Raw genomic sequence first — 55,588 nt, forward strand, 5'->3', positions numbered from 1 at the left:
GTCGGACCGGAAATTCTCGGGATCGCCTTTGTGGTTGTCGTCATCGGCGGCATGGGCTCGTTCAGCGGTGCGCTGGTCGGCGGTTTGCTGGTGGGCGTGGTGCAAAGCCTGATGACCACACTCTGGCCCCAGGGTGCGAGCCTGATGATCTACGGCGCGATGGCCGTGGTGATTCTGGTCCGCCCCTACGGCCTGTTCGGGAGAGCCTGACATGAGCGAGAAAAATCCCCTGCCGTTCGCCAAGACCCAATCCAAAGCGATGTTGCTGTGGGTGCTGGCGGTGCTGATCGGCCTGCCGCTGGTCCTGCCCTCGGCGACCCTGGCCAGCGAAATCCTGATCTTTGCCATGGCCGCCCTGGCCTGCAACCTGTTGCTCGGCTACACCGGGCTATTGTCGTTCGGCCAAGGCATCTTCTTCGGGGCCGGTGCGTACTGCGCGGCGCTGCTGATGATCCACCTGCAACTGGGTCTGTTCAGCGCACTGCTCGGCGCTGCCGTGGCCGGCGGCTTTCTGGCGCTGCTGGTGGGTGCCCTGGCGATCCGCCGCACCGGTATCTACTTCGTCATGCTGACGCTCGCGTTCAGCCAGATGGCGTACTTCGTCGCCTACACCCTGAGCGACTGGACCGGCGGCGACAACGGCCTGCTCAGCGTGCCGCGCCCGGAGATCCGCATCGGCGACAGCGTGTTGCTGTCGTTGGCCGACGCCCGCGCGTTCTACGGTTTTGTCGCGGTGCTGTTCCTGCTGATCTTTATCGGCGCACGCCGCGTCATCGCCTCGCCGTTCGGCAGCACGCTGATGGCGATCCGCGAAAACGAAACCCGTGCCTCGGCCATCGGCTATGACACGCGCCACTTCAAGATCCTGGTGTTCGTGCTGTCCGGCGCGGTCACCGGGATCGCCGGGGCGCTGTACGCCATGTTGCTGCACTTTGTGCCGCTGTCGAATATCGACCTGGCGATGTCCGAGAACATCCTGATCATGACCATCGTCGGCGGCACCGGCTCGCTGTTCGGTTCGTTGCTGGGCGCCGGTTCCATCGTGCTGCTGGGGGATTTCCTCTCCGATCTGTGGCCGCGCTGGCTGATGTTGCTGGGGATGATCCTGATCCTGGTGGTGATCTTCATGCGCGGTGGTTTGTGGGGCGGCCTGGCGTCGCTGTTCGAGAAAGTGCGCGGCCGCCGCAAGGTCGTCGTCGCCAAGGAGCAAGGGCTATGAGCATCCTGTTGGAAACCAAAAACCTGGAGCTGGCCTATGGCGCGTTCCATGCGGTCAACGGCGTCAACCTGAAGGTCGCGGCCGGCACCATCCACACCATCATCGGCCCCAACGGCGCGGGCAAGACCAGCCTGTTCCATTGCCTGACCGGCGAACGCCAGGCCACCGCCGGGGCGATCCATTTCGACGGCCAGCCACTGATGCGCAAACCGGCCCACGCCCGCGTCGGCCTCGGTATGGCGCGTTCGTTCCAGCTCACCAGCCTGTTCCAGAACCTCAGCGTGCGCGAAAACCTGCGCCTGGCCGCCCAAGGTCGCGACGGTGCGCGCGCCTTGAATTTCTGGCGTCGGGTCGAGAGCAAGCGCGAACACCTGGAGATGGCCGACCAGGTGCTCGAACGCCTGCAACTCACGGCCCGCGCCGCGACCCTGGCCGGCGAGTTGTCCCATGGCCAGCAACGGGTGCTGGAGGTGGGCATGTCGATCTGTTCCAAGCCGAAACTGTTGATGCTCGACGAGCCCACCTCGGGCATGGGCATCGATGACATCCCGATCATGACTCAACTGATCAGCGACCTGGGCCGCGACCACACGGTGCTGCTGATCGAACACAACATGAGCATCGTCATGTCCATCAGCCAGCGCATCACGGTGATGAGCCACGGCCAGATCCTGGTGGAAGGCACGCCGGAGTTCGTGCGCGCCGATGAACGTGTGCGAACGGCTTATCTTGGGGAGGCTGCCTGATGCTGATCGTCGAGAATATCCATTCCTACTACGACAAGAGCCACGTGCTCGAAGGCGTGTCGCTGACCGTCAACCCCGGCGAACTGGTGACCCTGCTCGGCCGCAACGGCGCCGGCAAGACCACCACGCTGCGCAGCATCCTCGGCATCATCTGCCCGCGCCAGGGCCAGATCCACTTCAACGGCCAGGCGCTGGTGGGCCAGAAGATCTTTGAAATTGCGCGCCAGGGGTTGGCGTTGGTGCCGGAGAACCGCGGGATCTTCCGCCTGCTCACCGTCGAGGAAAACCTGCGCATCGCCGCGCGCAAGAGCAGCCGCTGGCAACTCGAAGACGTCTACGGCATGTTCCCGCGCCTCAAGGAACGACGCAAAAACGCCGGCCACGCGCTCTCCGGCGGCGAGCAACAGATGCTCGCCATCGCCCGCGCCCTGCTCAACGATCCCAAGCTGCTGATCCTCGACGAACCCACCGAAGGCCTGGCCCCGGTGATCGTCGACGAGTTGGTGAAGATCCTGCGCAAGGTCAAGGACGACGGCCTGCCGGTGCTGCTGGTGGAACAGAACCTGATGGTCTGCGACAAGCTCGCCGATCGCCATTACGTGCTCGAACAGGGCCGCGTGGTGTACGAGGGCAGCGCGCAAGCCTTCCGCGCCGACCCGACGATCAAGAACCGCTACCTCGCCCTGAGTGCCTGACCGGAGTTCGAAGATGAATAGCTTTGCACAACCGCTCCAGAGCAACGCCCCACTGATCAACCGCGACCGCCTGTGGCAATCGCTGATGGACCTGGCCCGACTCGGCGCCACCGTCAAAGGCGGCGTGTGCCGCCTGGCCCTCACCGACCTCGACCGCCAGGCCCGAGACCTGTTCGTGCAGTGGTGCGAGGCGGCCGGGTGCAGCGTCAGCATCGACGCCATCGGCAATATTTTTGCCCGGCGCCCAGGGCGCAATCCCGCCCTGCCGCCGGTGATGACCGGCAGCCACATCGACACCCAGCCCACCGGCGGCAAGTTCGACGGTTGCTTCGGGGTGATGGCCGGCCTGGAAGTGATCCGCACCCTCAATGATTTGAAGATCGAAACCGAAGCGCCGATCGAGGTGGTGGTATGGACCAATGAAGAAGGCTCGCGCTTCCCGCCGTGCATGATGGGTTCTGGAGTGTTCGCCGGTAAGTTCGACTTGCAGGACACCTTGGACAAGCAGGACGACCAGGGCCTGTCGGTGGGCGCCGAATTGCGGCGCATCGGTTATGCCGGTTCGCGTGCGGTGCTCGGCCATCCGGTCGGTGCGTATTTCGAGGCGCATATCGAACAAGGCCCGGTGCTGGAAGACCGCGCCACCACCATCGGCGTGGTGATGGGCTGCCTGGGCCAGAAGTGGTTCGACCTGACCCTCACCGGCGTCGAGGCCCACGCCGGCCCGACGCCGATGCACCTGCGCAAGGACGCCCTGGTCGGCGCCGCCGAGGTGGTCAGCGCGGTCAACCGCATCGCACATCAACAGCAACCCCACGCCTGCGGCACGGTCGGCTGCCTGAGCCTGCGCCCCGGCTCACGCAATGTGATTCCGGGCCAGGTCCAGATGACCATCGACCTGCGCCATCTGCATGCCGACAAGCTGCAGGCCATGGTCGATGAAGTGCGCGGCGTGATCGAAGCCAGCGCTGCACGCCACGGCCTGACGTTCGAGTTGACCGCCACCGCCGACTTCCCGCCGCTGGACTTCCACCCGGCCTGCGTCAACGCCGTGCGCGACGCCGCCGACGCCTTGGGCCTGAGTCATATGGACATCGTCAGCGGCGCCGGGCACGACGCGATTTTCGTCGCCGAATTGGGCCCGGCCGGGATGATTTTTGTGCCATGCGAAGGCGGCATCAGCCACAACGAAATCGAGAACGCCGCACCAGATGATCTGGCGGCAGGTTGCGCAGTGTTGCTGCGCGCCATGGTCAATGCGGCACAGGGGGATCAGGCATGAGTGAGATCGGCCAACTGACGGCGGTGCAACTGCTGCAGCATTTTCGTGACAAGAGCTTGTCGCCGGTGGAAGTCACCGAAGACGCGCTGTTGCGCATCGAGCGCTATAACCCGCTGGTCAATGCCTATTGCCATGTCGATGCCGAGGGCGCACTCAACGCCGCACGCGCCTCGCAAGCGCGCTGGTTGAAAGGCGCACCCTGCGGCGCACTGGATGGCGTACCGGCGTCGATCAAGGACCTCACGCTGACCCTCGGCATGCCCACGCGCAAGGGCTCGCGCACCACCTCGGCCGAGGGCCCGTGGGACGTGGACGCGCCCTTCCCGGCGTTTATGCGCAAGGCCGGTGCGGTGCTGCTGGGCAAGACCACCACCCCGGAATTCGGCTGGAAAGGCGTCACCGACAACCCGCTGTACGGCATCACCCGCAACCCGTGGGACACGCGCATGACCACCGGCGGTTCCTCCGGCGGCGCGGGCGCGGCGGCTGCGCTGAACCTGGGGGTGTTGCACCAAGGCAGCGATGCCGGCGGCTCGATCCGCATTCCCTGTGCGTTTACCGGCACCTTCGGGATCAAGCCGACCTTCGGCTATGTGCCGCAGTGGCCGGCCAGTTCGATGACGATCCTGTCGCACCTGGGGCCGATGACCCGCACCGTGGAAGACAGCGTCTTGATGCTGCAAACCGTTGCACAACCGGATGCGCGAGACGGCTTGATCGGCGCGCCAAGGACCACGCCCTGGTTGTCGGAGACCGCGGACTTGAAGGGCCTGCGCATTGCCTACAGCCCCACCTTCGGCTACGTCGATGTCGACCCGCAGGTGGCCAAAGTGGTCGCCCGGGCTGTGGCCGGCCTGGTGCAGTTGGGCGCCCATGTCGAACAGATCGACCCGGGTTTCAGCGACCCGCAGGAGGTGTTCAACACCTTGTGGGCGGCCGGCGCGGCCCGTCTGACCGGCCCGATGAGCGCGGCGCAAAAACAGCTGCTCGACCCCGGCCTGCTGCGTATCGCGCAACGCGGCGAGGGCCTGAGCCTGGACGATTTCAGCGCGGCCCTGGAAGCACGGGCAGCCCTGGTGGCGCGGATGGCGGCGTTCCATGAGCACTACGATGTGCTGGTGTCGCCGATGATGCCGATCACCGCGTTCGAGGCCGGGCACAACGTGCCGCCAGGCTCCGGGATGCACGAATGGATGGAGTGGACACCGTTCACCTACCCCTTCAACCTGACCCAGCAACCGGCAGCGTCGGTGCCGTGCGGGTTGGCGGCGAATGGCTTGCCGGTGGGGTTGCACGTGGTGGCGGCGCGGTTTGCCGATGAGACGGTGTTGCGGGTTTGCCAGGCATATGCAAAAGCATTCCCTACCGCCCCCCTGCCAGCCCCGATCACCGGAACAGCGTAGATCCAACCCAACGCTGGGAGGGGGCTTGCTCCCGATGGGGGTGTGCCAGAACCCGATCAGTCAACTGACACACTGCAATCAGGAGCAAGCCCCCTCCCACAGTTCTTGAGCGCATTCCACTACAATAGGCCCCCAATCATCCCTGGGGGCTTCATGGACATCGAACTGGCACGCACTTTCCTCGAAATCACCCGCTGCGGCAGCCTGGCCGCGGCGGCCGAGAAACTGCACGTCACCCAGACCGCCATCACCGCCCGCGTGAAGAACCTCGAAAGCCAGCTGGACAGCACGCTGTTTGTGCGCAACCGCGCCGGTGCGCGACTGACCGCCGACGGCGAGGCCTTTGTGGTGTACGCCAACCAACTGCTGCAAACCTGGGAAGCCGCGCGCCGCGACCTGCCATTGCCCGAGGGCTATCGCAATGTGCTGCATATCGGCGGTGAGGTCAGCCTGTGCAACCCGTTGATGCTCGGCTGGGCCCAGGCCTTGCGCGAACATATCCCAGGCTATGCGCTGCGCACGGAAATCCGTGAGGGCGAATACCTGCTGCGCCAATTGGAACTGGGTGTGCTCGACGCCGCGCTGGTGTTCCAGCCGCAGTACTGGCCAGGTTTGCAGGTGGAGCAGGTGCTGGAAGAAAAGCTGATCCTGGTGCAACTGGTGAGCAAGCCGGGCCCGTATGTGTATATCGACTGGGGCCCGGGGTTTCGCCAGCAGCATGACGCCGCGCTGCCCGACAAGGCCCGCGCCGCGCTGAGTTTCAACCTCGGGCCCTTGGCGCTGCAATACATTCTGGAGAACGGCGGTGCCGGATATTTCCGTACCCGAGTGGTGCAAAGCTACCTCGACAGCGGCGTGATGCAACGCGCGCCCAAGGCGCCGGAGTTCAGCTTCCCGACGTTCCTGGTGTACTCACGGGCGCGGGATTCGGCCGTGTTGCAGCAGGCGCTGGAGTTGCTGCGCGGTGTGGTCAAGGCGGAAAGCGACTGGTCACAACGCTGGGACCCGCTGATTTGAATGTTCACGCCTGAGCCCGTCCTATCGAGGGCTCGCCTATTGGAGCAAAAACTCGCACATTCGCCACCGCCCGAGAGCATGGCACGCGTGCCGTTGAAACTGGCGCTGACGCCATAATGCAAAAAGGGCATACAGGCGCTCGGCCTGTATGCCCTGGGTACTACCGGTTTACTGCATCAGCTCTTGGTGCTGCTGAGCAGCGTCTGTTTGCACAAGTGGCCGAAGCTGACGTACTCGACATTGTCACCACCGACACCGATGCCCGGATACTCCAGTACTTCCATGCGCCACACGCCGTAGTTAAAGTCGCTGCGCCAGGTGTTTTTGTAGCCCTGGGCATAATCGACAAAAGTGGTCTGGAAATCACCGGAGCACGTGCCCACGTTGATCGTGCCGCTGGCTTGACCCGAGCTGTCGGTGGCCGCCGAGTAGGCCTTGTAGACGATATTGCCGGTGTCCGGGTTGATATGCTGATCGAGATACACAATCGGATGCAGCCCTACCAGCGGCGCACCGGTGCTGTCCGACAGGCCCATGGTCCAAGTCAGGTCGCGATAGGCTTGGGTGGTCATGTAGCCATAGCCCACATTGGAAGCGGAGAACGGGATGCGCAACACGTTCGCCTCGCCTTTTACATCAGGGCTGTTCACCCGCGGGCTGGAACCCAGCGACAGGTTGTATTTGCCCGTCGCGCTCCACGGTTCGTTCGGGTGCTGGTTCGGACGCACGCGCACCTTGACCACCCCTCCGACGCCAGGGCTCGGGATCGAGGTCGATAGCACATTCGCGCCCACGGTGACCCACTGCGCGCCATCGAAACGCTCCAGTATCCATTTGCCCCGCGCGCTGCCGCTGGCGGCGTCGGCAGTCAATGCGATCCCCACGCTCTGGCCACGTACTGCGGTGAAGTCGAAGTAATCAACGTCATCGAGACTGTCGGCATTGCCACTGATGTAGTTCAGCGTGTCAGGCAGTTTGAAGGCGGTGTCCGGCGTGTCATTGGGTTCGAAGGCGTCGAGGTTGGTATCGACCGCCACACCGAACTGAAAGCCCGACCCCTGGACCGCCGCGTTGGCTTCCATGAACCAGTAGTAATCACCGGCCGGCACCACGCCGCCAAGGCTCTCATCAGCGGTGCCCGGGTTATTGGAGGTGCCCAAGGGCAGCGGATTGCCCTGGCCGTCGTCCTGGAACAAGGTCAACGACATGTCGGTGCCCGCCGTCTGGCTGACCAGCAGAGCGTTGATCCGGGCCTTCTTCGGCAGGTTGAAGTGGTAGCACAGCAGGTCGCCGGTTTGCACGCCGGTGATCGTATAGAGCGCGTTGACATCCAGCGTGGTTTCACAGCCCTGAACCAGCGCCGCCTGCACTGCAGCAGCCTGTTTGGCAGTGGCTTTCTGTACTTGGGTGACGGGGGCCGGCGCGGTGTTGTCTTCCACCACCGAGTCGGCCTTGGCCTTCGCGGCGAATACCGCTTTCTTCGACTGAGCGCCTGCCCGCAGTTGCTGTTTCAGCGCCGTGGGAGCCTTGTTGGCGGCGATTTTTGCACTGGATTTCAACGCCTGTTTGACGCTGGGTTGAAGCGCTTGCGCAGCCAGGTGAGGGTATTGCTCGGCCAGGGCGAAGGCCGAAACGAAGCAGGAGGCCGCCATGGCTGCACCCAGCATAAGGTTTTTTTTCGATTTCATTTTTTATCCATCCATAGTTAAAAACTGAAGGTCAGGTGACATCCGGTCACCTGGGATGAACTGTAGGATATTACTGTATGTATGTACAGTATTTTTTGAAAGAAATGCAGTGCCTTTCAGATGATGACGTTGCACCACCTGCGCCAAACCGACCAAACGACCGTTGCGATAGCCCAAATGAACGCAAGGTAATAGGGCCACAACACCCAACGTTTGAGCGCTAAAGGAATAGACGCCAGTTCGGCTTCGGTCACAAGACCGGCTTTCACATGACGTTTAGAGTCTGCAAGGTATTCAAAAATCAGCATCATGCGATATTGTCTGTCGATCCATTGGTTTCGTCGCCAAAAGCGCTTGTTGTTGCGAACTTCTTCATTTTCACTGAAGTAACTTTCCAACTCGTCGAGTTTTGTATATTCGGCAAATAGCATAAGTCCCAAGACGACAAACATTCCAAAAAACCAAACAATGGTATAGGCGAGAAAAAAATCCATGGTTAAGCCCCCTCTGGCTGGAATATCAAATCACCAATGAAGTTGGCGTCGAAATATAGGCAAGCGAATACTGTCCGGATACAAGCCCCAGGGGGCTCAATCACATTTAGGAAGTTGCCTACACAGAAGAAGATCGGCGCCTACAGAAAAGTGCTAATACCTGGTCATCTCCAGAGCCCTTAAACCTCACCGACCCTTCCAGTACGGAATACTCAGGTTCATCCAGGTGGCGGTGAGGACAGGTGAGCTACCATCGGTACCAAATTCCCCAAACGACTGATGCGATCAGCCAAATAAAAGAAAGACGATACGGCCAAAGTGCCCAACGCTTGAGGGATATCGGGATTGAAGCCAGTTCTGCCTCAGTCACATCGCCCCTCTTTACATGCAGTTTGGGCATTCCTAACAATTGATTGATCAGAAGCATGCGCTGAAACCTGTCGATCCGCATATTTCTTCCCCAAAAACGTTTGTTATCGCAAACCAGCTTGTTTTCACTGAAGTAGCTTTCCAACACTTCGAGCTTTTTGCACTCTGCATATAACATCAGCCCCACGCCAACCAGAGCGCCTACACACAGCAAAATACTAAAGACGAGAAAAAAATCCATAGTCAAGCCCCCTCTGGTTGAAAGATAAAATCACCATCGTTCTCTATGATCTTGCCGCCTAGAAACCCCACCTTCAAACTGCACCGGCCCTTGCCAGTACGGAATATCCAGGCCTTCGGGTTGACAGCGTCAGTTATGGACAGCGGCGTTGTGCAGGGTTTGGGTTGACCTTCGCGGTCGTTCCAGGTGCCGGTGAAGTAACCCGTACTGTCCTTTTTCCTTACGCGAAACAGCATCAACTGCTCAGGTGTAGGAAAACGAGCGACCACTAGAGCCAAGTGCACCAATAGCCCCAGCTAATAGCCAAAATCATCGCAAGGCGATATGGCCACACGGCCCAACGCTTAAGTGATAACGGAACGCAGGCCAACGCTTCCTCAGTCACAAGACCTTCTTTCACGTAGCGTTTTGACATTAGCAGGATATCAATCATCAGGCCCATGCGATGAAATCCGCCGAACCGTGGGTTTGGCCCCCAGAGTTGCTTACGTTTACGAACCTCTGCGTTTTCACTGAAGTAACTTTCCAGCTCGTCGAGTTTTGTACGTTTGGCAAAAAGCATCAGTCCCAGGACGACGAACGCCCCAATAATCATTACAATGGTGTAGGCAAGAAACAACGACATCGTAGCATAGGAAATATTCATCACCACTTATACCAAACGGACCAAACGCCTAATGCAACAAGCCAGATATAAGAAATGCGATATGGCCACAACGCCCAACGCTTGAGCGCTATAGGAACAGACGCCAGCTCGGCCTCGGTCACAAGACCTGCTTTCAAAAAGGGTTTTGGGTTTGATAGAAAATCAATCATCAGGCCCATCCGATGAAATCTGTCGATCCGCTGATTTCTTTTCCAAAATCGCTTATGGTAACGAACCTTTTCGTTCTCACTGAAGTAACTTTCCAACTCATCGAGTTTTTTATATTCGGCAAATAGCATCAGTCCCAAGAGGATAGACATCCCAACAAACAGCACAATGGTATAGACGAGAAAAAAATCCATAGTCAGGCCCCCTCTGGTTGAAAGATCAAATCACCATCGATCTCTATGATCTTGCCGCCTAGAAACCCCACCTTCAAACTGCACCGGCCCTTGCCAGTACGGAATATCCAGGCCTTCGAGTTGACAGCTTCAGTTATGGACAGCGGCGTTGTGCAGGGTTTGGGTTGACCTTCGCGGTCGTTCCAGGTGCCGGTGAAGTAACCCGTACTGTCCTTTTTCCTTACGCGAAACAGCATCAACTGCTCAGGTGTAGGAAAACGAGCGACCACTAGAACCAAGTGCACCAATAGCCCCAGCTAATAGCCAAAATCATCGCAAGGCGATATGGCCACACGGCCCAACGCTTAAGTGATAACGGAACGCAGGCCAACTCTTCCTCAGTCACAAGACCTTCTTTCACTTAGCGTTTTGACATTAGCATGATATCAATCATCAGGCCCATGCGATGAAATCCGCCGAACCGTGGGCTTGGCCCCCAGAGTTGCTTACGTTTACGAACCTCTGCGTTTTCACTGAAGTAACTTTCCAGCTCGTCGAGTTTTGTACGTTTGGCAAAAAGCATCAGTCCCAGGACGACGAACGTCCCAATAGACATTACAAGGGTGTAAGCAGGAAAAAACGACATCATTAAACTCCCTCCCTCGTTCAAATTGGAATGTTGCACCACCTGCGCCAAACCGACCAAACAACCGTTGCGATAGCCCAAATGAACGCAAGGTAATAGGGCCACAACACCCAACGTTTGAGCGCTAAAGGAATAGACGCCAGTTCGGCTTCGGTCACAAGACCGGCTTTCACATGGCGTTTAGAGTCTGCAAGGTATTCAAAAATCAGCATCATGCGATATTGTCTGTCGATCCACTGGTTTCGTCGCCAAAAACGCTTATTATTGCGAACTTCTTCGTTTTCACTGAAGTAACTTTCCAACTCGTCGAGTTTTGTATATTCGGCAAATAGCAACAGTCCCAAGACGACAGACATCCCAACAAACAACACAATGGAATAAACGAGAAAAAAATCCATGGTTAAGCCCCCTCTGGCTGGAATATCAAATCACCATCGATCTCTAGGATCTTTCCACCCAGAAACGCACCCTCATCGCCAAATTCACTACTTCCGACATACCCTCCAGCAGCGCCTCCAATAATTTCGCACGCCAATGCACCGCGTCCTTTCAAAGCAATACCCAGAAACATGTTGCATGCACGACGAGCTGCTTTCGCCCCGACTGTTCCAAGAACAGCTCCCCCCTTAACCCCACCCGCCAACCTCCCCATCTCCACATACTTCGCCCGCCGACACTGCGCCTCCCGCCCCACCATACACGCCTCCTTGATCTCCAAACCCGCTGCGCCCACATCCAGCGCCAGCCCAACATAAGTGCCCTTGCCCAACCACTTCGACGTCTGCGAAATCGCCTTCAAGCGCTGTGCATACCCGGCGATCTCGCCTTTATTCAGATAGCTTTTGGTCGAAATCCCCAGCACCTTCTTCAGCGATTGATTGCCGCGCAATCCCGTGCCAAATCGTGCGGCACCGCGCAGTTGCGTGCCCAGCAGCGCCAGCAGCACTTGGCGCTGGCGGATAAACGCCTGGCGATCCAACCCGCCGGCTTTCAGGCGTTGATGCAGACGTTCGATTTCCTCCAACGTATTCACGACTTCATCCAAGTGCCGCGACCACGCCGATGTCGCACTGCCGATACCTATCGAGCCATACGTCAGAAGGCTCTGCAGCAGGTCGTAGTTATCGATCATCGTCTGTGCAGCCGCAGCGTCCAGCTCCAGGTTGCGATCAATTTCCTCGGCATAACGCACCCACCAGGATTCGTTCCAGGAGCAACTGACGCTCTCGGTGTCTGGAACAATCACCATCCGCCCCGGCGTCACCCACCCGCGGCGCAGGTGATGATTCAACACATCAAAATGGTCAGAGTGCTGGCGGCTCATGCCGTGGCCCATCAGCCAGGTTTTCAAACTGCTGTAGCTGATTGGCTTGTCGTTGATGTATCCCCGCGCCATGCCTTACATCCTTGATGCGATGAAGTTGGCGTCGAAATATAAGCAAGCAAACACCGCCCCGGCACAAGTCCGAGGGGGCTAAATCACATTTGGGAAGTTGCCTACGCAGAAGAGGATCAGCACCTACAGAAAAGTGCTAATACCCGGTCATCTCCAGATACCCAACCCCTCCTTCAAACTGCACCGGTCCTTCCCAGTACGGAATATTCAGGTTCATCCAGGCCTTCGGGTTGACGGCATCGGTGGTGATATCCAGCTGCTTGCCGGGAATTTTCAGCGACCAGCGTGTGGGGATACTTCGCCCGTCGATGTCAGTGGTGGCCAGTGGCGTAAGCTGGATATCGGCGTTGTGCAGGGTTTGGGGACGGCCCTCGCGGTCGATCCAGGTGCCGGTGAGATAACCCGTGCCGTCCTTTTGCCTTACGCGAAACAGCATCAACTGCTCGCCACGGTCCAGGTGCAGGGAAAACCAGTCCCAGCCGGTCTGGCCGGCGGCCAGGGGTTGGCTGCTCCACTCGCGGTCGAGCCAGGCCGGGCCCGTGACCTGGTAGACCTTGCCGTCGAGGCTGACGCTGCCGTTGGCGGTGAAAAACGGCTGGCTGTAGTAGTACGAGGCCTGGCCCTGGTCGGACTTGCGGCTGTAGCCGTTGTCACCTTGCAGCACCAACGGGCGACTGGACGTCAGTTGCAAGTCGTAGGCGAATTGCGGGCCGCTGGCCTTGAGTTGCATGTCCGCCAAAGGGCCGGCGGCGCCTGGGCGGGTGGCGAAGCTCCAGTCATCGATCCACGCACTGAACGGCGCGGCCCGGGCCCCGGCCTGGCCGACGCCGCCACGGGCGTAGCGCTCGGCGGCGTAGTGCCGGGTGGCCGAGGTGACGGCGGCGTGGCCGAGCCAGATCGTTGAGTCGTGCCAGCCCGGTTGCGTCGGCCCGGCCTTGAGGGCATTGCGAAACAAGGTCCATTGCACGCCGAACACATGGCCCTGGGCGTCTTGCAGGTTGGCGGTGACGTACCACCACTCGATGCGAAAACCGGCGTGAGGGCCGTGGTCCTCAGGAAAAGCGAAGACCTTGCCGGGCACCACCTGGGCAAAATCCGCCGCATCACTGCCCAGGCCGGCGAAACTTTCCTCGGGCGCGGGGGCTTTGTCACAGCCGCTCACCAGCAACAGAGCGAGGCACAGCAGCGCCTTAATCTTCATGGGCAAACGTCCTCAACAAATCCGCCGGGCGACTGCGGTACAACTGCCACAGCGGCCATGCCGACGCCAGCAACGTGGCCAGCAACGCCAGACCCAGCAGTCGCGCCAGCTGCCAGGGAAAAATATGCAACGGCAGGCGCCAGCCAAATGCCTGCACATTGATCACCGCATCCAGGCACCACGCCAACAGCAACCCCAAGGGCAACGCCAGCAGCAGCGTCAGCACCGCGAGCAGCCAGGTCTGCCCCAGGTTGAGCAGCATCAATTGTCGGCGCGTCACGCCCAATGCCCACAGCGGGGCGAGTTGGCCGAGGCGGCTTTGGCTCTGGGTCAGCAGGCTGATGAACAGCGCCACGCCCGCCACGCCCAGCGTCAGGCTGTTCAAGGCGGCGGTGGCGGCAAAGGTGCGTTCGAACACTTGGCTCGACCAACCCTTGAGGGTCTGTTGGTCAACGATACGGCTGTCGTCCAGGGTGAACTCGCGCTGCACCTCACGCACCAGCGGCGCCACGTTTTGCGGCAGTACGCGCAGGTTGAAGCGCGCTGGCGACAGCGTCGGCCAATGCGCCAACAGGTGCTGTGCATTGACCAGCACGTGGCCCTTGGGGTTGCCATAGTCGGCGTAGATCCCCACCACCTGGGGCGACCACACACCGTCGGGCGTGGGGATGTTGACGGCGTCGCCCACTTGCACATTCAAGCGCCGCGCCAGTTGCTCGCTGAGCATCAGCGTGTCACTGCGCAGCAACTGGTCCCACGGCGCGCTCGCAGCTTCCAGCAACGGCCAGTGCTGGCGATAGGTCGGCGCGTCGACCACGCCAAACACATCCGCCGGCCAGCCCTGTAATTGCACGGCGACCTGCCAGGTGGGCAGCACCGCCTGCACCAGCGGTTGTTGCGTGAGCCAGGTATTCAAGCGTTCGGACTGGGCCGGGGTGCTTGGGTTGAGGTACAGCTCGGCGGTGAGGCGTTGTTCCAGCCAATTGCTGAAGGTCAGGCGAAAACCCGAGGTCATGGAACCCGCGCCGATGTTGGCCGCCAGCGCCAACAGCAACGCCATCAGCGCCAGGCTCAAGGCCGGCAACTGTTGGCGGCAGTCGGCGAGAAACCACTGCCCGAGCACCGAGCGGCTGCGTCCCAGCAGCGCTTTCAACAGCGCATTGAGCAGCACCGGCAGCCCCAACGCGGCACCGAGCAGCAAGGCCGCCATCAGCACAAATCCGGCAGCCAGGCTGTTACCCCACCATAGCGCCAACAACGCGATCAGCAACGCCGCACTCGCCACCCGGCCCTGACGCCGCAACCAGCGCCCATGGGCCTCATGCCAGGCCTGAGGGTTGGCCAACGCCAGCAACGGCAAGCGCGCCGCGCGCCACACACTGCCGGCCCCGGCGAGCAACGCCCCGAGCAGGCTCAGGCCCAACCCGGCGAGCCACCACCACGGGCTGAGGCTCAACTGCCCTGGCACTTCAGCGCCGTACAGGCCGCGCAGGCTGGCGGCCACATCCGGCAGTAAGACACTGGCGAGCACATAGCCGCTGGCGACACCGAGCACACCGCCAAGCAGGGCCAGGGCGCCCAGTTCCATGCCCAGGCCGAGGAGCAACATCCGCCCGCTGACCCCGCAAGCACGCAAGGTGCGCAGCAGCCCGCGCCGCTGTTCCAGGGCGAGGCCGATGGCGGCATGGACGATAAACAGCCCGACCACAAAGGATAAAAAACCCAGCGCATCCAGGTTCAGGTGAAAGCTTTCGGTGAGGCGCGCGAGGTTATTGTCCTGCGCTTGTTTGAGTTGCAGTCCGGCCGGCGGCGTGGGATGGGTGGCGGCGAACGATGTGTCGAGCAACAACCGCGACAGGCGCCCCGGCATGTCCAGCAACGGTTGGGCAAAACCGATGTCGGTCAGCAACAGGCCGGGGGCCATGTCCGCTTGAACCTGCAACGGCGGCAAGGCTTGCCCGCTGGCCGTCAGCGGCCGTTCACCGGCCTGCAACCCCAGCGCCTGCAAGGTGTGTGGAGCGATCCAGGTGCGCCCCGGCGGGTTGAAGAACGCGACCATTTGCGCCTGGCTCAAGCGCTGCCCCGCCACCGCGCCGCTGCCGGGCAGCGACACCGGATCGATGCCCATCAATTGCAGGCGCCGGTCCTCATGCCCCTTGAGCTGCACCCGCCCTTGCACCACCGGCGACACCGGCCAGCCGGCGCGACGCAACTGGGCAAACAGCGCCTGGGGGAAGCTGGCACCGTCGGGCATGCTGAGGCTGGCCTGGGGTTCGCCGCCGATCAACTGACTGGCTCGGGCGTAGCTGTCCCGCGCCTGGCTGTTGAGCGCTTGCACCCCGGTCAGCAGCGCGGTGGCCAGCCACAGCCCAGTCAGCACACTGAAAAACTGCACGGGGTGGCGCCGCCAGTGGCTGAGCAACGCGCGTAGAGTCCAATAGAGCACCGCCATCTCAGCCGACGTCCGCAGGCAGCACGTGGCCGCGGTGCAACACCACCTGCCGGTCGAGCCGTGCGGCAATGCGCGGGCTGTGAGTGACCATCAACAAGCTGGTGGGGGTGTCGCGCAACAGGTCCAGCAGCAGTTGCAGCACTTCATCGCTGGTGGCCTCATCCAGATTGCCCGTCGGTTCGTCCGCCAGCAGCAAGCCGGGTCGAGACGCCAGCGCCCGCCCCACCGCCACCCGTTGCTGCTGGCCGCCGGAGAGTTGTTCCGGGTAGCGCTTGAGCAGATCCCCCAGGCCCAGACGCTCGACCAACTGCGCTTGCCAGCGCGGATCAAAGCGCCCCGCCAGGCGCGCCTGGAACGCCAGGTTGTCGTCGACGCGCAAGCTGCCGATCAGGTTGAACTGCTGGAACACTAGGCCGATCTCAGTGCGCCGCCAATCGGCCAACTGCCGCTCGCTCATCTGATCCAGACGCTGCTCACCCACGCAGATACTGCCGCCGTCGACACGATCCAAGCCGGCCACCAGGTGCAACAGCGTGCTTTTCCCGCTGCCGGACTCGCCCATCAGCGCCAGGCTGCCACCCTGCGCCAAGTGCAGATCAACCCCGGCCAATACCGTCAGCGGGCCCTGCGCAGTGACGTAGCATTTATGGACACCTTGCACTTGCAACATGGGAACGCTCGCTCGCCAGTGGACTGCAATCGAGGATAACGGCTGACCGCCCTCGCCACGCAAATTTTTCACATACATTTCACCGGTTACCTACCGACCACCGAATAAAGTGCCGAACAAGCGTCAATAACGCTCAACTTATTAGTTGTCGGCACACATAACTTTTAACGCTCCGGTTTTCAGCAAAAAGACAGCAACTGTATGACAGGCTCTTGCTCCACTACGGGCCCAGTCAAACGGTTGTGCCTGACTAATAAAAAGCTGCCTGACATCCCCACGGTGAATAGTGTGGTTAACCTGACCCTGACCAAACCGCGTTCGTATCAAGCTCGGGCAAAACGCCTGAAAAAACTCTGGCTGGGCACGACAGCGCTCGCCCTGTTCGGCACATTGCTGACAGGTTTGCTGGCCTGGCCTGTATCGCCACCGGACCTGAGCACGGCCAATCGCCTGCTGACCTCAGGTCTGCTGGCTAATTGGCGCGATGGCAATCTGGTGGTGCTGGTCCGCCATGAAGAACGCTGTGACCGTTCCTCCAATCCTTGCTTCGGCCCCGCCGATGGCCTGACGATCAACGGCACCCAACAGGCCGTCGAAATCGGCAAAGCCTTTAAAATACTGGGCATGGAGGGTACAGACGTGTTCAGCAGCCCGACCACCCGCACAGCCCAGACCTCGCTGTTCATGTTTGGCAAGACCGAACTGTCGCCAAGCCCGCTATCGATCTGCGGCGATGCCATGGGTGAGGAAATTCTCAGCCACAAGCAACCCGGGCACAACTTTTTGCTGATTACCCACAGCGCCTGCATCAGCGACATCGAACGGGACCTCGGCTTCCCCCACGCCAAATCCACCGAATACGGCAGCGCGTTATTCGTCAAGGTGCTGGGCAACGGCAAGCTCAAGGCCGTGGGCATTATAAACAGCGGAGACTGGCCAGAGGCGCTCAAGCAACTTTAGACACTTTTACCTACACAAGAGGCAGATGTTCAGCCAAACGACAGCCAACTTCTGGCATGTTTAACTGCGCCTGTTAGTTAAGGACGTCATGAATACTTTCAGCCCATTAGTGAACACTGTGACCTTTTATCGCACTTTTTCCTTATATCCTTTTCCTGCACTTAAACGTCAAGGAGCGACGTTCGCATGACCCGATTCAAACCCCTTCCCTTACTGCTACTGGCCTTCGTCGCGTTTTATCTCCTGCCCCTGGGCCTGCACGGTCTATGGATACCCGATGAAACCCGCTACGCCCAGATCAGCCAGGAAATGCTCATGAGCGGCAATTGGACCGCACCGCATTTCATGGGCGTGCGTTATTTTGAAAAACCCGCCGCCGGCTACTGGCTGATCGCCCTCGGTCAGGCGGTGTTTGGCCAAAACCTGTTCGGTGTGCGGATCGCCTCGGCGTTGACCGGCGGCCTGAGCGTGCTGCTGGCCTACCTGATCGCCCGCCGCCTGTGGAACGACCCGCGCAAAAGCTTCGCCTGCGCCCTGCTCTACTTGAGCTTCGGCCTGGTGGCGGGGCAAGCCGGCTACTCCAATCTTGATCCGCAGTTCACCTTCTGGGTCAACCTCAGCCTGGTAGCGCTGTGGTTTGCCCTCGACAGCCGCACCCCGCGAGCCCGACTCGGCGCTTGGGCCGTGCTGGGGCTGGCCTGCGCGATGGGCTTCATGACCAAGGGCTTCCTCGCGTGGCTGCTGCCGGTACTGATTGCCGTGCCTTATATGCTCTGGCAGCGGCGCCTGGGTGAGTTGCTGCGGTACGGCCCGCTGGCGATCGTCGTGGCAGTCCTGGTGTGCCTGCCGTGGGTGTGGGCGGTCCATGTGCAGGAGCCTGACTACTGGAATTTCTTCTTCTGGCACGAGCACATCCGCCGTTTTGCTTCGGGCACTGCACAACATGCGCGGCCGTGGTGGTTCTTCCTGCCGATCATGGTCGTCTCGTGCCTGCCCTGGGCGGGGTTGCTACCGACCACGCTGCACCAGACCTGGAAAGAAAAGCGCCAACCGGCGACGGCCTTTCTCGCCCTGTGGATGCTGCTGCCGCTGGGTTTCTTCAGCCTGAGCAGCGGCAAGCTGCCGACCTACATCATGCCGTGCCTGTTACCGCTGGCGTTGTTGATGGGGCATGCCTTGATCGATGCGATACAGCAGGGCAAAACCCGCGCGATCTGCATCAACGGCCTGCTCAACTTCGTGCTTGGCATGGCCGCGATGGTGACGTTGATCTGTCTGCAGATCGGCGACCCGCTGTACGGCAACAGCCACGCGGAGATGTTCAGCCTGTCGTTGACCTTCATTGTGCTGCTGGGCTGGGTGCTGACCAACCTGCTGCAAGCCTTTCGCCCGCTGACACTCTGGGCGACGCCGGCCCTGGGCATCGGTTTGCTGGTGCTACTCCTGCCAGCGGGTATGCCGGCGCGGATATCGAATAACGAAATGCCCGATCAGTTCGTGCTTGAACACCTGGAAGAATTGCAGCAAACCCAAGCACTGCTGAGCAACGAGTTAGGCTCGGCATCCGCACTGGCCTGGCGCCTGAACCGGTCGGATGTCGCGTTCTATGACACCGAAGGCGAGCTGCAATATGGCCTGCAATACCCAGATACCATACACCGCAAGGTCGGGCTGGATGACGTCCAGTCGTGGCTGGCCGAAGCCCGCCGCCAAGGCGCGGTCGGGGTGCTGATGCGCGTCAGGAGCACCAGCGAACACCTTGAGGAAGGGCAACTGCCACCCGGCGGCAAGCGCTATCGCAAGGGCGACCTGGTGCTCACCCTTTATCCAAAACTCCCTTAGGAACCGTCCATGAGTGTCTGGAAAACCGAACGTGGCGCCCTGCTGCTATTGCTGGGCGTGTCGGCCCTGCTCCTGCTGCTGGGCCTGGGCAGTCGCGACCTATGGGGGCCCGAAACCCGTTGGGCGAACATCGTCGTGCAGATGCTGCAAAGCGGTGACTACTTCGATCCCTACCTCAAAGGCACGCCGTATTACGACAAGCCGTTGCCCTCCTACTGGCTGATCAGCGGGTTCGCCAACCTGATGGGTGGCCTGGGGCCGTGGTCGTTGCGCCTGTCGTCGGTGATTGCCGGATGGTTGAGCATCTGGCTGGTGTACCTGATCGGCGAGCGCCTGTTTCGCAAAGGCACCGGGCTGATTGCCGGGTGGATGCTCGCCACCACCTTCTACTTCCTGTTCTGGGCGCGCGTGGCCACGGCGGATGTGCTCACGGTGTGCGGCGTGCTGGCGGCGGTGTGGTGGTACTGGCGCGGGCCGGATGACACACGGTTGTGGCGTTACACGGTGTTTTTCCTGCTGTTGGCCGCGACCTCGCTGTTCAAGGGCTTGATCGGTTTTGTGCTGCCAGGCCTGGTGCTGCTGCCGCATCTGCTCAGCGAGCACCGCTACAAACGTCACCTCAACCTGCGCCTGGTGCTGGCCCTGCTGATTGCCGCCGGGTGCTATGCCATCCCCTTCGTGCTGTCGCACTTCTACGGAGCGCCGACCTACGGCGAAAGCGGGCTGGCTCTGGTATTCCGCGAAAACGTCGTGCGTTTCTTCGACCCCTTCGACCATATGGGGCCGATCTACACCTATCTGATCTACCTGCCCGCCTACACCCTGCCCTGGGCACCGTGCTGGTTGCTCGGCCTGTGGCTGGCCGTGCGGCATTGGCGCCAGACCCCGCCCAACGTGCGCTGGCTGGTATGGGGCCTGGGCCTGCTGTTCGTGTTCTTCACCGCCAGCGGCAGCCGCCGCAGTTACTACGTGCTGCCGCTGGTGCCGTTCGCCCAGTTGCTGGGAGCCTGGTGGCTGAGCGAACGGCTGGCGAAAAAAACCGCCAGCTGGCCGCGCTGGCAGAAAGGCTTTGGCATTGCCGCCGCACTGATGCTGCTGGTGCTCGGCGTGGTGTACCCGTGGACCAACGGCAACGGCGGCGTGACGCGTCTCGTCGAGGACGTGCAAGCTCAAGCGGAGAAGACCGCGCCATGGAACCAATGGCAAATGGTGCTGGTGGAAGTCGATAACAAACTGCCGATGTACCTGCAAAACGGCGGTCAGCCGTTCTACTACGTCGCCGAAACCCAGGACTTCCCCCGCCAGGGCGACAGCGCTGCGTTCATGACCTGGCTGGAACACACCAGCGGCCGCCGCTTCGATCCGCAACACACGATTATCATCGCGCAGTACTCCAAGGACGATCCCACGCCCCTGGCCTACCTGGGCGCGGATCATCAGGTGATCACCACCCAGCCTGACAATGGCGAGCGGCTGTTTCACCAGCGTGCGGGGGGGAGCGTGGCGTTTATCCCGATGTCGCGCTGACCTGCCCACCCCTGGCGCTCGACGACAGCCAAAGCCACACGCTGTTGGCGCCGCAGGGGTTGCCGCTGCGGCGCCGAACATCCCTCACCGGCTCACTGATAGGGAATCAAGCGATCGCGGTCCAGGTCTCGCATCAGGTCGCCGAGCATTTCACTCTCGCTGCGCGGTTCGGTCATGGGGATGTACCAAGTCGTGGCCGTCCAGCCGCCACGCTTGTAGGCATAGGTTTTCAGCAGTTGACCGTCCTTGAACACCGAGCCATGCAATTGCCGCTCGTAGGTGTAGGGCACTGGCACGGTCAGCAGCGTCAGAGCGCCGAGTACTGCGGGGAGCACTCCGGCCCCTTTACCGCCACTCTGGTCGACCAACAGGCTGTAGCCGGTCTTGCTGAAACCACCGTCGAGAAAACTGAAGGCGCCTGTATCACGCAGCAACTGGATGACTTCGCGCTGCTTTTGCTGATCGAACCGGGATTCGGGCGGCGGCATGGTGACGCTCATCGGCACATAGGCGCGCTGGGCTTTGTAGTCCAGGGGTTTGAGGGCGGTGCCGCAGCCGCCGAGCAACAGCACGGCAGCCATTAAGGTGATCCTGATCATTGCGTGTGCTCCACAGGCAGTAGGCCATCACGTTGTACATCCTGGGCAAAGGCGCGGGTGATACGGTTTACGTTCTCTTGCTGCATCCCGCCGCTGCCATCGAGCAGCCAAGTGTATTTGTGGGTCACGTTGCGATAGCTGTATTGCTTCAACAGCTTTCCATTCTGTTGCAGGGAAAACTCGGTGGTGGTGTCGATACTCTGGGACAAGGGCAGCAGAAACAGCGTCGCCGTACTCAGCAGAATTACCGGGAAAGGTGGCAACTCGCGCTGGCTATTGAAGCGGATCAACACCGAATAATCCCCTTCCTTGCCTTGGCCGGTTTCGACACTGCGAAACACTCCGGTTTCGCGTAACTGGTTACGGATTTGCGCGGCATTCAGCGGGTCGTCGACCATGACATGGATCGGCTTGAGGTAGTCCTGACCGTCGGGCAACGCGCGCTCTGGCAGGGTATTGGTGGCCGCACAGCCAGTCAGCAGCGCCAGGACGCCCAGGGTAATAACGCGGTTCATGGACGCATCTCTTGAGGGGTGTTCTGGCCCGCAGCGGTAGACGGCGGCGCGATGATATGCGGGGCGGCGCTGCGATAATCCAGCGGTATCAACTCCAGCGCCGGCAAGCGCGGAACCGATTGTCGCGCGATCGGCTCATCGCGACCTTGCTGGTCGCGCCAACGGAAGGCGCACAGGGACGCCCCCAGGCACAGCGAGCGAAATTCACCGAGGTAATAGGCCTTGCCGGCTTGCAGGCGCATCGGCAGGTTGAACTTCTCCCGAGCCTGGACCGAGGTGTAAGTGGTGCCCAGGGTGGGTGAATAGGTGCTGGAGAAGAATTGGAAATCATAAAACTCATAATCTCCCGGTTTGAGCGGCAGCACGAACACACTGGCGACGCCGGTCTGGTCCTTCACATCCTGAGACGTTTCCCGCCCGACACCGCCCCATATACCCGCGGCCCCGAAGGCGGAGCCACGCTTGCGAAACAACAGGCGCTGGTTGGGTGCGGGAGACGCCTTGAGGTTCTGCGGGCCGATGGAGCCCACAAGATAAGCCACCGGTTCTTCGGGGCCGGGTTGCAGCGGCTGACTGACCAGCGACGCGGGCTGGGTACCGCAGCCCGCCAAGGCTGCAGCCATTAAGAGCAAGGCCAAAGGCCTGGAAAAGCAAAACATGTCGAATCCTGAACGCGGGCAAAAAGGGAGCTGCAGACGCCACAGGAAAGACATGCAATGAGCCATCCTGGCGCTGCGCCTCGCGTCACTGCGAGGGGGGCGAATGGTACGGGACGGATGAGGGTTTGACCACCCGCTCACCCCCCAGGCTTTCCAGCGCAGCCCTACCAGCGCCCCGTCGCCAGGCTGTACGGCGAAAACTCCGCAAACCGCCACCTCAACGCCAACGCCGCCGGGCGGCGGACCACCTGTTCCACCGTGACCGTCCACAACCGCTGCGCGCCCTCGAACCGCGCCACCTCGGGGCCGTTGAGGATCAACGAAGTGTGCCCGGCCAGGTGCATCACGTCGCCCGATGCAAAGTCGATGAACAACAACCCCGCCACCGGGTTGGCGTGCAGGTTGCCCAGGGTGTTGAAGAACAGGTTGCCGGCAAAGTCGGGGATGGTCAGCAGGTCGCCCTCCACGCGCACGAAGCCGCGGTTGCCGCCGCGATGGGAGACGTCCACCGAGCGTTCGCCGTCGATGTCCACATAACTGGCGACGAAGAACGTGTCGGCGTTGCGGATCATTGCGCGCGCGGCGTCATCCAGGCGGTTGCTGCGCTCGGCCACGCCCCCGGGTTGGCGGGCGATCCCATCGACAGGGCGCAGTTGGATGTATTTGGGGCAATTGCCGAAGGACTGAACCACATCGACCGCAAAGCCCTCGGCATCCAGCGCGCCAACCCGGCCATTCAGGCGATTGCGGCGGCGCGTGTCGAGGTCGATGCCGAGCAAGCCGACGGCGGCCCCTGGCTGCAGGGCCGAGCGCGCCGGGTCGCCGCTGCCGGGCAGGCTGTCGATCTGTAAGGTGTGCGGGTCGGGTGAATGGGCAAACCCCGGCGCGCCTTCGATCATCGTCGCCCAGGGCATGCCGTGCGCGTCCACCACGCCGAGCATCAGGTACGGCAACAGCGGATAGAACCCTCGGTGTTGCTCGGGCAGATGATCGCGGATCACCTTGGCGCCAATCATGTCCATACGCTCGGCGGCGCCGGCGCTGGCTTGCATCTGCCGTTCGCCGGCGTGCCAGGGGGAGTGTTCGATCAGGTTCATGGCGATCACCTCGTGTCAGATAGCCAGATGCTGCGCCCCGCCACGCGGCGAGAGAATACCCACGTTCGGCAATCGAGCATTACGCCAACTGAAATGCCGGATGCTCGCGCAACGCCGCCACGCTGTGATCGACAAAACTGCGCACGCGCATCGGCGCCTGGCGGCCTTCGCGGTAGACCACGTTGACCGGCAACGGCGCCAGCTCGTAGGCGGGCAGGACGCGGCGCAATTGCGCGCTGACCAGGTGCTCGTGAACCGGGTAGCTCAGGCACCGGATGATCCCCGCGCCATGCACGGCCGCATTGATCGCACCTTGCACCGAGGTGCAGCGCAGGCGTGTACGCGCCTTGAGGTGGGTATGGGGGAAATCCCAGTGGACCTGATCGGCGCTGGCGATCAGGCGATGCTGCTTGAGCTCGTGCGGGTGCGCGGGTTCGCCGTGGGCCGCAAGGTAATCGGGGCTGGCGCAGAGGACCTGCCGCACCTGGCCGACTGGCCGCGCGATCAGCGACGAGTTGGGCAACGCACCGACCAGGATCGCCACGTCCAGCCCCTCTTCGTGCAGGTTCGGGTAATAGTCATGGTAGCGGGCTGTCAGGAACACATCAGGATGGCGATCCATATAACCGGCCAGGATCGGCGCCATCACATACCGGCTGAACAGAAACGGCAGGAACACCCGCAGATTGCCCTGGGCCTGCACATGCGAGCCGTTGGCCGAGGCTTCGGCGGCGTCCACGGCCGCCAGCAGGCGGACACAGTCGGCGAGGTAGGCACGGCCGGCTTCGGTGAGACGGACACCCCGCGTGCTGCGTTGCAGCAACGCCACCTGCAGACGTGCTTCCAAACGCGCCAACGCGCGCACCAGCGTCGCGCCGGACACCCGGGCGCTGCGCGCCGCCGCCGCCAGGCTCGGTTGCCCGGCCAGCGCGGCAAACAGCTGCATATCGCGATAGCGCTCCATCAGTTCGGCCGCTGCGGCGCCGGGTTCAGGCCACGGTCCTGCGCGAAATGCTGGGTGAGGAAGTCGACGAAGGTCTGCACCTTCGCCGGTACGCGGGCGCCCTTCTGGAACACCACCTGGATCGGCAGCGGCGCGGGCTCGAACGCGTCGAGGACAATCTCCAGTTCACCGGCCGCCACCGCCGCCGCCACCTGATAGGACAGCACCCGGGTCATGCCCCAGCCGATGCGCGCCAGGTTGATCGCGGCGTTGTTCGCCGTGACCACCAGGCGCGGCTCGATGGGCACCGTCAGCGCCTGCTCGCCGTCGACGAATTGCCATGCGCTGATCAATTGGCTGGCCGACGACGTAGCGATTTTGGCTTCACGCAACTGCGTGGGATGTTGCGGCCGCCCGTGCCGGTCGAGATAGCCGGGCGACGCACACACCACCCGCCGCACTTCACCGACCTGGATCGCCTGTTGCCCCGGCTCCTGCAGATGGCCGATACGCACGGCCACGTCGACACCTTCGTCGGTCATGTTCACCACGCGATCGACCAGCAAAGCGTTGATGTTCACCAGAGGAAAACGATCGAGGTACGCCCCCAGCAACGGCGCCACATACAGCTCGCCAAACAGCACCGGGGCGGTCACGGTCAGTTGGCCGCAGGGGATGGAATAACTGCCCGCCGCCGCTTCCTCGGCTTCATTCAGCTCGGCGAGGATGCGTCGACAATCTTCCAGGTAGCGCTGGCCGGCTTCGGTCAGGTGCAGGCTGCGAGTGGTGCGCGCCAGCAGTTGGGTGCCGATGCGCTGTTCCATCGCGGCAATCGCCCGGGTCACGCTGGGCGGCGAGGTTTTCAGGCGGCGTGCGGCGGCGGCGAAGCTCTCCTCCTCGGCCACCGCGAGGAACACCTGCATTTCATGAAAGCGGTCCATCGGTGTCCCTCTTGAAGGTTACTGTGATTGCAGGCCCACCGCCGTGCGTGGCATGCCGACAAAACCCGGCAAGGCTTCGATACTGGCCAGCCAAGCGCGTACTTGAGGGTAGTCGGCCAGCGACACATTGCCTTCCGGCGCGTGAGCCACGTAGGTGTAGAAAGCGATGTCGGCAATGCTCGGCTGCTCACCGACCAGGAAGCGGCTTTGGCCCAACTGCTGCTCTACCAATTGCAGCAAGGCGTGGGAGCGACTGATGGCGGCGACGGTATCGACATCCGCGCCAAACACCACCGCCAGCCGCGCGGTCGCCGGCCCGGCGTGGAGCTGACCGGCGGCGGCCGACAGCCAGCGCTGCACACGCGCCTGTCCCAGCGGGTCGCTCGGCAGCCATTGGCCGTTGCCGTACTTGCTCGCCAGGTACAGCAGAATCGCGTTGGAATCGGCGAGTACGGTGCCGTTGTCATCGATCGCCGGCACCTGGCCGAACGGGTTGATCGTGTCGACGAATTCAGCGGTTTTGTGCGCGCCTTGCTTGAGGTCGACCAGGATGAATTCGCTGGGCAGGCTCAACAGCGACAGCATCAGCTCGACCCGGTGGGAATGGCCGGACAGGGGGAAACCATAGAGTTTGATCGCAGGCTGGGACATGAAAGGCTCCAAAGAAGTGGGGGTCTTGACGCCAGGCATGTTCCGCCGTGGCGCCTATCGATGGAATCACCAGGATTTACAATCGAGCATTTCACGCGGTGAAACAATCACCGACAGTCCATCGCTTGGCCGTCAGCGCTCTTGCAGCCGATCGCGCAAAAACCGATGGCTCCTGGAAAACAGGCGCCGGTAGGTGAGCAGCACCGCGCCGACCGTGCCCAACGCCGACGAAGCGGCGATCAGAAACATGATCACGATCTGGTAGCGCACCGCATCCACCGGGCTCTCGCCCGCCAGCACCTGGCCGGTCATCATGCCGGGCAGGCTGACGATGCCGACCACGGCCATCTGGTTCAGCGTCGGGATCATCCCGGCGCGCACCGCCTGGCGGATCGCTTCCTGCGCCGCTTCCCAGCGTGAGCCGCCGAGGGCGAGGATCATCTCGATGGTGTTGCGGCCCGAGGTCAGTTCCTGGGTCATGCGCTCGATGCCCAGGGACACGCCGGTCAGGGTGTTGCCGAGGATCATGCCGAGGATCGGGATCGCGTACTGCGGCTCGTACCACGGGTGGATGCGAATCACCGCAAACAAGCCCACTGCCGTGACCAGCCATGAACTGGCCCACACCGACACGATGCTGTCGATCCTTTGCCCACGGTAAGTGCGCCGCCCGCGCCCCGCCGCCGACAGGCCGGCAATCAGGGTCATCGCGCACATCAGCGGCAGCACCACGTACCAATAGGCGAACGCGAACACCCAGCCCAACAGATAACCGATCGCCAGCAGTTGCACCACGGTACGCACGGCGGCCCACAGCAACTGGCGCTCCAGGCCAAGGCGCAACGCCAGCGACAGTGCGCCGTTGATCAGGATCAGCGCGGCGGCGATGGCCATGTCCAACGCGGTCAGATTCTGGTAGTTCATGCTTGGGTGGCTCCGCTCAGCACACCGGCGCTCATGTGCAGGTGGATGTCACTCATGCGTTGGGCCTGTTCCAGGTCGTGGGACACCCAGACATACGCGCGGGTGGGGTCATCGGCGAACCAGGCATCGATCAGCGCTTCGACATCACGCGAGGACGCGGGGTCAAGGGCGGCGGTGGGTTCATCCAGCAACAGCACCTCAGGGTTGAGCTGCAGGCTGCGGATCAACGCCACCACCTGGGACTCGCCGCCCGACAGGTCACTGGCATTTTTTGCCAGGAAGTCCGGCGACTTGCCGGCATGCTGCAGCAGCGCGGTGACGGTCGCCAGCTCGAAATGACGTTTACGCAGGCTCTTGAGGCTGAACGGGAAACGCAGGTTGTCCAGCACGGTGCCGTCGATCAGCGCCGGGCGTTGGGACAGGTAGCAGATGCGGCTGCGGTACTCGGGAATGTCTGCGTTAGCGATCGGCCGGTGATTCCACAGGACCTGCCCCGATGTGGGCGCGTCCAGCAACGCCAGTGCGCGCAGGAACACGCTCTTGCCGGAACCGGACGCGCCGGTGATCGACACGCGGTCGCCGCGGTGCAGGGCGAAGTCAGTGGGCTGGAGCAAGACCGCCTGGCGACGCTCATCCCTGCGCGCCAGGGCGCGGGTTTCGATCAGTGCGCTCATGGACGCGAGGCTCCTCATGTTTCGGTCAGGCGCAATGGTGAAGCAGGCGCGCAGGCTTTTCATAGCAATAGTTCAAGCGATGGCGACCGGTCCTGTGGCGGGCGCCTTGCAATCAGCCCCTGCCCTGCCTATATTTGCCGCCTGGCGCTCTCTACGCCACCCTCCGCGGAAAGGGCTGCGCCCAAGACAGTGAAGCACTCAATCATTTCTACGACTCCCAACCTTAAAGCGGAAAAGGTGTGTGCAAGGAGCTCGTATGTCGCAACGCCGCGTATCCTCGACCACTGATGGCCGTCTCAACCTTGAGCAGCAGCGCAAGCGCGCCAAGGAACTGTTGCCGCGCCTGAAAAGCGAAAACCCCGACGCCACCTTGTCCCAGGCGCAATGGCAGATCGCCAAGCAGCTGGGTTTCAGCAGTTGGCCGCAGCTCAAGGCCCATGTCGACGCCATCGACTTCGCCGCCCGCCATCCCGATTTCGCCGCCAGCGATGAAGCCCGCACCAGCCATTGGCGCTGTGGCAACGACATTGCCCACAGCCTGCAACTGGCGGGGTTCAAGGGGCACTTCCAGATGCTCACCGACCCGCTGTGCATGGGCCCGGTTCGCGACCTGCCCCGCGAGGCATTCCGCGCCATGCGCAGCGCGTTCATCAGTCACGCCTTTGCCCTGGGCGAAGCGGATGTGGCGCGCCGTGTCGCCGACGAATACAACCAACTGGAAACCTTGGCCAGCGCCGAACACAGCGTGCTGTGGTGCGAGGCGGATGCGTATGACCAACTGTTCCTGATCCGCGCCCTGGCCGCTCTTGACCAGGCACCGCGCAAGCTGGAACTGATCGAAGTGGACCGCATCCCGGGGGTAGAACGGTTTATCGGCATTGGCCAATTGGCCCCCGACGTACTGGCGTGGTTATGGCCGCAGCGGCGCCTGATCGACGACGAGGCGGTGCAGTTGGCCAAACAGGCGTGGTCGGCGTATTGCGCCAGTTCCCCCGTGCAGTGGGCGGAACTGGCCCACGGGACGCACACGGCGCTGCCCTTTCTTGCACGCGCTTTACTGCGCCAGTTGCAGGAGTTGCCCGGCAGTCAGGATGGCTTGTCACTGACCGAGCGCCTGTCCCTGGCCTACATCGCCGAAGCGGGGCCGGTAGCGTTCGGGCGCGTGTATGCCGAGTTGATGGCCAAGCGCGAACCGCTGCCGTTCCTCGGCGACATGATGTTCCATGCACTGCTGCGGCCGTTGATCGACGGCGAGCATCCTTTGTTGACGGAAACCGAGGCCCATCTTGAATGGCCTCGGCGGATGCTGGCGCTGACAGCGCTGGGGCACACCGTGCTGGGCGGCGATGCTTATTGGCTGGACCACGCCAGCCATGAACGCTGGGTCGGCGGTGTTTGCCTGAGGCCCGGCCAATCGCATTGGGCCCTTGATGAACAGCTGTCGCCGGTATGGCGGCCTTGATTCGCGGGGTGGGGGATTTCGTCCGGGCCGGACATAATATCTGTGAGGCCCAGTGCAAGGCGGTCGTGCCTTGTGTGAGCTGAAGCAGCGGGTATTGCTGTTGCAGAAGTGACGGCGAAGGCTCAGACCTTAACATTCTGCCGGATATTCCAGCCGAACTTCACTGGCCCACCGTCCTTGGCGCCGTCGGCCTTCTGCGGCTGGTAGCTGACGTCGACGCTGGCGAAGTTCAAGGCGATGCTGTCGTAGAGCACCTCATCCTTACTTTCAGCAGCGGTGCCGTAGGACACCACCATGACTTCCTTGAGGGTGATCACCAGATACTCCACTGGGCTGGAACCGCCCGCCTTGCGCACTACCAGTCTTGCTTCGGGATAATGCTTGCCGGTCGCGCAGGCCATCATCAGCAGGCATCTTTATTGAAAACCATTGGGAATTCATCAAGCGGTACATGCCAGTAATCGGAGCAGACATTCTTGTCGCATGCACCTCAATAGGATTGACGGCGATCCTGACAATGCTCACCTATCTCTCGACGTCCCCCATTGGTTTTGCTACCAAGACATCATTTTTCGGCGCTACGGGGCTTGGTGCAGTATTTGCCCTTGCCAAATACGAAGTGTTATACGGACGCATCCACTGGGTCTGGCTGAACATGGCGATATACCTCATCTGCCTGCTGGTATCACTTCCCGCAATCGCCTACCGCCCCAACGCTTATCTCTACTCCATGGCCCTCCTCAGCCCCCTGATCGGCCTCCTGATCCTCAACAGCAAGCGCTGCCGCGAACTGCGCCACACGATGCTAGAAATCCGCCACAAGCGCGAAGCCATCATCGCCACCCTGAAAAAACAAGGCCGCTGGAAATGGTGGTAACCCGCGCGGTTGCTGACACCCCCGACTTTCGGCCTCACCAACCCGATAACCGAAGCAACCTACATCCGGCTCGGAAGCATCTGGCTTCTCGCCCTCGCCTGCCATGCCTAGCCTGCTGGTCCCGCCCACAAAAAGGACACCGCTGGCATGCGCCGCTATTTCATTACCCGAGGAGCCAAGACCACCGCTGGCGGGACCGTCGTCGGCGGTTTGACGGGCTTTCGCATCACCCAAGTGGACATCGCCCTTGAAGGTCATGAGGTGCTTTGCCCGGTGTGCAAAACCACCGGGGTCATAGTTTGTGTTGGCCCGCGCCTGGAGCAGTGGGCACGAGGGCGACGGGTGGCGCTCTCGGACGATCTCTGCCGCTGTAAATGCGACCCACCCCCGCGCCTGCTGGCCGACCAGTTCGAGCGGTTTCAGACCCTTACCGCCGAAGACTCCGCGGTACACCGCCGAAGCGCGACTGCATCGGAAGCGCCAGCGCCAACACCCGCGAAAAAACCCACCCCGAGCTCAACGCCTTCCGCTTTCAGCGAAATACTCGAGTCAGCCTGCGAGCGCAATTGGCGCTTCTACCAGAAGCAGGCAGAAGACGTGATCGCCCCCGGCGGCAAGCTGATCGCCGACCCCAGGTTGCGCAACCGGCTCATCAACTCGGCTTACGCCCAGCTCTGGCGCCTCGATAACCGTTTTCAGTGGGCTGGCCTTGCGGCGTTTGCCTCCAAGCAAGTGGGGTGCGGTTTGCTGCACGCGGCAGAATCCATCGAGAAAATTCAGGCGGAATTTGAAGCGGCGGAGCAATTGCGAAGAAGTGCCCGGAAAGGGGTTTGGGGGTTGTTCAGCGCCGAGGAGCGTGAACGGCAGGCAAAGCTGCGGGAGTACGAGCGGCGCCTGCGGGAGTATGAACAGGCCAGCCGTAATAACCCGGTGCCTGATGTTGATTGGCGGCGCGAGGGTGAACCGCTATCGAGCGTGCAGCTGCTTTATCAACATGTGTACGAGATGATGGCGATGGGCAATACCACGCTGTTTTTGGATGTGTTTCCGTTGCATGCGTTTTATAAGGAGCGGGGGTTGGGGTTGTTGGAGAGATGTTTACCGCTACGCAGAAAGATTCATGGAAATGGTCAGCCTCCGGTGCTGTGGCCGGTGGGGCACGAGAGGCTTGAGTTCGGCACCAACCATAGGGAAATCCTACGTTCTTTCAGGGCTATTGACGCTGGCAACATTGCGGAGGGTGTTGAGCATCTGGCTCGTCACGAACAGAAAAACATTCTTCAACCGACAATGTACAACGATCTGAAATTGATAACTCTGTTGCGTGCCAACCATCTTTCCTACGTCACAGATATACCGTCCGGGGCCGCGCAAGCCATCGAACTGACGCTTGCCAGCCAATGCCACCCTGCAGATGAAAGACGCACGATCGCCTTTAGTAACAATCCATTCGCCAACTTGGCCGATATCAATCAGCGTATGGCGTTCGTCCTCAAGGCCGCCGCGCAGTTTGACGACCTGCTACATAGCACCGAGCGAAATCGCATAGAACAGGCGATTGAAGCCATCGCCGAAGGCCGGGATGTTCGATGAGTAGGCTCACGAAGGTGAGCTGGCAAGGCATCGCACCCGTGCTGTTCGCTGCCGCGTTACTGGCGGGAATAACAATGCGTTTTTTCGCCGACGAGCCAGAAGTCGCATTGATGCTTGGAGAACCTTGGGAGGACATGCGCAAGCGCTCCAGCGCCGCCATTGACCCCGCAATTCCTGGGCATCATTGGTTCAGGCTTCCCAAAGCCGATGCTCGCCTTCAATTCATCGACCCTGAATATGCGTTCACGACCCCGGTGTCCCGCTTCTTCACCGTGGACTTCGACAGCGATCAGCGGGTTAGCGGCATTCGTATGTCCCCTCAAATCGAACCACTGCTACTCGATGATGCCCTCAAGGTTGTATTGGATCTACAAGAGCAATGGCGCAAAGGCGGCTGGGTCTCCATCCGAGCCAAATATGATCCCCCCTTTGCTGACACACCAGAATGGCGCGCCCAATTGCAGGACCCGTACCAGGGAGGGACCTCGTACTGGCAGGCTGGAAATAAATACCAAGTGATGCTGGTGGCCCATCGATTCAAGGATGACCGGCACCCCAATGAGGAGCGTTATCTGATCACGCTGAACCTGGGCGAGCCTTGGGTGCGCCCATGAATCTACATTCAGGCTGTCGGGGTATCGGATGTGAACTGATCATTGTTGCGCTACTACTGGGGAGGCTAAGTTTTTTCAGCATAGAACCATAAATTGCGTTGATGCTCAGCGAGCGCAGGGAGGGCAGGTTTCGATGCGTTGCCCACAGAATGCAAAAACATCCCGAAGGGTAATTACAGAACCAACCTACAAAAACCCGCGAAGCGTCCGACTACCGGGCTTTTCTCGCCGAGCCTAGCGTGCTGGTCCCTGCTAACAAAAAGGACACCGCTGGCATGCGGCGCTATTTCATTACCCGAGGAGCCAAGACCACCGCTGGCGGGACCGTCGTCGGCGGTTTGACGGGCTTTCGCATCACCCAAGTGGACATCGCCCTTGAAGGTCATGAGGTGCTTTGCCCGGTATGCAAAACCACCGGAGTCATAGTCTGTGTTGGCCCGCGCCTGGAGCAGTGGGCACGAGGGCGACGGGTGGCGCTCTCGGACGATCTCTGCCGCTGTAAATGCGACCCGCCCCCGCGCCTGCTGGCCGACCAGTTCGAGCGGTTTCAGACCCTTACCGCCGAAGACTCCGCGGTACACCGCCGAAGCGCGACTGCATCGGAAGCACCAGCGCCCGCGAAAAACCCCGCCCCGAGCTCAACACCTTCCGCTTTCAGCGAAATACTCGAGTCAGCCTGCGAGCGCAATTGGCGCTTCTACCAGAAGCAGGCAGAAGACGTGATCGCCCCCGGCGGCAAGCTGATCGCCGACCCCAGGTTGCGCAACCGGCTCATCAACTCGGCTTACGCCCAGCTCTGGCGCCTCGATAACCGTTTTCAGTGGGCTGGCCTTGCGGCGTTTGCCTCCAAGCAAGTGGGGTGCGGTTTGCTGCACGCGGCAGAATCCATCGAGAAAATTCAGGCGGAATTTGAAGCGGCGGAGCAATTGCGAAGAAGTGCCCGGAAAGGGGTTTGGGGGTTGTTCAGCGCCGAGGAGCGTGAACGGCAGGCAAAGCTGCGGGAGTACGAGCGGCGCCTGCGGGAGTATGAACAGGCCAGCCGTAATAACCCGGTGCCTGATGTTGATTGGCGGCGCGAGGGTGAACCGCTATCGAGCGTGCAGCAGCTTTATCAACATGTGTACGAGATGATGGCGATGGGCAATACCACGCTGTTTTTGGATGTGTTTCCGTTGCATGCGTTTTATAAGGAGCGGGGGTTGGGGTTGCTTGAGACCTGTCTTCGGTCGCGCAAGAACATTTATGAAAAGGCTCAGCCACCCGTGCTATGGCCCATCGGAAACGAGACACTAGAGTTTGGTACGAATCACAGTGAAATCCTGAAGGCTTTCGAGGCAATTGAAGCTGGCAATATCGCCAAAAGTGTTGAGTATCTCGCTGACCACGAACAAAGAAACATCCTTCAGCCAGCGATGTATACCGACCAAAAGCTGGTAGCCCTGCTGCGTAGTAACCATCTTTCCTATGTCACAGGCATACCGTCCGGGGCCGCGCAAGCCATTGAGCTGACGCTGGCAAATCAATGCCGCCCCGTCGAAGATGATCGAACCATTGAATTCAGCAACAGCCCTATCGCTAACCTGGCCGATATCGATCAACGCATGGCCTTCGTGCTCAAGGCCGCGGCGAAATTTGATGCGCTGCTGCGTAGCAATGAGCGGCAGCGAATCGAACAGGCGCTAGAAGACATCGCTGAAGACCGGGGTGTCCGATGAGCCGGATCACGCAGATCGGTTGGCGACGTGTTGGGCTAGGACTGATCGCTGTCGTACTTTTCTTAGGGTTAGCGATACGTCTCGGCACCGATGAACCGGAGATTGCATTGACGCCTGGCGAACCCTGGGAAGATATGCGCCAGCGCTCCAGCGCAAAGATTGGCCCAGCCATTCCGGGGCATCACTGGTTCAGGGCGCCCAAATCCGATGCCCGACTGCGGCTCGTAGACCCTCAATATGGATTCATAACTCCTTTGGCCCGTTTCTTCACGATAGGCTTCGATGATGAGCAAATCGATGGCATCCGCATGTCCCCTCAAATCGAACCGCTATTGCTCGATGACACGCTTGAAATCGTGCTGGACTTACAGGAACAGTGGCGCAAAGGTGGCTGGACCCCCATCCATATAAAAGACGACCCACCCTTCGCCGACACCCCTCAATGGCGTGCCCGCTTGCGGAACGTGAACCTGGGCGGTACGTCCTATTGGCAAGCGGCGGACAAATACCAGGTGATGATGGTGGTCAATCGCTTCAAGGACGTTCGACATCCCACTGAAGAACGCTATCTCATCAAGCTACACCTGGCCGCGCCGTGGATACCGCAATGATCAGATACCCACTTTGGCGCCGGCGAACCGAGGATTGCTTAGACGCCCGGCTGCGGCTCGTAAAGCCTGAATATGGATTCGTGCCCCCAGGCTCGCTTCTTCACAGTGAGCTTCGAGAGTAATGGAAGGGTCAGCAGTGTCCGCATTTCCCCTCAGGCCGAACCGCTTTTTACTCGATGACACGCTTGAAGTCGTACTGGATTTACAAGAGCCATGAAGCGGCATTTTGACCGCGCGCCTTCAGTTCGCTGGCCGCAGCAGCTGCATTTGCTGGCGATAGTCATCCGTCACCTGCCGCGCCTGGCTGCTGCTGGTGATCACCTTCGGCGTAATCAGCACAATCAGCTCAGTGCGGTCCTTGGATTTGCTGGTGTTGCCGAACAACCAGCGCAGGCCGGGGATTTTCCCCAGGTACGGCACGGCACTGACGCTCTCGCTGTTGTCCTGTTTGATCAACCCGCCGAGCAATACGGTCTGCCCGCTCTGCACGGCGACTTGCGTCGAGACTGAACGCGTGGAGATACGCGGATTCACCGGCGTGTCGCTGCTGCCGGTCTGGTTCTCGGCATCGCTGACCTGCTGCTGGATATCCATGTACACCAGGCCGCCCGGATTGATGCGCGGCACCACGTCCAGAATCACCCCGGTCTGCACGTATTCGACGCTGCTCAGGGTGGTGTCGGCATCGCCGGTGTTCACCGTGGTCTGGCTGATAGGAATGTTGTCGCCCACCTGGATCTGCGCCGGCTGGTTGTTCATCACCACCAGCGACGGCGCCGACAGCACCTGGGTGCGGCCGTTGGTTTCCAGGGCATGCAAGGCCACTTGCAGGTTGGAACTGACGAAGGAATAGAACAACGAATCCGACGCCCCCAACCCTGCCCCGCCACCGCCCAACGCGCCCTGACTGCCGGAGGCGTTGGCGACTGTGGTGCTGGTGGAATTGCCGGCCAGGCGACCGAGGTACCACTGCACGCCAAGGTCCAGTTCACCGGTGAGTTTGACTTCGAGGATGCGCGTCTCGATCTGCACTTGCAGCGGCGGATTGTCGAGGCGTTTGATCGCGGTTTCGATCTCTTTCCATTGCGCCGGGCGGGTACGCACCAGCAGTTGGTTACTGCTTTTTTGCGCGGTGATGCGGGTGCCGGCTTCGAGGCTTTTATCCGGTGCCGGTTCGGGCGTTTCGGCGACGGGCTCGGGTTCGTCGGCAGGCGGCGGCGGGTTCTGCAGGCCACCGGCATTGTTGTTGAGCGATGACAACGTGGTGGTGCGCAACCCCGGCGCGACCTTGGCCGGCGTATCGTCCTTGATCGCGCCGTTGCCGTAGATCTGCCGCAGGTACTTGGCCAGGTCCGAAGCCTTCATGTTGCGCACGTCGTACACGTACATCTGCGGTTCGTTGCCGCCGCCTTCGTCGATGGTGCGAATCCAGTCGCCCACCTCGCTGAGGTACTGCGGCTGGGAAGAAATCGCCACCACCGAGTTGGTCCGCTCGATCGGCAGAAAGCGCAGCATGCCCGCCAGGGGCATGCCGCTGTCCGGGCCGAACATGGCTTGCAGCTCGGGCATCAGCTCGGCCACCGACGCGCGTTGCAAGCCGAATACGCCCACCGACATGCCCTTGAGCCAGTCCACATCGAAGGTGTCGATGGTGGCCTGGTAGTTGGCCAGTTCTTCCGGGGTGCCGGCCAGACTCAGCACATTGCGCGCCGGGTCCACCAGCAGAAAAGCGTTTTCGCGGGCGAACGGCTTGAGCAGTTTCTGCATCTCGGTGGCGGAGATATAGCGCAACGGAAACAGCCGCGCCGACAGGCCGCTGGACGGTGGCGCCAGGTTCATCTGCGGCACCAGCTTGCCCGCCACCGCCTGGTTGGCCGGCAGGATCACGTAGCGGTTGCCCTGTTTGATCATGGCGTTGTCGGTCCAGGACAACAGGGTTTCCAGGATCGACAGCGCCTGCTGTTTGTCCACCGGCTTGGAGGTGGAAAAGCTGACATTGCCTTTCACGCCTTGGGCGATGCTGTAGTTCTCGTGCAACAGCTCGCCCATCACGCTGTTGATCACCGCTTCGATCGGCTGGTCGGCGAAGTTGAACACGATATCGCCGCCCTGCTCTTTCGCCGGCAGGCTGGCGCTGGGTGGGCGCACGAATTGCTGGCTGCCCCGCCTCACCTGGCGTTGGGGCGCTACCTTCGCCGCGGGCTGCGGGCTTTGCGCCGCGGGCACCTCACTCGGCGGACGTTCCGCGCCGGTGCCTTGCATGGCTTCGTGGAGTAACGCGTCGTCCGCGTCGAGGCGGTCGGGCAGTGAGCCACAGCCGCCCAGGGAGACGGCGGTAGTCAGGCAAAACAACGAGGTGCGCAGATCGATCAAGGGAAGGGCTCGCGAGGCAGGGAAATCGGTGGCCGGGTCGACGGCGGCGGCAAACGCTTGGCGTACAGGTTCAAGGTTTGCGTGCGGCCGTCCAGGGTGAAACGGGCGGATTGCGGCGTGAGGTGGTCCAGGCGCCAGCCGTTGGGCAGCACCTGGCCCAGGCGTACCGTCAGCGGGCGGCCGTCGGCCTGCTTGAGCATCGCCATTTGCAGATTGCCGGTGATCAGGATGCCGCTCAGGGTCAGGTTGGCCAGGCTGCTGGCCTGGGTGTTGCCGACGGCGCGATCGGGGCTGCGATCCGCGCTGAACAACGGGGTTTGCCAGGTGCCGGCGAGGCTGTCCAACGTCACGCTGGGGGCGACTTGCACCCGCGCAGAGGAATGCCCGCGCACCGCCGGTTCGGGCAGCCACTGCGGCTCGTCACCGATGCTGCTCAGGATGAACGCCATCAACAGGCCCAACGCCCCGACCAGGCCGAGCAAGCCCCATTCCAAGGGGCGCAAGACACCGATCATCGGGCCACCTGCGGTTGCAGGTAACCGCGCACCAGCACCTGCACCACCAACTGCCCCGCCCCGCCGCTGGCCGGCGCCTGTTTGCCACGGCGGATGCGCAGCTCATCGACGAACAGAAACGGCGGCTGGTATTCCAGCTCATGCAGGATCGCGGTCAGCGGTTCGATGGCGCAATCGAGGGTCAGGCTGACCTGCACCTGTCGATACGGCTCGCCGTCGTCCTGCTCCGGGGTGATGGGTTTGCGCTGGGTCAGGCTGCAGCCGCCGCCGAGGTTGGCGTAGCGGCTGATCAGATCGGCGAGGCGTTGCATCAGGTCGGCGGCGACCCCATCCGGGTCATCCCCCGGCAGCAGGCTGGTTTGGCTGGCCGGGTCCTGGCGAGCCTGCTCCAGTTGCTCGCGCAGCGCATCGCCCTGGCGCAACACGCCGGCATAGCGTTGCTGCTGTTCGCGCAGTTGTTCGGCCTGTTCGCCCATGGCACGCAAGGGCCCGGCGAACCAGCTGTCGATCAACAGCCAGTACGCCGCGCCGAGCACCACGGCCAGGATCAGCAACGCCGTGCCACGGCGTTCACGGGGTGTGAGGGGTCGGCGCATCGGCGGCCTCCGGGCGAAGGTGGGCACGCAAGGCAAACTGATCCTTGCCGCTGCGCGCATCGGGTTGAATCACGCCTTCGAACTGCGCATTGTCCAGGCGGTGACAGCCTTTGATCCGGGTGATCAGGGCGCTGGCCTTGGCGCTTTGGCCAGAGAAGGCAATCTCGCTGCCCTTGATGTCCAACTGGTCGAGCCAGGTGTCGGCGGGCAGGCATCGGGTGAGGTCGTCGAGCAGCGCCACCAGCGGCGGCTGGGCCACCTTGCGCCGGGTCAGGTACTGCACCGCGCCACGGGTGGCGAGCAGTTGCTGACGCAGCGCATGCACCTCGGCGACCTGGGCCTTTTGCTGCTGGACGCTGTCGTACATGGTGTCGAGCACGCGCTGGCGGTCGTTGAGCCACAGCAGCATCGCCGCGATCAACAACGCGCCGCACAGCCACGGCAAGCTGCGTTGCAACCCCTTGCCCGGCGGACGCGGACGCGGGCGCAAAGGCGCGGGCAGCAAGTCGATGCCCAGGTCGCCGACATCCACGCGATGCGGCTGCAGGCCGAGGGCGGCGCAGTCGCTGAGGATCTGATCGAGGCGCTCGCGCAGGATCGCCACCAGCGTCACCTGCAGTTGGGTCGGCGTGCGCCGTTCCTGGCGTGCGACGAAGTACAGCCGATCGGCCTCGAACGGCGTGTAGCGATCCAGTTCATAGCCGACCACGGCGCTGAGGTTGCGCGCAGCGGCTACGGGCAAGTGGATGGTTTGCAGCAGCACGGCGTCGGCCGCGAGCACCAACACATGCCGCGCGTTGCCCGGCGCCGACGCGACCGGCTCGCTCAACGGCCAGTGCCAGCGCTGCTCGGGCGGCTCGTGCAACGCCAGCCACGCCGGCACACACGCGCGCAGCTCCGTGAGCCACAGGCGCCAACCTTGTTGCAGCAGGCTGCCACGCCAATAACGGGCGATGGGTTCCAGTCGATTCATTCTTGCCAACGCAACACCCGGTAGGGTTGTGCGCCGTCCTCCGTTGGGCTCAATAAAACCGTGACTTGCAGGCGTGCTTCATAGCCACCGGGGCGTTGTGCGCGGCTGTCGACCACCAGCACCTCGCCGGGGTCGGCGCCCTGTGCGCTCTGCTGCGGCAGGTTGAGGGCCTGGCGCATCAGCGCGCTGGCGAACGCCGGAGCGGGCCGATCCAGGTCGCTCCACAAGGTGAGCTCGGGCAGCAATTGGCGGTACAGCGCCTGGCTCATGCCGGGCAATTGGCGCACTTCTTCGAGCACGCGAAACGGTGCCAGCCCCTGCTTGCGCCGTGCGTCCAAGGCCTTGGCCACCTGCGTGGCCTGCGCCGGGCTGGCGCCGCAGGCCAGGGCCAGGCGCGTGAGGTCGTGCGCCTCGGCGTTGACCAGGTACAGCTTGCCGCGCTCGCTGCGCAGGCTGACGTGCAACTGCGCGTCATCGAAGGTCAGGAGCCTTTCACGGCCGTCGGCGATCCAGTGCCGATCGGCCATCGCCAGGGCGACGCCGGCTTGCGCTGCGAGCACCGTCTGGGTGTGCTGGCGATGCCACAGCGCCTGGCGACTTTCCAGCTGCACCCAACCGGCCAAGCCGCCCAGCAACACGCTGAGCAAGGCCAGCACCCACAGCACTAGCAGCAGCGCCGCCCCGCGTTGCCGCCTCATTCGCCCGACGCTCCGCTGGCCAGGTTCAAGCGCAAGGCAATCACCTGAGTGACCCACGGCACCGGCCCGTCGACATGCGCGGCGATCCGCACCGCAGCGGGCAAGCGTCGGGGCCACGGCCACTGGTCGATCCATCCGGTAGGTTGGCCCAGGGGCGATACGCCGCGATAACTGAACCGCAGCGCCGCAAGGTTCGTCAGCAGCACTTGCGGCGCATCGCGGGAAGCATCGGCCTGCCGTTCCAACCGCGAGAACCCCACCTGCAAATCCTCGGCGAGCCGTTGCAGGGTGAAGCGCTGAATCCCGCCGCCGAGCACACCGGGCAAGGTCGCGACAAACTGCAGACGCTCGGGCTCCCCTAAGAAAAACCCAGCGCTCTGGCGGTCGTCTTCGCTGGCATCCAGCGGCAACGCCTCACTGATCGCGGTGCGCAGGAACTGCTGGGCGGCGCGCATTTCGCCCAGGCTCACGGTGTACTGTTGGGCCTTGGCCACCGCGCGATTGGCGCCGAGCAACGCACCGCTGAGCAGCACCAGCAGCACCGCGAGCAGGCTCAGCACCACGAGGATTTCCAGCAGGGTAAAGCCCCGCTCGCGGCGCCTCACTGGCGCACCTTCAGGGTGCTGAACCGGGCCTGGCGCGGCCCCTCGCTGACGATCAGGTCGAGACGATACAGATGGGCTTGCTGACGCACGCAGGTCAGTTGCCAGTGGATGCCGTCCAGCGCGCCCTGGCTGACACCTTCGACCAGGCGCCCCGCCGCTTCCTGGTCCAGCACACTCAGGGCGGCATGGCTCAGGCGGTCGCTGTGAGCCGCTTGCGCCAACGAGCGCGCGCTCTGGCCGAAGGCGACCAGCAGCACCGTGCTGCACACCGCCATCAACGTTAGGGCGGCGAGCATTTCCAGTAACGTGAAACCGGCCTGGCGCTTCATGGCAGCGCCTTGGACTGCACGCTGCCGGTCAGCCAGCCAATGTCGATGCGCCAACGCCGGCTGCCGTTGGCCAGCAGCAGATGGCCGCCGGTGGAACTGCCGTCGGGATAGAACTCCACGGCGGCGCCGACCTGTTCGGCGGTATGCACGGTGACCTGCAGCTGCGGCGGCCAGGCGTGCGGGGCGCGGCCCGGGGCCTGGAAGGTCAGGCGCTGCAGATCGAATTCGGTCCTGGCCACACGCGCGTCGACAATCGCCGCGGCCCGCGTGGCGCGCAGGGCGTCGACCATCTGCCCGACCACGCGGCGCTCGTTCGCCGCCTGCACGGCCTGGCGCAAACCGAGCCCCAACAAGCCGACAGCGAGGCTGATCAACAGGATGACCACCAGCATCTCCAGCAAGGTAAAGCCGCGTTGGGGCATCGGCGGGTTATTCCCAGTTGCCCAGGTCGGCGCTGTAGCCGTCGCCGCCCGGTTGGCCGTCCTGGCCGTAGAAGATCAGGTCGAAGGCGCCGTGTTCGCCCGGGAAGCGATAGCCGAATGCATGGCCGAACGGGTCTTTCAGCTCCGACAGCTTGGCATACGGCCCGGCCCAACTGCTGGCGTTGCCGGGCTTGTCCACCAATTGCTGCAGGCTGTTGGGCGGTGAGCCGACATCCAGGGCGTAGCTGTCGATTTTCATGCTCAGGCTGGCCAGTTGCGCCTTGCCCGCGCCGTACTTGCCCTTGTCCACATTGCCACCGACCTGGCGCACCACGATGGTCGCGACAATGCCCAGCAGCACGATTACCGCGAGCATTTCCAGCAGGGTGAAACCGCTTTGACGGCGTTGAGTTCTCATCGATCGGGTTCCTTGAAGGTTCATATATGGCTGGTCAGGCTCATCAGCGGCAGCATGATCGCCAGCATGATCACGGCCACCAGCAGCGCCATGACCACGGTGAGGGACGGCACCAGCGCGGCGAGCAGGCGCTCGATGCCGCGCCTGGCTTCGATGTCGAAGATGTCGGCGACTTTGAGCAGCATGCTGTCCAGCTCACCGGCCTGTTCGCCGACGTCAATCATTTGCAGGGCCAGGTCGGGCAGCAGCGGTTGCGCACCGAACGCACTGGCCAGGGTGCCGCCGCCTTTCACCGACTCGGCGGCCTCGGCCACTTGGGCCTGCAACGCGCGGTTGGTGCAGACCTGTCGGGCGATGACCAACGCAGGCAGCAAGGCCACGCCGTTGCTCAGCAAGGTGCCCAGGGTGCGTGTCAGGCGCGCCGCTTCGACCCGCTGCAACAGCGGGCCGAGCACGCGCAGGCCGAGCAGGCGGCGGTCGTAGCGTTCGCGGCGCCGGGGGTCGCGCAGGCGTGCCGCCAGGGTGCCCAGCGCGACGCTCGACCCGGCCAACAGCAGCAGGCCGTAGGCGCCGAGGAATTGGCCGAGGGCCAGAATCACTTCGGTGATCAGCGGAATCGGCACGTCCAGGTCCTAGAAGATCGGCACGAACTGCGGCACCACATACGCCAGCAACAACGCCAGGGAGCCGAGCACGCCGACCACCAGGAACGCCGGATAGATCAGCGCATTGATCACCTCGCCGCGCAGCCGCTGGCTGCGTTCGAGGTAGTCGCTGAGTTGGCGTAGGGTGCTTTCCAGCGCGCCGCCGGCTTCACCGGCACGCACCATGCTCAGGTACAGCGGGGAAAAGGTGCTGCCCTCTTCTTCCAGCGCGGCGGATAACGGTTTACCCGCCTTGACGTGGTCACGGATACGCTCGATCAGTACACGCACTTGAGGCTGGCCGGGCTGCTTGAGCAGCAAGCCCAGGGAACGTTCCAGCGGCTGACCGGCGCCGAGCAACGTCGCCAACTGCTGGGTGAAACTCACCAACGTCGCGCCCGTCAACGGCCCCCGCCGCAAGGCATGGCGCAGGCCCTGGCGGCCGGCGGCGTCGATCTGCAACAGCAGCCAGCCGCGCTTGTGCAGGATCGCGATGGCGGCGCTCTGATCCTTGGCTTGCAGCGTGCCGCGCTGGGTCACGCCCTGGCTGTCGAGGGCACGGAAGGTGAACAGACTCACGCGCCCTCACCACGGGTGACGCGCAGCACTTCTTCCAGCGAGGTGACGCCCGCCACTGCCTGGCGCAGGCCTTCTTCATGCAAGGTGCGCAGGCCCGCACGTCGGGCGGCCTGCTCCAGCGTCGCGGCATCGGCGTGGCGCATCAGTAGGCCGCGCAGTTCGTCATTCATCACCAGCAATTCGGTGATCGCGCTGCGGCCGTGGTAGCCGCCTTCGGCGCCGGGGCGGTAGAGCAGGATCGGGCGCTCATCGGTGAAACGTTGCAGGCCATGTTCCTCGATCAACTCCGGCGGCGCTTCGAAGGCCACGCGGGTCGCCGGGTCCAGGCGCCGCACCAGGCGCTGCGCGAGGATGCCGCTGACGGTCGAGGCGATCAGGTAACTTTCCACGCCCATGTCCAGCAGGCGCGTGATGCTCGCGGCGGCGCTGTTGGTGTGCAGGGTGGAGAGTACGAGATGGCCGGTGAGCGACGACTGGATCGCGATGCGGCAGGTTTCCAGGTCGCGGATCTCGCCGATCATGATCACGTCCGGGTCCTGGCGCACGATGGAGCGCAGCGCGCCAGCGAAGTCCAGGCCGATGGCCGGCTTGACCTGGATCTGGTTGATGCCTTCGAGCTGGTATTCCACCGGATCTTCGACGGTGATGATCTTGCGCTCGGCGCTGTTGAGCCGCGCCAGCGCGGTGTAGAGCGTAGTGGTCTTGCCGGAGCCGGTGGGCCCGGTGACCAGCAGGATGCCGTGGGGCCGTTCGAGCACGTCGAGGAAGGCGGCCAGGCGCTCGCCGTCGAAGCCCAGACTGGGGAAGTCGAACTGCACGGTTTGCCGGTCGAGCAGGCGCATGACCACCGACTCGCCGAAGCTGGTCGGCACCGTGGACACCCGCAAGTCCAGCGCCTTGCCCTGGATGCGCAGCATGATCCGCCCGTCCTGGGGCAAGCGCCGCTCGGCGATGTCCAGGCGCGCCATGATCTTCACCCGTGAGATCACCGCCGCCGACGAACTGGCCGGCGGCGCTTCGGCGTCGTGCAATACGCCGTCGATGCGGTAGCGCACCTTGAGTTGGTTTTCGAAGGGTTCGATATGGATGTCCGACGCACGCTGCTCCACCGCCCGCTGCAGGATCAGGTTGACCAGGCGGATCACCGGCGCTTCGGAAGCCATGTCCTTGAGGTGTTCGATATCTTCCAGCGCGCCGCCCTGCTCATCGAGGTTCTCGATCAGGGTACCCATGGCGGAACGGCCCTGGCCGTAATAGCGCTCGATCAGCGTCTCGACTTCAGTGCGCGGGCCAATGGCCAGCCACACCGGCACATCACAGGCGTAGGCCAGGGCCTGGAAGGGATAATGCTGCGTCGGGTTGGCCGCGAGCACGCGCAGCCCGCCGTGGGCCCAGCCCATGGGCACCACTTGGTAATGGTGCATGAAGCGCTCGGTGAGCGCGGGCAACGGGTCGAGCAACGGCGGCGCGGCATCGGCGAGCAACAGCGGCGCGCCGAGCAACTCGGCCCAGGCGCGCGCCAGTTCGACTTCGGACACCAGCCCCAGGCGCGTGAGCAGGCCGAGCAGGTCACTGCCGTCCAGGGACAAGCGCCGGGCGCGCTCCAGGTCGACGGTTTTCAGCCCGGCGTGCTGCATCAGCCACGCGCACACGCGGTCGGTGTGCGGTATCTGCGTATGGCAGGCATCGATGGGCATTGACGACATAGTGGGGTGTCTAGTTGCGAGAAAGTATGGCTATTTGGAACTACTGGATATAAAAATAAAATGCCATTAGTTCGCCACGCCGCAGTCGGAGTTAACTGGGTTAATCGACTGGAAGTTCCAGCGCTAGTTCCTGAAGCGGGGAAACAAACTGAAAAGAATAGCCTGCGACCGCCTTGAAACAGCCGCGAAAGCCTTGATTTAAAGCCCCCAAGCCGACACCCAAGGATTCAGCTAATTGCAATTAGCCACTTCGCCAATCAGAGCCTGGCGCCGAAGTTTTTCCTCGACGCGCATCAAGCTCAAACTTTCAAACAACCTTGTTATTGATCTTCATTGCCGCTGAACGCTGGGTTTGCCGCGTGATAGTAAACACAGACGATCGGCCAGTCAGAAGTCGACCGTCGCCGACAACAGGTAAGTCCGCGGCGTCGACAAGGTCAGCCCCGGTTCGCTGTCGTCCGACGCGCCCGCCGAGCTCCAGTAGCGTTTATCGGCGACGTTTTCCACATTCGCGCGCAGGGTGATGTGTTTGTCATCGACCTTGAACGCATACCGCGCGCCCACGTCGATGCGGTTCCAGGCGTCGATTTCCTTGGCGTTGGCCTGGTCCAGGTATTGCGAGCTGGAGTAGATGCCGCGCGTGGTCAGGGTCAGGCCTTCGAGGCGTGGCACGTCCCATTCCGCGCCGAGGTTGACGTTGTACTTGGGCGTGGCCGGGGCGCGGTTGCCGTCGAACGTACCGTTGGTGGTGTGGGTCAATTCGCTGTCGATGTACATCACGCCACCCAGCAGGCGCAGGCCCTTGAGCGGTTCGCCGAACAGGCTGAGTTCCACGCCGTCGTTCTGGCGCTTGCCGTTGGGGCCGAACACCCGCGAGGTGCCGTTGGTTTCATAGGCCGGTTGCTTGATGCGGAACACCGCGGCGGTCACGGCGAACGCACCAGCGTCGTATTTGGCGCCGACTTCCACCTGGCGGCTGATGAACGGCGGGAAGATTTCATCTTCGTTGACCGAGGTGGAAGGCGCGACCTTGCCCTGGCTCAGGCCTTCCAGGTAGTTGGCGTACAGCGACAGCGCGTCGGTGGCCTTGAACAGGATGCCGCCGGACGGCGAGATTTTTTCTTCGTCGTAGGCGGTGTCGCCTTTGACGTTGTTGGTCCAGTCATCCACCTTCACCCGCTGCCAGCGTGCGCCGAGGGTCAGCAGCAGGCGATCGTCGAAAAAGCCCAGGGTGTCGGACAACGCCACGCCGCTGAATTTATTCTCGGTGTATACCTGCGCATCCTGGCGGATGGCGGTGGACGGCGTCGGTGTTTGCACCGGGTTGTAAAGGTTGCTCGGCGCCGCCGCATAGCGTGCGCCGCCGTTGGTGAAGTCCATGTAGAAGTAGCTGGCCGCCAGGTTGACCTCGTGGCTCACCGGCCCGGTATGGAACCCGCTGCGCACGCCTGCCGTGGCGGTACGCACATTTTCATCGCGGCTGAAGTCGCGCGGCTGCACGCTGAAATCCCCTGCACTGTTGCTGACGGAAACGGCGTGACGCAGGAAGTCGTGGTTGCTTTTGCGCGCGCCGACACCGCCGTAGAGCATCAGGTTATCGCTGAGGTCGAACTCGGCATTGAGCGTGCCGAACGTGTCGTTGGTGCTGGCCTTGCTCCACGACTGCGCGTAGTTGCGGCGTACATCGTTGGCGCTTGGCACCGGGGCCGCGGCGGCCACCTGCACGCGCTCCTGCGGGGCGTTGGTGTCGCGCTCGGTGTGGCCGATATCGCTGGAAAGGCGCAGGCGCTCACCGCGAAAGTCTAGGCCCAGCACGGCCATTTCACGGTCGACACGCTGGTGATCCCACTCAGTGTCGCCGGCCTGTTTCACGCCGTTGAAGCGCAGGCCGAACTTGTTGTCCTCGCCGAAACGCCGGCCCACGTCCACCGCGCCGCCAGCCTGGCTGTCGGAGGCCCAGGTGCCGGTGAACGAGTTGATGTCCTTGTCGGTGGCGCGCTTGGGCACCACGTTGATCCCGCCGCCCACACTGCCGCGCGGCGAGATGCCGTTGATCAATTGGCTGGGGCCTTTGACGATGTCGACGCAGTCGGCCATTTCCATGTCGATGGTGTAGGTCGGCAACACGCCGTACAGGCCGTTGTAGGCCACATCACTGTTGAACAGGCTGAACCCGCGAATGGTGAACTGTTCATAGCGCCCACCGGCCGGGTTGGTGGCGCGCACCGACGGGTCGCTGGCGATCAGGTCGCCGAGCGTCCGCGCCTGCTGGTTCTTCACTGCCGCCTGGGTGTAAGTGGTCATGCTGAAGGGCGTGTCCATGAAGTCCCGCGAGCCCAGCAGGCCCTGCGAACCGCGTCGCGCCACTTGCCCACCGGCGTAGATATCGCCGTCGGCTTCGCTGCGGGTCCCGAGGATGGCGGTCGGCGCCAGTTGCAGGCTGCTGCCCTGCGGCACCGGCACCAGCATGTAGGCCTGCTCCCCCATCGGCTGCAGTTGCAGGCCGGAACCTTGCAGCAGGCGGGCAAAACCTTCTTCCACCGCGTACTCGCCGGATAAACCACTGCTACCGCGGCCACTGACCAGCGCCGGGTCCACCGCCAGGTTGACCCCCGACAACCCGGCGAAACGGGTCAACGCGGCACCCAGGCTACCGGCCGGCACTTGGTAGCTGCGGCGGGTGGCGGTGTCTTCGGCATAGCTGATCGGGGTAAACAGTGGGCTGGCGCTGAGGCTCAGCATCAGGCTCAGTTTGAGCAAGGGGCGGACGGCGGGCATGGGCGGAAGCTCTCGATTTTGTTCACTTACCTGGAATGACAGGCGAGGTGAAAAAAAGGGACAGACTTCCGCGCTTTTTCTAGCAAATAACCACTAAGGCTCAATCAACCGACAGGTTGACTCGACGATCCCGGCGCCGCACAGAGCCGCCACGGTGGCGTCGGGATCGTCCGTTCTCAGTGCAGGAACTTCAACCAGCCAGCCAGTGCCAGCGCGGCAAAGCAGGTCCAGCCCGAGAACAGCCAGCGCCACACGCGCGCACGCGGCACGAACCCCACGCCCCGCACAAAGGCCACACTCATCGCCGCGAACAAGGCCATTGCCAGCCCATGATCAGCTTTGCCGTCCGGGGTGGCCATCAGGGGCGGATAGAGCGTACACACCAGCATGATCGCGATCGCGATAAGCAAGCTCAGCGGGTGAATGCGTGAGGGCGCCGGAGCCTCGGCGACACGCGGCATCATGGCCGCGGCTCCTCACGGTCGCTCAGGGCACGCCCCGCTTCGTTCTCGCCCCACATCGCATTCAATATGGCCAGCAACAAGGCGAAACCGACTCCCAGCATCCAGGCGAAATACCACATAGTCTTTGCTCCTCTGATGGCGTTAGTAGGCCGAATGTTCGTTGGCTTTGATCTGTGCCACGGTGACCTTGCCGCGCATGACACGATAGGCCCACGAGGTGTAGATCACGATCAGCGGCATGAAGATCAACGTGGCCCAGAACATGATCGCCAGGCTCAGATGACTGGCCACGCTGTCCCACACGGTCAGGCTTGCCGCCGGTACGGTCGACGACGGCATGACGAACGGGAACATCGACACACCAGCGGTGCTGATCACCCCGACCACTGCCAGCGACGAGGCGACAAACGCAGCCAGCGTACGGCGCATCAGCATCAACAATGCGGCACCGGCGGCGCCCGCCAGGCCCAGCGCAGGCAGCAGCCACAGCGCTGGATAATGACCATAGTTGGCCATCCAGGCGCCGGCTTCGCGTACCACGGTCTTGTTGAGAATGTCCGGCAGCCCGGCGATGTCCACCACCGAGGTAATGCGATAGCCGTCGATCGACTGCAACCACACCCCGGCAATGACGAATGTGCACATCAGCACCAGCGCCGCGCCAACCCCGCCCTTGATGGCGCGAGCCTGGATCACGCCTTCAGTGCGGTGCGCCAGGTAGGTACCGCCTTGCAGGGTGATCATTGCACTGCTCACCACACCGGTCAGCAGGGCGAAGGGGTTCAGCAATTGCCAGAAACTCCCGGTGTATGTCGATACCAGCAAGTTACTGAAGTGGAACGGTACGCCTTGCAGCAGGTTGCCGAACGCGATGCCGAACACCAGCGGTGGTACGGCGCCGCCGATGAACAGGCCCCAGTCCCAGGTGCTGCGCCATTTGGCATTGTGAATCTTGCTGCGATAGTCAAACCCCACCGGGCGGAAGAACAGCGCCCACAGGACCAGAATCATCGCCCAATAGAACCCGCTGAACGCGGTGGCGTACACCACCGGCCACGCGGCGAACAACGCCCCGCCCGCGGTGATGAACCACACCTGGTTGCCGTCCCAGTGCGGCCCCACGGTGTTGATCGCGACGCGGCGTTCCACGTCCGAGCGGCCGACGAAGGGCAGCAAGGTGCCGACGCCCATGTCGTGGCCGTCCATGATGGCGAAGCCGATCAGCAGTACGCCGACCAGTGCCCACCAGATAAGTTTCAGGGTGACGTAATCAAACATGGTGGAGTTCCTTCATGTTGGCATCGTGGGCATAACGGCCGGTTCCGAGGCTACCCGGCCCCTGGCGGGCGAACTTGACCATCAGGAACATTTCAACCACCAGCAGCACGGTGTAGAAACCGACGAATCCTGCCAGCGAGCCATAGATGTTATTGACGCTAAGGGTGGAAACACTCATGTGAGTGGGCAGCACGCCGTAGATGGTCCAGGGTTGACGGCCATATTCAGCGACGAACCAGCCCAACTCACAGGCCAGCCAAGGCGCAGGCAGCATGCACAGGGCCCAACGCAGCAGCCAGCGGCGGCGTGTGCAGGCCGACTGCAAGGTGCTCCAGAAAGCCAGACCGAACAGCAGCAGCATGGCGAAGCCCATCGCGACCATGACCCGGAACGACCAGAACATCGGGGTCACGTGCGGTACGGTATCGTTCACCGCTTTGTCGATGATCTCCGGCGTGGCCTGGTTGACGTCTTCAACGTACTTTTTCAGCAGCAGGCCAAAGCCGAGGTCCGCTTTGTACTCTTCGAAGGTATCGAACGCCGCCTTATCGGTGCGATCGGCCCGCAGGGCTTCAAGCGCATTGACGGCGGTAATGCCACGCAGGATGCGCGCGCGGTTTTTCGCTTTGATGTCGTGAATACCAGGAATCTGCTTGCTGATCGAGCGTGTGCCGATCAGGCCCATCACCCACGGCACATCGACTTCCCAGTTATTCTTGGACTCGGCTTCGTTGATGCTGGCCAGCAAGGTCAGGCCCGCCGGCGCGGGTTTGGTTTCCCACATGGCTTCCATGGCCGCCAGCTTGGTTTGCTGCGCCTCACCCACGGTGTAACCCGATTCATCCCCCAGCACGATCACGCTCAGCACCGACGCCAGGCCGAACGCCGCCGCCACCCGGAAGCTGCGTTTGGCAAACTCGACATCACGACGCTTGAGCAGGTACCAGCTGGAAATCGACAGCACGAACATCGAACCGGTGACATAACCGGCCGACACCGTGTGTACAAACTTGGCCTGGGCGACCGGGTTGAACACCACCGCCCAGAAATCGACCATCTCCATGCGCATGGTGATGTAGCTGAATTCCGAGCCCACCGGGTTCTGCATCCAGCCATTGGCGATCAGAATCCACAGCGCCGACAGGTTGGTACCGATGGCCATCAGCAACGTGACCAGCAAGTGGTGCTCTTTCTTCAGGCGATCCCAGCCAAAGAAGAACAGACCGATCATGGTCGATTCGAGGAAGAACGCCATTAAGCCTTCGATGGCCAGCGGCGCACCGAAGATGTCGCCCACGTAGTGGGAGTAGTACGCCCAGTTGGTACCGAACTGGAATTCCATGGTGATACCGGTTGTCACACCCAGGGCGAAGTTAATGCCGAATAACTTGCCCCAGAAGCGCGTCATGTCCTTCCAGATGACATTCCCGGTCATCACATAGACGCTTTCCATGATGACGAGCAGCCAGACCATGCCAACCGTCAGCGGTACGAATAGAAAGTGGTAAAGCGCAGTAGCTGCGAACTGCAGCCGTGACAAATCCACCAGTTGTTCTGAGATCACTTGCTTGCCCCTTGAGTCGAGGTGGGTACACCGAAACGGTTGCCGACGATGTTCGGGTCGACACTGACGTGCGAATCCCGGATGAACAGCCACCACAGCACGCTCAGCAGCACGAGCTTGATCAGCACCGCGGTGAGTAGATGGCGTAGTAGGCGTTTGTCGGAAATAGTCATGTCTATGCAGTAAGCACAGGGCATGCCAAAGCCAGATCTTCTATTTTTATCGTTATAAAACAATTGGTTATTGGTTTTTTAGCGGTAGCCCTGGCGCACCGCTGCTGGTCAATACGCTGCCAGTCTGGCAGCTTGGCAGTCACTGGCAGTCGTAGAGGGCTAGGCCAGGCCTTGTTCCTTCAGGCGCCGGTACAAGGTCCGGTCGCTGATCCCCAGGTGCTTGGCCAGTTCACTGCGGGTGCCTTTGAATGTGGCCAGGGCCTGCGCCAGTGTGCTGCCGTCGAACGGCGTCGAAGCCGCAGGCGCAGGCGCAGGCGCAGCCTGAGGTGGCGGCGCCACGGTGGCCTGGGGTAAATGGATGGCGCGGATGACCCCATCGTCAGCGAACAGGCTCGCCCTTTCCAGGACGTTGCGTAACTCACGCACATTGCCTGGCCATGAGTACTGCTGCAGGGCTGCCAGGGCTTCGGCATCGATGGTCAGTCGACGTTTGCCGGCACCACGCCGTTGCAGGAATGAATTCACCAGCAAGGCGATGTCTTCTACCCGGTTGCGCAAGGGCGGCAAATGAATGGGGAAGGCGCTGATGCGGTAGTACAGGTCCTGCCTGAACTCGCCTTTTTCCATCATTTTTTCCAGCGGCTTGTGGGTGGCGGCAATCAACCTGAAATTGGCGTGGAAGGTTTCGACACTGCCGACCCGGCGATAGGTGCCCGATTCGATCAGGCGCAACAGTTTGACCTGCATGGCCAACGGCACATCGCCAATCTCATCCAGGAACAATGTGCCGCCCTGGGCGGTTTCGACCAAACCGGGCTTGCGGCTGATGGCGCCGGTGAAGGCGCCTTTTTCATGGCCGAACAGCTCGCTCTCAAAGAGTGTTTCGGTCAAGCCCGAGCAATCCACCACGACAAACGGCCCGCTGGCCCGTTCGCTGGTTTCATGGACGGCGCGCGCGAACAGCTCCTTGCCGGTACCCGACTCGCCCAGAAGCAGCACCGGCAGCATGGACGGCGCCACCCGCTGCAGTTCCGACAGGGCAAGGTTGAAGGCCGGTGAACAGCCGACCAGCCCTTCGTTGCTCGGCCGCGCCGAGGCGCTGCGCACCAGCGTCAGGCGCTCAACATAAGCGGTGATCGCCCCATGTTCGTCGAGGATCGGCCGTAATTCGACGTCGACATGCTCAGGCCCCCGAGGCGTGTGGTGGATGTGCAAGACACGATCCGGCCCGCGCTTTTCCTGGGCCTTCTTCATCGGGCAATTCTCACCCGCCTGGTCACAAGGGACGTCGTAATGGTGTGAGATCTGATAACACTTATGGCCGATAAAGGGTTTGTCAGCGCTGCCGAACTGGCGCTGATAGGCCGTGTTGGCTGCCAGGATGTTGTAGTCCGGATCGAGCACGATCATCGGATTGGGTTCGTGTTCCAGAAACGAAACAAGCGACTGCACTTGATCCGGGTGTGGGACGGCGTTGGCTGGGGTAGGCAGAAAAGTCTTCATCATGGCTCCTGGAATCCATTTTTCCATCCTGTTGTGGCACTGCCACCTCTGTCAAGGCACTGCCAATGGCAGAAGAATCCCCCAGATACAGGCCTGAATACCCCTATACAGAAACACAAAGCCCAATAAAATCAATTGGATATTAGGCTATTTCGGCAAAACCATGGCCTGGCAAACTTATTGCTATGTCAGTCCTTAGTCTAAGCGGCTCGAAAAAAAGCCCCCCCTAAGGAGACAGTTCATGCGCGTCAAACTTCACGTCGAAGGCTTCTTCGACTCTGCTACCAACACCGTCAGCTATCTGGTACTGGACGAGACCACCCTCCACTGCGCGATCATCGACAGCGTATTGGATTACGACCCTAAATCCGGCCACACCGCCACCACGTCCGCCGACCGCCTGATCGCACGGGTGAGCGAGCTGAATGCGCAGGTCGAGTGGATTCTCGAGACCCACGTCCACGCCGACCACCTGACCGCCGCGCCCTACCTGAAAGAAAAGCTCGGCGGGAAGATCGGCATCGGCAGCCAGATTTCGACGGTACAAAAGGTCTTCGGTACGCTGTTCAATGCCGGTAGCGATATGCCCCGCGATGGCAGTCAGTTCGATCACCTGTTCATCAACGACGAGTCGTTCAGCATTGGCACGCTGCACTGCACCGCACTGCATACACCCGGCCATACGCCGGCCTGCATGACTTATGTCGTCAGCGATGGCAGCGAAACGGCGGCCTTCGTCGGCGACACGCTGTTCATGCCCGACTACGGCACCGCCCGCTGTGACTTCCCCGGCGGCAATGCGCGCACGCTGTTCCAGTCAATCAACAAAGTGTTGAGCCTGCCGGCGGATACATTGCTGTATATGTGCCACGACTACCAGCCGGGCGGCCGCGAGGTGCAATTCGTCAGCACCGTTGCCGAACAGCGCGAGCAGAACGTGCATGTGCGTAATGGCATCAGTGAGGAGGAGTTCGTGGCGATGCGTACCAAGCGGGATGCCTCGATGGACATGCCGACCCTGATCCTGCCCTCGGTCCAGGTCAACATGCGAGCCGGGCATTTGCCCGAGCCTGAATCGAACGGGATTCGCTACCTGAAAATTCCACTCAACGTCGCCTGACATTCCCCCACCCTAAAAAAATCATAAGAAAAATACCCATAACGGAGACACTTATGGATATCCGCCGCCTTGCGCCTGCTTTATCAGTATCAGAACAGATTTTCCCCAGCCAATTGGCCGAACTGAAAGCCGCCGGCTTTCGTGCCGTCATCTGCAACCGCCCCGATGGCGAAGGCAGTGACCAACCGTTGTTTGCCGAAATCAAACGCGCCGCCGACGCGGTCGGCATCGAAGCGCACTACCTTCCCGCCGAGTCGGGCAAAGTCACCGACGAGCAGGGGATTGCCTTCGGCGAGTTGCTGGAAACGCTGCCCAAGCCGGTGTTGGCTTATTGCCGGTCCGGGATGCGCTCGACAACGATGTGGGCGCTGTCGCAAGCAGGTCAGCACGACCTGCCGCACATCGTCGAAAGCGCCAAAAAAGCCGGCTTCGATATGAAAGGCGTGATCCGGCGGATCGCGAACCAGGGCCGCACGCCGGTCGAAGTGGCCGAAGCACAACATACCGTGGTCATCATCGGCGCCGGCGCGGCGGGTATCGCCACCGCCTCCAGCCTGCTGGCCCGCGCGCCGGGGCTCGACATTGCGATCGTCGATCCGGCCGATGTGCATTACTACCAACCCGGCTGGACGCTGGTCGGCGGGGGGGTGTTCGATGCGCGCCAAACGGCGCACACCATGGGCACCACCCTGCCCCGCGGCGTGCATTGGATCAAGGCGGCGGTGGCGGCTTTCGAACCTGAGCGAAATGCGGTGATTCTGGATGGCTGCCGGGTCGTCAAATACGAGCAACTGATTGTGTGCCCCGGCCTGAAGCTCGATTGGCATGCCATCGAGGGGTTGTCGGAGACCCTCGGCCGCAACGGCGTGACCTCCAATTACCTGTATCACCTGGCGCCTTATACCTGGGAAAAGGTCCAGCAACTGCGGGGTGGCCGGGCGATTTTCACGCAGCCGCCGATGCCGATCAAATGCGCCGGGGCGCCGCAAAAAGCCATGTACTTATCGGCCGACCACTGGAAACGCAGCGGTGTGCTGGATGCCGTCGAGATCGAGTTCTACAGCGCCGGCGCGGTGCTGTTCGGGGTTCCCGACTATGTGCCCGCGCTGATGGAATACGTCACCGCTTACGGCATCGACCTGAATTTCGGCAACACCCTCACCCGCGTCGATGGCCCGGCGCGGACGGCCACGTTCAGCGGCGTGAACCCGGATGGCAGCCCCCGTGTGCTGACCCGTGAGTTTGATTTGCTGCATGTGGTGCCACCGCAGGTCGCGCCGGACTTCATTCGGGTCAGCCCGTTGGCTGACGCGGCCGGCTGGATCGATGTCGACCCCGCCACGCTGCGCCACAAAACCTTTGCCAATATCCATGCGCTGGGCGACGCGGCCAACACAAGCAACGCCAAGACCGCGGCCGCCGCGCGCAAGCAGGCGCCAGTGGTGGCGCATAACGTGCTGGCGGCCATGGGCAAGGCCAACGGCTGCGCGCAGTACGACGGTTACGGCTCCTGCCCGCTGACGGTGGAGCGCGGCAAGATCGTCCTGGCGGAGTTCACCTATGGCGGCAAGGTCGCTCCCAGCTTCCCGTCATGGCTGATCGACGGCACCCGCCCTTCCCGGCTGGCGTGGCTGCTCAAAGAGCGGATTCTTCCGCCGCTGTATTGGAAGGGTATGCTCAAGGGCCGCGAATGGCTGGCGAAACCCGAGTTGACCGACCAATGAAATCAGCGCTGAACGCAAGGAGACTGAGATGATCATCGTCTTACTGCTCGGGCTGACAGTCGGCGTGATTCTGGCCCTGACCGGCGCCGGCGGCGGCATACTCGCGGTGCCGTTGCTGGTGTTTGGGGCGGGCTTGAGCATGGCCGAGGCCGGGCCCATCGGGTTGTTGGCGGTGGGCCTGGCGGCGACGCTGGGCGCGGTGATGGGCCTGAAAAACGGCACCGTCCGCTACAAGGCGGCGCTATTGATCGCCACCGCCGGGATCATCTGCTCGCCGCTGGGCCTGTGGTTGGCGCAGCGCACGCCGAATCGTCCGTTGACGATCCTGTTTGCCTGCGTGCTGATGTACGTGGCGTTCCGGGTATTCAAACGGTCGTTGCCGCCGTCCCCGGCGTCGAAGGCCGCCGTCGCGACCA

Annotated in this window: 57 protein-coding genes and 3 pseudogenes (2 of these 60 only partly in view); 19 read left to right on the forward strand and 41 right to left on the reverse strand. The window is 62.2% G+C overall.

Annotated features, from left to right (window positions below):
• The 7 genes from MOQ67_RS20780 to MOQ67_RS20810 all read left to right on the forward strand — a co-directional run.
• Nucleotides 1-210, forward strand: partial view of a branched-chain amino acid ABC transporter permease gene (locus tag MOQ67_RS20780; RefSeq protein ID WP_046382793.1) — the 3' portion only. Its footprint begins 651 nt before the window's first position; 210 of the gene's 861 nt are visible here — the last part of the coding sequence; its start codon lies off the left edge, out of view; it ends in the stop codon at nt 208-210.
• Nucleotide 211: 1 nt separating this feature from the next.
• A complete protein-coding gene (locus tag MOQ67_RS20785; RefSeq protein ID WP_126589061.1) occupies nt 212-1,219 on the forward strand; it encodes a branched-chain amino acid ABC transporter permease in 1,008 nt (335 codons plus the stop codon).
• Nucleotides 1,216-1,965 carry an ABC transporter ATP-binding protein gene (locus MOQ67_RS20790; RefSeq protein WP_017847518.1) on the forward strand — a complete coding sequence of 250 codons (750 nt, stop codon included), beginning with the start codon at nt 1,216-1,218 and terminating at the stop codon, nt 1,963-1,965. Before MOQ67_RS20785 ends, MOQ67_RS20790 begins: the two co-directional genes overlap by 4 nt.
• Nucleotides 1,965-2,660 carry an ABC transporter ATP-binding protein gene (locus MOQ67_RS20795; RefSeq protein WP_017847519.1) on the forward strand — a complete coding sequence of 232 codons (696 nt, stop codon included), beginning with the start codon at nt 1,965-1,967 and terminating at the stop codon, nt 2,658-2,660. Before MOQ67_RS20790 ends, MOQ67_RS20795 begins: the two co-directional genes overlap by 1 nt.
• Before the next feature lie 13 nt (nt 2,661-2,673).
• A complete protein-coding gene (locus tag MOQ67_RS20800; protein ID WP_017847520.1) occupies nt 2,674-3,942 on the forward strand; it encodes a Zn-dependent hydrolase in 1,269 nt (422 codons plus the stop codon).
• Nucleotides 3,939-5,345: an amidase gene (locus MOQ67_RS20805; protein ID WP_198718258.1), complete on the forward strand. Its 1,407-nt coding sequence runs from the start codon at nt 3,939-3,941 to the stop codon at nt 5,343-5,345. Before MOQ67_RS20800 ends, MOQ67_RS20805 begins: the two co-directional genes overlap by 4 nt.
• A 153-nt stretch (nt 5,346-5,498) precedes the next feature.
• A complete protein-coding gene (locus tag MOQ67_RS20810; protein ID WP_017847522.1) occupies nt 5,499-6,362 on the forward strand; it encodes a LysR family transcriptional regulator in 864 nt (287 codons plus the stop codon).
• Nucleotides 6,363-6,538: 176 nt separating this feature from the next.
• Here MOQ67_RS20810 and MOQ67_RS20815 read toward each other — a convergent pair whose 3' ends face one another.
• The 13 genes and pseudogenes from MOQ67_RS20815 to MOQ67_RS20875 all read right to left on the reverse strand — a co-directional run bounded on the left by MOQ67_RS20815 (nt 6,539) and on the right by MOQ67_RS20875 (nt 16,506).
• Nucleotides 6,539-8,050: a hypothetical protein gene (locus MOQ67_RS20815; protein WP_017847523.1), complete on the reverse strand. Its 1,512-nt coding sequence runs from the start codon at nt 8,048-8,050 to the stop codon at nt 6,539-6,541.
• A 116-nt stretch (nt 8,051-8,166) separates the two neighbouring features.
• Nucleotides 8,167-8,544: a hypothetical protein gene (locus MOQ67_RS20820; RefSeq protein WP_169884456.1), complete on the reverse strand. Its 378-nt coding sequence runs from the start codon at nt 8,542-8,544 to the stop codon at nt 8,167-8,169.
• Between the two features lie 247 nt (nt 8,545-8,791).
• Entirely contained in the window at nt 8,792-9,154 is a 363-nt protein-coding gene (locus tag MOQ67_RS20825) for a hypothetical protein (RefSeq protein WP_169884457.1), read from the reverse strand.
• Between the two features lie 30 nt (nt 9,155-9,184).
• Nucleotides 9,185-9,396, reverse strand: a pseudogene (locus MOQ67_RS20830) (hypothetical protein); the annotation flags it as partial.
• Between the two features lie 26 nt (nt 9,397-9,422).
• On the reverse strand, nt 9,423-9,779 hold the full coding sequence (locus MOQ67_RS20835) for a hypothetical protein (RefSeq protein ID WP_104904528.1): 357 nt from the start codon (nt 9,777-9,779) through the stop codon (nt 9,423-9,425).
• A gap of 20 nt (nt 9,780-9,799) precedes the next feature.
• The gene (locus MOQ67_RS20840) at nt 9,800-10,162 is read right to left on the reverse strand and encodes a hypothetical protein (RefSeq protein ID WP_046490582.1); all 363 of its coding nucleotides are present in this window, start codon (nt 10,160-10,162) and stop codon (nt 9,800-9,802) included.
• 2 nt (nt 10,163-10,164) lie between these two features.
• Nucleotides 10,165-10,398 (reverse strand): hypothetical protein, encoded by a 234-nt coding sequence (locus MOQ67_RS20845; RefSeq protein WP_104902815.1) that lies wholly within the window; start codon nt 10,396-10,398, stop codon nt 10,165-10,167.
• Nucleotides 10,399-10,562: 164 nt separating this feature from the next.
• Entirely contained in the window at nt 10,563-10,790 is a 228-nt protein-coding gene (locus MOQ67_RS20850; RefSeq protein WP_448675546.1) for a hypothetical protein, read from the reverse strand.
• Between the two features lie 17 nt (nt 10,791-10,807).
• Nucleotides 10,808-11,185: a hypothetical protein gene (locus tag MOQ67_RS20855; protein WP_104902814.1), complete on the reverse strand. Its 378-nt coding sequence runs from the start codon at nt 11,183-11,185 to the stop codon at nt 10,808-10,810.
• Between the two features lie 2 nt (nt 11,186-11,187).
• On the reverse strand, nt 11,188-12,183 hold the full coding sequence (locus MOQ67_RS20860) for a hypothetical protein (RefSeq protein WP_448675547.1): 996 nt from the start codon (nt 12,181-12,183) through the stop codon (nt 11,188-11,190).
• Nucleotides 12,184-12,319: 136 nt separating this feature from the next.
• Nucleotides 12,320-13,384, reverse strand: a complete 1,065-nt coding sequence (locus MOQ67_RS20865) for a lipocalin-like domain-containing protein (protein ID WP_198718752.1) — start codon at nt 13,382-13,384, stop codon at nt 12,320-12,322.
• The gene (locus MOQ67_RS20870) at nt 13,374-15,836 is read right to left on the reverse strand and encodes an ABC transporter permease (RefSeq protein ID WP_198718753.1); all 2,463 of its coding nucleotides are present in this window, start codon (nt 15,834-15,836) and stop codon (nt 13,374-13,376) included. Before MOQ67_RS20870 ends, MOQ67_RS20865 begins: the two co-directional genes overlap by 11 nt.
• Before the next feature lies 1 nt (nt 15,837).
• Entirely contained in the window at nt 15,838-16,506 is a 669-nt protein-coding gene (locus MOQ67_RS20875; protein ID WP_198718754.1) for an ABC transporter ATP-binding protein, read from the reverse strand.
• A gap of 279 nt (nt 16,507-16,785) precedes the next feature.
• On the opposite strand from MOQ67_RS20875, the gene pmrG reads away from it, so the two are divergent.
• The 3 genes from pmrG (at nt 16,786) to MOQ67_RS20890 (ending at nt 20,835) form a co-directional block, all read left to right on the forward strand.
• Entirely contained in the window at nt 16,786-17,466 is a 681-nt protein-coding gene (pmrG, locus tag MOQ67_RS20880; protein ID WP_026140097.1) for a lipopolysaccharide core heptose(II)-phosphate phosphatase PmrG, read from the forward strand.
• Between the two features lie 186 nt (nt 17,467-17,652).
• Nucleotides 17,653-19,308 (forward strand): lipid IV(A) 4-amino-4-deoxy-L-arabinosyltransferase, encoded by a 1,656-nt coding sequence (gene arnT / locus MOQ67_RS20885; RefSeq protein ID WP_448675548.1) that lies wholly within the window; start codon nt 17,653-17,655, stop codon nt 19,306-19,308.
• Nucleotides 19,309-19,317: 9 nt separating this feature from the next.
• Complete coding sequence (locus MOQ67_RS20890) at nt 19,318-20,835, forward strand: ArnT family glycosyltransferase (RefSeq protein ID WP_193058995.1); 1,518 nt, start codon at nt 19,318-19,320, stop codon at nt 20,833-20,835.
• 92 nt (nt 20,836-20,927) lie between these two features.
• Here MOQ67_RS20890 and MOQ67_RS20895 read toward each other — a convergent pair whose 3' ends face one another.
• The 9 genes from MOQ67_RS20895 to MOQ67_RS20935 all read right to left on the reverse strand — a co-directional run bounded on the left by MOQ67_RS20895 (nt 20,928) and on the right by MOQ67_RS20935 (nt 27,838).
• Nucleotides 20,928-21,434 carry a hypothetical protein gene (locus MOQ67_RS20895; protein WP_079444284.1) on the reverse strand — a complete coding sequence of 169 codons (507 nt, stop codon included), beginning with the start codon at nt 21,432-21,434 and terminating at the stop codon, nt 20,928-20,930.
• Entirely contained in the window at nt 21,431-21,949 is a 519-nt protein-coding gene (locus MOQ67_RS20900; RefSeq protein WP_104902808.1) for a hypothetical protein, read from the reverse strand. The genes MOQ67_RS20895 and MOQ67_RS20900 overlap by 4 nt, the downstream gene beginning before the upstream one ends.
• Entirely contained in the window at nt 21,946-22,572 is a 627-nt protein-coding gene (locus tag MOQ67_RS20905) for a hypothetical protein (RefSeq protein ID WP_232925636.1), read from the reverse strand. The genes MOQ67_RS20900 and MOQ67_RS20905 overlap by 4 nt, the downstream gene beginning before the upstream one ends.
• 200 nt (nt 22,573-22,772) lie before the next feature.
• Nucleotides 22,773-23,705 (reverse strand): pyridoxamine 5'-phosphate oxidase family protein, encoded by a 933-nt coding sequence (locus tag MOQ67_RS20910; RefSeq protein ID WP_198718451.1) that lies wholly within the window; start codon nt 23,703-23,705, stop codon nt 22,773-22,775.
• 79 nt (nt 23,706-23,784) lie between these two features.
• Nucleotides 23,785-24,669, reverse strand: coding sequence for a LysR substrate-binding domain-containing protein (locus MOQ67_RS20915; protein ID WP_198718452.1), 885 nt, complete (start codon nt 24,667-24,669; stop codon nt 23,785-23,787).
• Nucleotides 24,669-25,589 (reverse strand): LysR family transcriptional regulator, encoded by a 921-nt coding sequence (locus MOQ67_RS20920; protein WP_198718453.1) that lies wholly within the window; start codon nt 25,587-25,589, stop codon nt 24,669-24,671. Before MOQ67_RS20920 ends, MOQ67_RS20915 begins: the two co-directional genes overlap by 1 nt.
• A gap of 18 nt (nt 25,590-25,607) precedes the next feature.
• Nucleotides 25,608-26,240: a glutathione S-transferase family protein gene (locus MOQ67_RS20925; protein ID WP_046490607.1), complete on the reverse strand. Its 633-nt coding sequence runs from the start codon at nt 26,238-26,240 to the stop codon at nt 25,608-25,610.
• A 132-nt stretch (nt 26,241-26,372) separates the two neighbouring features.
• Nucleotides 26,373-27,164, reverse strand: a complete 792-nt coding sequence (locus MOQ67_RS20930; RefSeq protein ID WP_198718454.1) for an ABC transporter permease — start codon at nt 27,162-27,164, stop codon at nt 26,373-26,375.
• Nucleotides 27,161-27,838 carry an ABC transporter ATP-binding protein gene (locus MOQ67_RS20935; RefSeq protein ID WP_104904527.1) on the reverse strand — a complete coding sequence of 226 codons (678 nt, stop codon included), beginning with the start codon at nt 27,836-27,838 and terminating at the stop codon, nt 27,161-27,163. The genes MOQ67_RS20930 and MOQ67_RS20935 overlap by 4 nt, the downstream gene beginning before the upstream one ends.
• A 256-nt stretch (nt 27,839-28,094) precedes the next feature.
• On the opposite strand from MOQ67_RS20935, the gene MOQ67_RS20940 reads away from it, so the two are divergent.
• On the forward strand, nt 28,095-29,300 hold the full coding sequence (locus tag MOQ67_RS20940; RefSeq protein WP_079444291.1) for a DUF1835 domain-containing protein: 1,206 nt from the start codon (nt 28,095-28,097) through the stop codon (nt 29,298-29,300).
• A 122-nt stretch (nt 29,301-29,422) separates the two neighbouring features.
• Here MOQ67_RS20940 and MOQ67_RS20945 read toward each other — a convergent pair.
• A pseudogene (locus MOQ67_RS20945) lies at nt 29,423-29,707 on the reverse strand (Hcp family type VI secretion system effector); the annotation flags it as partial.
• Between the two features lie 110 nt (nt 29,708-29,817).
• On the opposite strand from MOQ67_RS20945, the gene MOQ67_RS20950 reads away from it, so the two are divergent.
• From MOQ67_RS20950 to MOQ67_RS20970, 5 genes are all read left to right on the forward strand, one after another.
• Entirely contained in the window at nt 29,818-30,177 is a 360-nt protein-coding gene (locus MOQ67_RS20950; protein ID WP_232925635.1) for a hypothetical protein, read from the forward strand.
• Between the two features lie 147 nt (nt 30,178-30,324).
• A complete protein-coding gene (locus tag MOQ67_RS20955) occupies nt 30,325-31,770 on the forward strand; it encodes a PAAR domain-containing protein (protein ID WP_198731745.1) in 1,446 nt (481 codons plus the stop codon).
• Entirely contained in the window at nt 31,767-32,384 is a 618-nt protein-coding gene (locus MOQ67_RS20960; RefSeq protein ID WP_046487397.1) for a hypothetical protein, read from the forward strand. The genes MOQ67_RS20955 and MOQ67_RS20960 overlap by 4 nt, the downstream gene beginning before the upstream one ends.
• A 275-nt stretch (nt 32,385-32,659) precedes the next feature.
• Nucleotides 32,660-34,099, forward strand: coding sequence for a PAAR domain-containing protein (locus MOQ67_RS20965; RefSeq protein ID WP_198731744.1), 1,440 nt, complete (start codon nt 32,660-32,662; stop codon nt 34,097-34,099).
• The gene (locus MOQ67_RS20970; protein ID WP_046486556.1) at nt 34,096-34,710 is read left to right on the forward strand and encodes a hypothetical protein; all 615 of its coding nucleotides are present in this window, start codon (nt 34,096-34,098) and stop codon (nt 34,708-34,710) included. Before MOQ67_RS20965 ends, MOQ67_RS20970 begins: the two co-directional genes overlap by 4 nt.
• A gap of 240 nt (nt 34,711-34,950) precedes the next feature.
• Here the strand turns inward: MOQ67_RS20970 and gspD are convergent, their stop codons facing one another.
• From gspD to MOQ67_RS21060, 18 genes and pseudogenes are all read right to left on the reverse strand, one after another.
• Entirely contained in the window at nt 34,951-37,074 is a 2,124-nt protein-coding gene (gene gspD, locus MOQ67_RS20975) for a type II secretion system secretin GspD (RefSeq protein ID WP_198718541.1), read from the reverse strand.
• Between the two features lie 5 nt (nt 37,075-37,079).
• Nucleotides 37,080-37,598: a general secretion pathway protein GspN gene (locus MOQ67_RS20980; protein ID WP_046382760.1), complete on the reverse strand. Its 519-nt coding sequence runs from the start codon at nt 37,596-37,598 to the stop codon at nt 37,080-37,082.
• A complete protein-coding gene (gene gspM, locus MOQ67_RS20985; RefSeq protein WP_198718538.1) occupies nt 37,595-38,194 on the reverse strand; it encodes a type II secretion system protein GspM in 600 nt (199 codons plus the stop codon). The genes MOQ67_RS20980 and gspM overlap by 4 nt, the downstream gene beginning before the upstream one ends.
• Entirely contained in the window at nt 38,169-39,167 is a 999-nt protein-coding gene (locus MOQ67_RS20990) for a type II secretion system protein GspL (RefSeq protein ID WP_046382759.1), read from the reverse strand. The genes gspM and MOQ67_RS20990 overlap by 26 nt, the downstream gene beginning before the upstream one ends.
• Nucleotides 39,164-39,865: a hypothetical protein gene (locus MOQ67_RS20995; RefSeq protein WP_046486560.1), complete on the reverse strand. Its 702-nt coding sequence runs from the start codon at nt 39,863-39,865 to the stop codon at nt 39,164-39,166. Before MOQ67_RS20995 ends, MOQ67_RS20990 begins: the two co-directional genes overlap by 4 nt.
• Nucleotides 39,862-40,470, reverse strand: coding sequence for a prepilin-type N-terminal cleavage/methylation domain-containing protein (locus tag MOQ67_RS21000; protein ID WP_198718539.1), 609 nt, complete (start codon nt 40,468-40,470; stop codon nt 39,862-39,864). The genes MOQ67_RS20995 and MOQ67_RS21000 overlap by 4 nt, the downstream gene beginning before the upstream one ends.
• Nucleotides 40,467-40,799 (reverse strand): type II secretion system protein, encoded by a 333-nt coding sequence (locus MOQ67_RS21005; RefSeq protein WP_079444301.1) that lies wholly within the window; start codon nt 40,797-40,799, stop codon nt 40,467-40,469. The genes MOQ67_RS21000 and MOQ67_RS21005 overlap by 4 nt, the downstream gene beginning before the upstream one ends.
• Complete coding sequence (locus MOQ67_RS21010) at nt 40,796-41,221, reverse strand: pilus assembly FimT family protein (protein WP_448675549.1); 426 nt, start codon at nt 41,219-41,221, stop codon at nt 40,796-40,798. Before MOQ67_RS21010 ends, MOQ67_RS21005 begins: the two co-directional genes overlap by 4 nt.
• Before the next feature lie 7 nt (nt 41,222-41,228).
• Nucleotides 41,229-41,639: a type II secretion system major pseudopilin GspG gene (gene gspG, locus MOQ67_RS21015; protein ID WP_156422917.1), complete on the reverse strand. Its 411-nt coding sequence runs from the start codon at nt 41,637-41,639 to the stop codon at nt 41,229-41,231.
• Nucleotides 41,640-41,659: 20 nt separating this feature from the next.
• Nucleotides 41,660-42,862: pseudogene (gene gspF / locus MOQ67_RS21020) on the reverse strand (type II secretion system inner membrane protein GspF).
• A complete protein-coding gene (gene gspE / locus MOQ67_RS21025) occupies nt 42,859-44,568 on the reverse strand; it encodes a type II secretion system ATPase GspE (RefSeq protein ID WP_198718540.1) in 1,710 nt (569 codons plus the stop codon). Before gspE ends, gspF begins: the two are co-directional and overlap by 4 nt.
• Nucleotides 44,569-44,955: 387 nt before the next feature.
• Complete coding sequence (locus MOQ67_RS21030; protein WP_448675550.1) at nt 44,956-47,346, reverse strand: TonB-dependent siderophore receptor; 2,391 nt, start codon at nt 47,344-47,346, stop codon at nt 44,956-44,958.
• A 176-nt stretch (nt 47,347-47,522) separates the two neighbouring features.
• Nucleotides 47,523-47,810, reverse strand: a complete 288-nt coding sequence (locus MOQ67_RS21035) for a cyd operon YbgE family protein (RefSeq protein WP_017847574.1) — start codon at nt 47,808-47,810, stop codon at nt 47,523-47,525.
• Nucleotides 47,807-47,929, reverse strand: a complete 123-nt coding sequence (gene cydX / locus MOQ67_RS21040) for a cytochrome bd-I oxidase subunit CydX (RefSeq protein WP_017847575.1) — start codon at nt 47,927-47,929, stop codon at nt 47,807-47,809. The genes MOQ67_RS21035 and cydX overlap by 4 nt, the downstream gene beginning before the upstream one ends.
• Nucleotides 47,930-47,951: 22 nt before the next feature.
• Nucleotides 47,952-49,088, reverse strand: a complete 1,137-nt coding sequence (gene cydB, locus MOQ67_RS21045) for a cytochrome d ubiquinol oxidase subunit II (protein ID WP_017847576.1) — start codon at nt 49,086-49,088, stop codon at nt 47,952-47,954.
• The gene (locus MOQ67_RS21050) at nt 49,081-50,652 is read right to left on the reverse strand and encodes a cytochrome ubiquinol oxidase subunit I (RefSeq protein WP_102618328.1); all 1,572 of its coding nucleotides are present in this window, start codon (nt 50,650-50,652) and stop codon (nt 49,081-49,083) included. The genes cydB and MOQ67_RS21050 overlap by 8 nt, the downstream gene beginning before the upstream one ends.
• Entirely contained in the window at nt 50,649-50,825 is a 177-nt protein-coding gene (gene cydP, locus MOQ67_RS21055) for a cytochrome oxidase putative small subunit CydP (RefSeq protein WP_017847578.1), read from the reverse strand. Before cydP ends, MOQ67_RS21050 begins: the two co-directional genes overlap by 4 nt.
• Nucleotides 50,826-50,984: 159 nt before the next feature.
• Complete coding sequence (locus tag MOQ67_RS21060) at nt 50,985-52,328, reverse strand: sigma-54 interaction domain-containing protein (RefSeq protein WP_198718466.1); 1,344 nt, start codon at nt 52,326-52,328, stop codon at nt 50,985-50,987.
• Between the two features lie 241 nt (nt 52,329-52,569).
• Between MOQ67_RS21060 and MOQ67_RS21065 the strand changes: the two genes are divergently transcribed.
• The 3 genes in view from MOQ67_RS21065 to MOQ67_RS21075 are tightly spaced (at most 53 nt apart) and all read left to right on the forward strand, a layout consistent with a single transcriptional unit that may run on beyond the window.
• Nucleotides 52,570-53,448 (forward strand): MBL fold metallo-hydrolase, encoded by an 879-nt coding sequence (locus tag MOQ67_RS21065; RefSeq protein WP_198718467.1) that lies wholly within the window; start codon nt 52,570-52,572, stop codon nt 53,446-53,448.
• 53 nt (nt 53,449-53,501) lie between these two features.
• A complete protein-coding gene (locus MOQ67_RS21070; protein WP_017847581.1) occupies nt 53,502-55,172 on the forward strand; it encodes a bifunctional protein tyrosine phosphatase family protein/NAD(P)/FAD-dependent oxidoreductase in 1,671 nt (556 codons plus the stop codon).
• 28 nt (nt 55,173-55,200) lie between these two features.
• Nucleotides 55,201-55,588, forward strand: the start of a protein-coding gene (locus tag MOQ67_RS21075) for a sulfite exporter TauE/SafE family protein (RefSeq protein WP_017847582.1). The gene runs 419 nt beyond the window's last position; 388 of the gene's 807 nt are visible here — the first part of the coding sequence; its start codon is at nt 55,201-55,203; the stop codon falls past the right edge of the window.

This window comes from Pseudomonas sp. LY-1, from assembly GCF_053502595.1.

What these genes read in the sequence shown, in the direction of transcription:
- MOQ67_RS20785 (WP_126589061.1), top strand. Translation starts at nt 212, where the DNA reads ATGAGCGAGAAAAATCCCCTGCCGTTCGCCAAGACCCAATCCAAAGCG.
- MOQ67_RS20790 (WP_017847518.1), top strand. Translation starts at nt 1,216, where the DNA reads ATGAGCATCCTGTTGGAAACCAAAAACCTGGAGCTGGCCTATGGCGCG.
- MOQ67_RS20795 (WP_017847519.1), top strand. Translation starts at nt 1,965, where the DNA reads ATGCTGATCGTCGAGAATATCCATTCCTACTACGACAAGAGCCACGTG.
- MOQ67_RS20800 (WP_017847520.1), top strand. Translation starts at nt 2,674, where the DNA reads ATGAATAGCTTTGCACAACCGCTCCAGAGCAACGCCCCACTGATCAAC.
- MOQ67_RS20805 (WP_198718258.1), top strand. Translation starts at nt 3,939, where the DNA reads ATGAGTGAGATCGGCCAACTGACGGCGGTGCAACTGCTGCAGCATTTT.
- MOQ67_RS20810 (WP_017847522.1), top strand. Translation starts at nt 5,499, where the DNA reads ATGGACATCGAACTGGCACGCACTTTCCTCGAAATCACCCGCTGCGGC.
- MOQ67_RS20815 (WP_017847523.1), bottom strand. Translation starts at nt 8,050, where the DNA reads ATGAAATCGAAAAAAAACCTTATGCTGGGTGCAGCCATGGCGGCCTCC.
- MOQ67_RS20820 (WP_169884456.1), bottom strand. Translation starts at nt 8,544, where the DNA reads ATGGATTTTTTTCTCGCCTATACCATTGTTTGGTTTTTTGGAATGTTT.
- MOQ67_RS20825 (WP_169884457.1), bottom strand. Translation starts at nt 9,154, where the DNA reads ATGGATTTTTTTCTCGTCTTTAGTATTTTGCTGTGTGTAGGCGCTCTG.
- MOQ67_RS20835 (WP_104904528.1), bottom strand. Translation starts at nt 9,779, where the DNA reads ATGTCGTTGTTTCTTGCCTACACCATTGTAATGATTATTGGGGCGTTC.
- MOQ67_RS20840 (WP_046490582.1), bottom strand. Translation starts at nt 10,162, where the DNA reads ATGGATTTTTTTCTCGTCTATACCATTGTGCTGTTTGTTGGGATGTCT.
- MOQ67_RS20845 (WP_104902815.1), bottom strand. Translation starts at nt 10,398, where the DNA reads ATGCTGTTTCGCGTAAGGAAAAAGGACAGTACGGGTTACTTCACCGGC.
- MOQ67_RS20850 (WP_448675546.1), bottom strand. Translation starts at nt 10,790, where the DNA reads ATGATGTCGTTTTTTCCTGCTTACACCCTTGTAATGTCTATTGGGACG.
- MOQ67_RS20855 (WP_104902814.1), bottom strand. Translation starts at nt 11,185, where the DNA reads ATGGATTTTTTTCTCGTTTATTCCATTGTGTTGTTTGTTGGGATGTCT.
- MOQ67_RS20860 (WP_448675547.1), bottom strand. Translation starts at nt 12,183, where the DNA reads ATGGCGCGGGGATACATCAACGACAAGCCAATCAGCTACAGCAGTTTG.
- MOQ67_RS20865 (WP_198718752.1), bottom strand. Translation starts at nt 13,384, where the DNA reads ATGAAGATTAAGGCGCTGCTGTGCCTCGCTCTGTTGCTGGTGAGCGGC.
- MOQ67_RS20870 (WP_198718753.1), bottom strand. Translation starts at nt 15,836, where the DNA reads ATGGCGGTGCTCTATTGGACTCTACGCGCGTTGCTCAGCCACTGGCGG.
- MOQ67_RS20875 (WP_198718754.1), bottom strand. Translation starts at nt 16,506, where the DNA reads ATGTTGCAAGTGCAAGGTGTCCATAAATGCTACGTCACTGCGCAGGGC.
- arnT (WP_448675548.1), top strand. Translation starts at nt 17,653, where the DNA reads ATGACCCGATTCAAACCCCTTCCCTTACTGCTACTGGCCTTCGTCGCG.
- MOQ67_RS20890 (WP_193058995.1), top strand. Translation starts at nt 19,318, where the DNA reads ATGAGTGTCTGGAAAACCGAACGTGGCGCCCTGCTGCTATTGCTGGGC.
- MOQ67_RS20895 (WP_079444284.1), bottom strand. Translation starts at nt 21,434, where the DNA reads ATGATCAGGATCACCTTAATGGCTGCCGTGCTGTTGCTCGGCGGCTGC.
- MOQ67_RS20900 (WP_104902808.1), bottom strand. Translation starts at nt 21,949, where the DNA reads ATGAACCGCGTTATTACCCTGGGCGTCCTGGCGCTGCTGACTGGCTGT.
- MOQ67_RS20905 (WP_232925636.1), bottom strand. Translation starts at nt 22,572, where the DNA reads ATGGCTGCAGCCTTGGCGGGCTGCGGTACCCAGCCCGCGTCGCTGGTC.
- MOQ67_RS20910 (WP_198718451.1), bottom strand. Translation starts at nt 23,705, where the DNA reads ATGAACCTGATCGAACACTCCCCCTGGCACGCCGGCGAACGGCAGATG.
- MOQ67_RS20915 (WP_198718452.1), bottom strand. Translation starts at nt 24,669, where the DNA reads ATGGAGCGCTATCGCGATATGCAGCTGTTTGCCGCGCTGGCCGGGCAA.
- MOQ67_RS20920 (WP_198718453.1), bottom strand. Translation starts at nt 25,589, where the DNA reads ATGGACCGCTTTCATGAAATGCAGGTGTTCCTCGCGGTGGCCGAGGAG.
- MOQ67_RS20925 (WP_046490607.1), bottom strand. Translation starts at nt 26,240, where the DNA reads ATGTCCCAGCCTGCGATCAAACTCTATGGTTTCCCCCTGTCCGGCCAT.
- MOQ67_RS20930 (WP_198718454.1), bottom strand. Translation starts at nt 27,164, where the DNA reads ATGAACTACCAGAATCTGACCGCGTTGGACATGGCCATCGCCGCCGCG.
- MOQ67_RS20935 (WP_104904527.1), bottom strand. Translation starts at nt 27,838, where the DNA reads ATGAGCGCACTGATCGAAACCCGCGCCCTGGCGCGCAGGGATGAGCGT.
- MOQ67_RS20940 (WP_079444291.1), top strand. Translation starts at nt 28,095, where the DNA reads ATGTCGCAACGCCGCGTATCCTCGACCACTGATGGCCGTCTCAACCTT.
- MOQ67_RS20950 (WP_232925635.1), top strand. Translation starts at nt 29,818, where the DNA reads ATGCTCACCTATCTCTCGACGTCCCCCATTGGTTTTGCTACCAAGACA.
- MOQ67_RS20955 (WP_198731745.1), top strand. Translation starts at nt 30,325, where the DNA reads ATGCGCCGCTATTTCATTACCCGAGGAGCCAAGACCACCGCTGGCGGG.
- MOQ67_RS20960 (WP_046487397.1), top strand. Translation starts at nt 31,767, where the DNA reads ATGAGTAGGCTCACGAAGGTGAGCTGGCAAGGCATCGCACCCGTGCTG.
- MOQ67_RS20965 (WP_198731744.1), top strand. Translation starts at nt 32,660, where the DNA reads ATGCGGCGCTATTTCATTACCCGAGGAGCCAAGACCACCGCTGGCGGG.
- MOQ67_RS20970 (WP_046486556.1), top strand. Translation starts at nt 34,096, where the DNA reads ATGAGCCGGATCACGCAGATCGGTTGGCGACGTGTTGGGCTAGGACTG.
- MOQ67_RS20980 (WP_046382760.1), bottom strand. Translation starts at nt 37,598, where the DNA reads ATGATCGGTGTCTTGCGCCCCTTGGAATGGGGCTTGCTCGGCCTGGTC.
- gspM (WP_198718538.1), bottom strand. Translation starts at nt 38,194, where the DNA reads ATGCGCCGACCCCTCACACCCCGTGAACGCCGTGGCACGGCGTTGCTG.
- MOQ67_RS20990 (WP_046382759.1), bottom strand. Translation starts at nt 39,167, where the DNA reads ATGAATCGACTGGAACCCATCGCCCGTTATTGGCGTGGCAGCCTGCTG.
- MOQ67_RS20995 (WP_046486560.1), bottom strand. Translation starts at nt 39,865, where the DNA reads ATGAGGCGGCAACGCGGGGCGGCGCTGCTGCTAGTGCTGTGGGTGCTG.
- MOQ67_RS21005 (WP_079444301.1), bottom strand. Translation starts at nt 40,799, where the DNA reads ATGAAGCGCCAGGCCGGTTTCACGTTACTGGAAATGCTCGCCGCCCTA.
- MOQ67_RS21010 (WP_448675549.1), bottom strand. Translation starts at nt 41,221, where the DNA reads ATGCCCCAACGCGGCTTTACCTTGCTGGAGATGCTGGTGGTCATCCTG.
- gspG (WP_156422917.1), bottom strand. Translation starts at nt 41,639, where the DNA reads ATGAGAACTCAACGCCGTCAAAGCGGTTTCACCCTGCTGGAAATGCTC.
- gspE (WP_198718540.1), bottom strand. Translation starts at nt 44,568, where the DNA reads ATGTCGTCAATGCCCATCGATGCCTGCCATACGCAGATACCGCACACC.
- MOQ67_RS21030 (WP_448675550.1), bottom strand. Translation starts at nt 47,346, where the DNA reads ATGCCCGCCGTCCGCCCCTTGCTCAAACTGAGCCTGATGCTGAGCCTC.
- MOQ67_RS21035 (WP_017847574.1), bottom strand. Translation starts at nt 47,810, where the DNA reads ATGATGCCGCGTGTCGCCGAGGCTCCGGCGCCCTCACGCATTCACCCG.
- cydX (WP_017847575.1), bottom strand. Translation starts at nt 47,929, where the DNA reads ATGTGGTATTTCGCCTGGATGCTGGGAGTCGGTTTCGCCTTGTTGCTG.
- cydB (WP_017847576.1), bottom strand. Translation starts at nt 49,088, where the DNA reads ATGTTTGATTACGTCACCCTGAAACTTATCTGGTGGGCACTGGTCGGC.
- cydP (WP_017847578.1), bottom strand. Translation starts at nt 50,825, where the DNA reads ATGACTATTTCCGACAAACGCCTACTACGCCATCTACTCACCGCGGTG.
- MOQ67_RS21060 (WP_198718466.1), bottom strand. Translation starts at nt 52,328, where the DNA reads ATGAAGACTTTTCTGCCTACCCCAGCCAACGCCGTCCCACACCCGGAT.
- MOQ67_RS21065 (WP_198718467.1), top strand. Translation starts at nt 52,570, where the DNA reads ATGCGCGTCAAACTTCACGTCGAAGGCTTCTTCGACTCTGCTACCAAC.
- MOQ67_RS21070 (WP_017847581.1), top strand. Translation starts at nt 53,502, where the DNA reads ATGGATATCCGCCGCCTTGCGCCTGCTTTATCAGTATCAGAACAGATT.